Origin of the sequence: Pontibacillus marinus BH030004 = DSM 16465, assembly GCF_000425225.1 — a bacterium.
Lineage (GTDB): Bacteria > Bacillota > Bacilli > Bacillales > BH030062 > Pontibacillus > Pontibacillus marinus.
The window spans coordinates 1-40,378 of sequence record NZ_AULJ01000048.1 but is presented as its reverse complement, the minus strand read 5'-3'; the positions used below and the strand labels follow the sequence as shown (position 1 = coordinate 40,378).

At 38.2% G+C, this 40,378-nt stretch carries 41 protein-coding genes; 18 read left to right on the top strand and 23 right to left on the bottom strand.

The features are described 5' to 3' along the window. Nucleotides 1-536: 536 nt before the first annotated feature. Entirely contained in the window at nucleotides 537-896 is a 360-nt protein-coding gene (locus tag H514_RS0111705) for a YtxH domain-containing protein (protein WP_027447133.1), read from the top strand. 220 nt (nucleotides 897-1,116) lie between these two features. On the opposite strand, the gene H514_RS0111700 is transcribed toward H514_RS0111705, so the two are convergent. From H514_RS0111700 to H514_RS0111690, 3 genes are all read right to left on the bottom strand, one after another. Next, nucleotides 1,117-2,049, bottom strand: coding sequence for a glycine betaine ABC transporter substrate-binding protein (locus H514_RS0111700; RefSeq protein ID WP_027447132.1), 933 nt, complete (start codon nucleotides 2,047-2,049; stop codon nucleotides 1,117-1,119). A gap of 72 nt (nucleotides 2,050-2,121) precedes the next feature. Then, nucleotides 2,122-2,979: an ABC transporter permease gene (locus tag H514_RS0111695; RefSeq protein ID WP_027447131.1), complete on the bottom strand. Its 858-nt coding sequence runs from the start codon at nucleotides 2,977-2,979 to the stop codon at nucleotides 2,122-2,124. Further along, on the bottom strand, nucleotides 2,969-4,165 hold the full coding sequence (locus tag H514_RS0111690; RefSeq protein ID WP_027447130.1) for a quaternary amine ABC transporter ATP-binding protein: 1,197 nt from the start codon (nucleotides 4,163-4,165) through the stop codon (nucleotides 2,969-2,971). Before H514_RS0111690 ends, H514_RS0111695 begins: the two co-directional genes overlap by 11 nt. 288 nt (nucleotides 4,166-4,453) lie before the next feature. Between H514_RS0111690 and H514_RS22950 the strand changes: the two genes are divergently transcribed. Next, a complete protein-coding gene (locus H514_RS22950) occupies nucleotides 4,454-4,963 on the top strand; it encodes a GbsR/MarR family transcriptional regulator (protein WP_036842444.1) in 510 nt (169 codons plus the stop codon). A gap of 295 nt (nucleotides 4,964-5,258) precedes the next feature. Beyond that, a complete protein-coding gene (locus H514_RS0111680; RefSeq protein ID WP_027447128.1) occupies nucleotides 5,259-5,831 on the top strand; it encodes an HTH-type transcriptional regulator Hpr in 573 nt (190 codons plus the stop codon). Here the strand turns inward: H514_RS0111680 and H514_RS0111675 are convergent. Then, nucleotides 5,822-6,172 (bottom strand): DUF1878 family protein, encoded by a 351-nt coding sequence (locus H514_RS0111675; RefSeq protein ID WP_027447127.1) that lies wholly within the window; start codon nucleotides 6,170-6,172, stop codon nucleotides 5,822-5,824. The genes H514_RS0111680 and H514_RS0111675 overlap by 10 nt on opposite strands. 210 nt (nucleotides 6,173-6,382) lie before the next feature. Between H514_RS0111675 and H514_RS0111670 the strand changes: the two genes are divergently transcribed. Next, nucleotides 6,383-6,937 (top strand): DUF3267 domain-containing protein, encoded by a 555-nt coding sequence (locus H514_RS0111670; protein WP_036842441.1) that lies wholly within the window; start codon nucleotides 6,383-6,385, stop codon nucleotides 6,935-6,937. Nucleotides 6,938-7,176: 239 nt separating this feature from the next. Further along, complete coding sequence (locus H514_RS25205; RefSeq protein WP_081673003.1) at nucleotides 7,177-7,356, top strand: hypothetical protein; 180 nt, start codon at nucleotides 7,177-7,179, stop codon at nucleotides 7,354-7,356. Nucleotides 7,357-7,453: 97 nt separating this feature from the next. Here the strand turns inward: H514_RS25205 and H514_RS22945 are convergent, their stop codons facing one another. Further along, nucleotides 7,454-7,540, bottom strand: a complete 87-nt coding sequence (locus tag H514_RS22945; RefSeq protein WP_036842438.1) for a YjcZ family sporulation protein — start codon at nucleotides 7,538-7,540, stop codon at nucleotides 7,454-7,456. 341 nt (nucleotides 7,541-7,881) lie between these two features. Here H514_RS22945 and H514_RS0111660 point away from each other — a divergent pair, with 341 nt between their 5' ends. Continuing rightward, on the top strand, nucleotides 7,882-8,769 hold the full coding sequence (locus H514_RS0111660; protein ID WP_027447125.1) for a peptidylprolyl isomerase: 888 nt from the start codon (nucleotides 7,882-7,884) through the stop codon (nucleotides 8,767-8,769). Nucleotides 8,770-8,813: 44 nt separating this feature from the next. Here H514_RS0111660 and H514_RS24345 read toward each other — a convergent pair whose 3' ends face one another. The 5 genes from H514_RS24345 to H514_RS0111635 all read right to left on the bottom strand — a co-directional run bounded on the left by H514_RS24345 (nucleotide 8,814) and on the right by H514_RS0111635 (nucleotide 15,757). Then, entirely contained in the window at nucleotides 8,814-8,990 is a 177-nt protein-coding gene (locus tag H514_RS24345; protein WP_081673002.1) for a sporulation YhaL family protein, read from the bottom strand. A gap of 727 nt (nucleotides 8,991-9,717) precedes the next feature. Continuing rightward, a complete protein-coding gene (gene yhaM / locus H514_RS0111650) occupies nucleotides 9,718-10,674 on the bottom strand; it encodes a 3'-5' exoribonuclease YhaM (RefSeq protein WP_027447124.1) in 957 nt (318 codons plus the stop codon). Between the two features lie 258 nt (nucleotides 10,675-10,932). Continuing rightward, on the bottom strand, nucleotides 10,933-11,472 hold the full coding sequence (locus H514_RS0111645) for a GbsR/MarR family transcriptional regulator (RefSeq protein ID WP_027447123.1): 540 nt from the start codon (nucleotides 11,470-11,472) through the stop codon (nucleotides 10,933-10,935). A 73-nt stretch (nucleotides 11,473-11,545) separates the two neighbouring features. Then, entirely contained in the window at nucleotides 11,546-14,521 is a 2,976-nt protein-coding gene (locus H514_RS0111640; RefSeq protein WP_027447122.1) for an ATP-binding protein, read from the bottom strand. A 3-nt stretch (nucleotides 14,522-14,524) separates the two neighbouring features. Continuing rightward, nucleotides 14,525-15,757 (bottom strand): metallophosphoesterase family protein, encoded by a 1,233-nt coding sequence (locus H514_RS0111635; RefSeq protein ID WP_027447121.1) that lies wholly within the window; start codon nucleotides 15,755-15,757, stop codon nucleotides 14,525-14,527. 119 nt (nucleotides 15,758-15,876) lie between these two features. Here H514_RS0111635 and H514_RS24680 point away from each other — a divergent pair, with 119 nt between their 5' ends. Next, a complete protein-coding gene (locus tag H514_RS24680) occupies nucleotides 15,877-16,032 on the top strand; it encodes a YuzL family protein (protein ID WP_154657373.1) in 156 nt (51 codons plus the stop codon). Nucleotides 16,033-16,048: 16 nt separating this feature from the next. Here the strand turns inward: H514_RS24680 and H514_RS0111625 are convergent, their stop codons facing one another. The 3 genes from H514_RS0111625 to H514_RS0111615 all read right to left on the bottom strand — a co-directional run bounded on the left by H514_RS0111625 (nucleotide 16,049) and on the right by H514_RS0111615 (nucleotide 19,333). Continuing rightward, nucleotides 16,049-17,026, bottom strand: a complete 978-nt coding sequence (locus tag H514_RS0111625) for a hypothetical protein (RefSeq protein WP_027447120.1) — start codon at nucleotides 17,024-17,026, stop codon at nucleotides 16,049-16,051. A 161-nt stretch (nucleotides 17,027-17,187) separates the two neighbouring features. Beyond that, nucleotides 17,188-18,441 (bottom strand): ABC transporter permease, encoded by a 1,254-nt coding sequence (locus H514_RS0111620; protein ID WP_027447119.1) that lies wholly within the window; start codon nucleotides 18,439-18,441, stop codon nucleotides 17,188-17,190. Then, nucleotides 18,434-19,333 carry an ABC transporter ATP-binding protein gene (locus tag H514_RS0111615; protein WP_027447118.1) on the bottom strand — a complete coding sequence of 300 codons (900 nt, stop codon included), beginning with the start codon at nucleotides 19,331-19,333 and terminating at the stop codon, nucleotides 18,434-18,436. The genes H514_RS0111620 and H514_RS0111615 overlap by 8 nt, the downstream gene beginning before the upstream one ends. Before the next feature lie 175 nt (nucleotides 19,334-19,508). On the opposite strand from H514_RS0111615, the gene H514_RS0111610 reads away from it, so the two are divergent. Beyond that, nucleotides 19,509-19,694 carry a YhzD family protein gene (locus tag H514_RS0111610; RefSeq protein ID WP_027447117.1) on the top strand — a complete coding sequence of 62 codons (186 nt, stop codon included), beginning with the start codon at nucleotides 19,509-19,511 and terminating at the stop codon, nucleotides 19,692-19,694. A 58-nt stretch (nucleotides 19,695-19,752) separates the two neighbouring features. Here the strand turns inward: H514_RS0111610 and H514_RS0111605 are convergent, their stop codons facing one another. The 3 genes from H514_RS0111605 to H514_RS0111595 all read right to left on the bottom strand — a co-directional run bounded on the left by H514_RS0111605 (nucleotide 19,753) and on the right by H514_RS0111595 (nucleotide 22,223). After that, nucleotides 19,753-20,523, bottom strand: coding sequence for an enoyl-CoA hydratase (locus H514_RS0111605; RefSeq protein ID WP_027447116.1), 771 nt, complete (start codon nucleotides 20,521-20,523; stop codon nucleotides 19,753-19,755). Nucleotides 20,524-20,656: 133 nt separating this feature from the next. Next, a complete protein-coding gene (locus H514_RS0111600) occupies nucleotides 20,657-21,007 on the bottom strand; it encodes a YlbF/YmcA family competence regulator (protein ID WP_027447115.1) in 351 nt (116 codons plus the stop codon). A gap of 79 nt (nucleotides 21,008-21,086) precedes the next feature. Beyond that, on the bottom strand, nucleotides 21,087-22,223 hold the full coding sequence (locus H514_RS0111595; protein ID WP_027447114.1) for a DUF445 domain-containing protein: 1,137 nt from the start codon (nucleotides 22,221-22,223) through the stop codon (nucleotides 21,087-21,089). 250 nt (nucleotides 22,224-22,473) lie between these two features. Between H514_RS0111595 and H514_RS0111590 the strand changes: the two genes are divergently transcribed. Further along, the gene (locus H514_RS0111590) at nucleotides 22,474-23,835 is read left to right on the top strand and encodes a YheC/YheD family endospore coat-associated protein (protein ID WP_027447113.1); all 1,362 of its coding nucleotides are present in this window, start codon (nucleotides 22,474-22,476) and stop codon (nucleotides 23,833-23,835) included. A gap of 286 nt (nucleotides 23,836-24,121) precedes the next feature. Beyond that, nucleotides 24,122-24,319 (top strand): hypothetical protein, encoded by a 198-nt coding sequence (locus H514_RS0111585; RefSeq protein ID WP_027447112.1) that lies wholly within the window; start codon nucleotides 24,122-24,124, stop codon nucleotides 24,317-24,319. A gap of 69 nt (nucleotides 24,320-24,388) precedes the next feature. On the opposite strand, the gene H514_RS0111580 is transcribed toward H514_RS0111585, so the two are convergent. After that, entirely contained in the window at nucleotides 24,389-24,667 is a 279-nt protein-coding gene (locus H514_RS0111580) for a metal-sensitive transcriptional regulator (RefSeq protein ID WP_027447111.1), read from the bottom strand. A gap of 567 nt (nucleotides 24,668-25,234) precedes the next feature. Between H514_RS0111580 and H514_RS0111575 the strand changes: the two genes are divergently transcribed. Beyond that, nucleotides 25,235-26,140 carry a PucR family transcriptional regulator gene (locus tag H514_RS0111575; protein WP_027447110.1) on the top strand — a complete coding sequence of 302 codons (906 nt, stop codon included), beginning with the start codon at nucleotides 25,235-25,237 and terminating at the stop codon, nucleotides 26,138-26,140. Nucleotides 26,141-26,258: 118 nt separating this feature from the next. After that, a complete protein-coding gene (locus tag H514_RS0111570) occupies nucleotides 26,259-27,356 on the top strand; it encodes an ABC transporter ATP-binding protein (protein ID WP_027447109.1) in 1,098 nt (365 codons plus the stop codon). Between the two features lie 87 nt (nucleotides 27,357-27,443). On the opposite strand, the gene H514_RS0111565 is transcribed toward H514_RS0111570, so the two are convergent. Together H514_RS0111565 and H514_RS0111560 are read right to left on the bottom strand one after the other, a co-directional pair. Continuing rightward, nucleotides 27,444-27,695: a hypothetical protein gene (locus H514_RS0111565; protein WP_027447108.1), complete on the bottom strand. Its 252-nt coding sequence runs from the start codon at nucleotides 27,693-27,695 to the stop codon at nucleotides 27,444-27,446. 142 nt (nucleotides 27,696-27,837) lie between these two features. Then, nucleotides 27,838-28,035 (bottom strand): alpha/beta-type small acid-soluble spore protein, encoded by a 198-nt coding sequence (locus tag H514_RS0111560; protein WP_027447107.1) that lies wholly within the window; start codon nucleotides 28,033-28,035, stop codon nucleotides 27,838-27,840. Nucleotides 28,036-28,440: 405 nt separating this feature from the next. Between H514_RS0111560 and H514_RS0111555 the strand changes: the two genes are divergently transcribed. Beyond that, the gene (locus H514_RS0111555; protein WP_027447106.1) at nucleotides 28,441-28,638 is read left to right on the top strand and encodes an alpha/beta-type small acid-soluble spore protein; all 198 of its coding nucleotides are present in this window, start codon (nucleotides 28,441-28,443) and stop codon (nucleotides 28,636-28,638) included. An 80-nt stretch (nucleotides 28,639-28,718) separates the two neighbouring features. On the opposite strand, the gene fumC is transcribed toward H514_RS0111555, so the two are convergent. Further along, nucleotides 28,719-30,110 carry a class II fumarate hydratase gene (gene fumC, locus H514_RS0111550; protein ID WP_027447105.1) on the bottom strand — a complete coding sequence of 464 codons (1,392 nt, stop codon included), beginning with the start codon at nucleotides 30,108-30,110 and terminating at the stop codon, nucleotides 28,719-28,721. A 137-nt stretch (nucleotides 30,111-30,247) separates the two neighbouring features. Between fumC and H514_RS0111545 the strand changes: the two genes are divergently transcribed. Further along, nucleotides 30,248-31,165, top strand: a complete 918-nt coding sequence (locus tag H514_RS0111545) for a zinc dependent phospholipase C family protein (protein WP_027447104.1) — start codon at nucleotides 30,248-30,250, stop codon at nucleotides 31,163-31,165. A gap of 3 nt (nucleotides 31,166-31,168) precedes the next feature. On the opposite strand, the gene H514_RS22940 is transcribed toward H514_RS0111545, so the two are convergent. After that, nucleotides 31,169-32,473 (bottom strand): MFS transporter, encoded by a 1,305-nt coding sequence (locus H514_RS22940; protein ID WP_081673001.1) that lies wholly within the window; start codon nucleotides 32,471-32,473, stop codon nucleotides 31,169-31,171. A 116-nt stretch (nucleotides 32,474-32,589) separates the two neighbouring features. Between H514_RS22940 and H514_RS0111535 the strand changes: the two genes are divergently transcribed. Beyond that, nucleotides 32,590-33,210 carry an NAD(P)-dependent oxidoreductase gene (locus H514_RS0111535; RefSeq protein ID WP_027447103.1) on the top strand — a complete coding sequence of 207 codons (621 nt, stop codon included), beginning with the start codon at nucleotides 32,590-32,592 and terminating at the stop codon, nucleotides 33,208-33,210. A 24-nt stretch (nucleotides 33,211-33,234) separates the two neighbouring features. Here H514_RS0111535 and H514_RS0111530 read toward each other — a convergent pair whose 3' ends face one another. Together H514_RS0111530 and H514_RS22935 are read right to left on the bottom strand one after the other, a co-directional pair. Next, nucleotides 33,235-34,092 carry a M15 family metallopeptidase gene (locus tag H514_RS0111530; protein ID WP_027447102.1) on the bottom strand — a complete coding sequence of 286 codons (858 nt, stop codon included), beginning with the start codon at nucleotides 34,090-34,092 and terminating at the stop codon, nucleotides 33,235-33,237. Nucleotides 34,093-34,217: 125 nt separating this feature from the next. After that, nucleotides 34,218-35,690 (bottom strand): methyl-accepting chemotaxis protein, encoded by a 1,473-nt coding sequence (locus H514_RS22935; protein WP_051255121.1) that lies wholly within the window; start codon nucleotides 35,688-35,690, stop codon nucleotides 34,218-34,220. Nucleotides 35,691-35,886: 196 nt separating this feature from the next. On the opposite strand from H514_RS22935, the gene H514_RS0111520 reads away from it, so the two are divergent. The 3 genes from H514_RS0111520 (at nucleotide 35,887) to H514_RS22930 (ending at nucleotide 39,957) form a co-directional block, all read left to right on the top strand. Beyond that, the gene (locus H514_RS0111520; RefSeq protein WP_027447101.1) at nucleotides 35,887-37,917 is read left to right on the top strand and encodes an Ig-like domain-containing protein; all 2,031 of its coding nucleotides are present in this window, start codon (nucleotides 35,887-35,889) and stop codon (nucleotides 37,915-37,917) included. Nucleotides 37,918-37,975: 58 nt separating this feature from the next. Beyond that, nucleotides 37,976-38,644: a class F sortase gene (locus tag H514_RS0111515; RefSeq protein ID WP_154657372.1), complete on the top strand. Its 669-nt coding sequence runs from the start codon at nucleotides 37,976-37,978 to the stop codon at nucleotides 38,642-38,644. Between the two features lie 113 nt (nucleotides 38,645-38,757). Beyond that, a complete protein-coding gene (locus H514_RS22930; RefSeq protein ID WP_051255120.1) occupies nucleotides 38,758-39,957 on the top strand; it encodes a CapA family protein in 1,200 nt (399 codons plus the stop codon). Nucleotides 39,958-40,378 lie beyond the last annotated feature (421 nt).

Sequence of the window (40,378 nt, the reverse complement as noted above, 5' to 3'; positions counted from 1 at the left end):
GAATGGAGACTAACGGAACCGCCGTAGTTCTGGGAGAGAGTGTTCTAATTCCAGGTTAATCCTATCATGACAAGGGTCTGAGCAACTTCTCTTACTATGATTTCCAATCAATATGAGGTGGGGAAAGCCAAATTATGGTCCGTTAGTTTCCATAATCGCGTGGAGGGAAGGAAACGGCAAACTGTCGTGGTAACAAAGGCAAGACGAGACCCCGCAAGGAGCGTAGCGTATGAGGAGGCTCGGCTTGTCTTCCACAACAGGCTTGCCGTTTCACTGACCGCAACAAACTACTCAACAGCAACGGACTCCTCCTAACCAATATCTCATATTCAAGTCTTCAACAATCCTGCCATATTATTGAATAATCCAATACTAAAAAAGAGTTGTTTCACATAAAATATCTACAACATGAACTTACAATGTAATATTCAACAAACCTTTTTCCCTATAACTATGTTTTTCTCAAGTAAAACACGTTTACTCCTCTACATTATAAGGGAAATTGGCTATAATAGAAGTAGAAAGGAGTTGGGAATATGGGAAAAGGAAAATCGCTATTACTTGGATTTGTCGTTGGTGGAGTTGTAAGTGCATCCGCTACCTTACTCTCTGCACCTAAATCTGGTGAACAATTACGCCACCAAGCGAAAAGTTCAAGCACCCGTTTCAAACATACGTTGGAAAACTTAAAAGGCGAAGGCAAAGAGTTAACCGACCAAATTGCACGCACATCCAAAGAAGGTGCAACGTTACTTAAAGATCTATCTGCTGATGTTAAAACCTCCATCGAAAGCTGGAGAAACACGATTGAACCTCACCAGCGAAACATTCAAAAACACCTGAAAGAAATTGAAAAAAGTTTGAAAGAGCTTGAAGATAAAGCGAAAGAAGAGTAAACATTCTTCAAGCACCACTGAATCACTCTAATAAATCCTATCACTTTGTGTGATAGGATTTTTGCATGCTTAAAAAATCCTTCATTAATAAAATTACAACATAAAAATCATTTTACCTTCTTAATTATGGATATCACCTCGTAAAAAAAACCTGCTTAGGGCTTATAAGCCCTAAGCAGGTTTCTATTTAAATTAGAGGTCATTTTTTACGGGTTGATTGTTATTCAGATTTAAGATCTTCGATAGAGCTGATATCCATATATTTTGGAACAACTAGACCGATTTTTGCACCTTTTAGGTTTGGACCAAGATCTTTAAGTTGGTCTTTATAAGAGTCGTAAAGATCGCCGTGAGTTCCTGGTAACCATGCTGCTACCATTCCGTCAGCTTCACCTTCAGCAACTGCTTGCCACATAACACCGTTATCTAACTGCTTAATTGTTGTATCAAAGCCTTGCTCATCAAGAACTGCTTTAATTACGTTAGCAGATGCAATTTCAGATGACCATGCAACATAAGCAATTTTCGCTTCTACACCATCAACTTTTTCAGTACCTTTTGTCCACTCATCAACTTTATCCTGGTTCTCTTTGATCCAGTTTTTCGCTGCTTCTTCTTCAGGTGTACCATTTTCAATTTCAAGCATTACAGATTCCATATCACTTGCTTCCCAGTTGAACTGGTCTAGGATTTTATAAAGGTTTGGCTTTTCTTCTTTAAGTCCTTGGCGAGCCATTGATTTGATTTGCTCTTCTCCCCCGAATACTTTTTTCGGATCTTCAAGATATTTAAGGTCATATTTTGCGAACATCCAGTGTGGAGTCCAACCAGTAACAATAACTGGCTCTTCATCTTCGATAGCGTCACCTAATTTCTGAGTCATTGCCGCACCAGAAGATGTTTGTACTTCCCATCCTTCAAGACCATACTCTTTAACTGATTTCTTAGCAGCTCCAACAACACCAGAACCAGCGTCGATACCAGTGATTGTGTAATCAAGCTGTTCTCCTACAGCAGCTTTCTCACTGCCGCCTTCACTTCCGTCTCCGCTTGTATTACCTTCTGAACCTTCGTCAGATCCACAACCTGCTGCTACTAGGGAAAGTGATAGTCCAGCTACAATCCCTGCGCGTTTAAGATTTAATTTAAACATAATAATTGTTTCTCCCCTTTATTAATAAATATTTTTATAGTGAACTTTTCCTTTTTGAAAAGTACCTAACCATTAGTCACCTTTTTGGGTGTTTAAGCTTTGTGTAAAACGGTCAATAATGATTGCAAGAATTACAATGGAGATACCTGCAACGAATCCTAGACCAACGTTGTTACGCTGAACGGCTTCAATTACCTTTTGACCTAAGCCTTCTGCACCGATCATGGATGCAATTACAACCATGGATAGTGCAAGCATTACTGTTTGGTTAATACCTGCCATGATTGTCTTCTTAGCCATTGGCAGTTGTACTTTAAATAATTTTTGCACACCAGTTGTACCGAATGCGTCAGATGCTTCAATAAGCTCTGTAGATACCTGGCGAATCCCTAAATTTGTAAAGCGCACAGTTGGTGGTACTGCGAAAATTACAGAGGCAAACACACCAGGTACCATTCCGATTCCGAAGAATGCAACGGCTGGAATTAAATAAACAAAGGCTGGCATTGTCTGCATAAAGTCAAGTATAGGAGTAACGATGGCTTGAACGATTCCACTCTTCGCCATCCAAATACCAAATGGAACTCCAATTATTACGGATATTAAACTTGCTGTTATAACAAGTGAGAATGTATCCATTAGGTGTGCCCAGAGCTCTTGGTTTTCAATAAACATAAGCCCGATAACGGCGAAAATAGCTAGTCCAAAACGTTTTCCAGTTGCAAAAAATGCAAGTAATGCAATTAACAAAATGAAAATGACTGGATTGACAAGCTGAAGTGTCTCACTCATCCAATCAATAAAGTTACCTAAATGTTCTTTTATTGGTTCAAAGAAGAATTCAAATGTATCTGTAATCCAATCAGTTAAGTCTCCAACCCACTGCTCAACGGGTATCTTAGAAAAGTTCTCTAGAAAGTTAAGACTCATTGATGGACACCTCACTTCCTGCTAGTGCGCTGATTACGGCTCCGCGTACAATAATTCCTCGCAGTTTGCCATCTTCAACTACTGCAATTGGAACTGGAGAATCATGAATCATATCAAAGATTTCATTCATAGGTGTATCCAGGGAAGCCGTTGGTACGTCTGTTTCCATAATTTCTGTTAGGTCTTTAATATCGTTTTTCTTCGCTTCAGAAGCTTTATCAGCTGTTACATAACCTTTTAAGTTACGGGAGCGATCCGTAACGTAAATGCTAGAAAGTCCTTCTTCTCTCATACGCTCTAACGCAACACGAGGACCATGCTTTTCAATATTTACGGTTTCAGGACGTTTCATAATATTTTGAGCGGAAAGAACCTTCGAACGATCAACATCTTCAACGAATTTCTCTACATAATCATTCGCAGGGTTTACCAGAATATCTTCTGGGGAACCGATTTGTACGATCGAACCATCTTTCATAAGAGCAATACGATCTCCAATACGTAATGCTTCATCTAAATCGTGTGTAATAAATAGAATCGTTTTCTGCATGCGCTCTTGTAAGTCCAATAATTCATCCTGCATTTCTTTACGAATAAGTGGGTCAAGAGCAGAGAATGCTTCGTCCATAAGTAAAACCTCAGGATCATTTGCTAACGCACGTGCTAATCCAACACGCTGCTGCATACCACCTGATAATTGACCAGGTAGCTGATTAATAAAGCTTCCTAGTCCGACAAGCTCTAAAGCTTCTTTCGCTTTTTCGGAGCGTTTGCTTTTATCCATCCCCTGTACTTCAAGTCCAAACTCAGCATTTGATAGGACAGTACGGTGTGGGAATAATGCGAAACGTTGGAATACCATGCTTAATTTTTGACGACGAACTTCACGAAGATCTTGTTTGTTCATCTTTGCAAGGTTCTCTCCATTAATCTTTACAGAACCTTCTGTAGGTTCGATTAATCGGTTAATTAAACGAACTAAGGTAGATTTACCACTACCGGATAATCCCATAATAACGAAAATTTCTCCTTCTTCTACATCAAAGGAGGCACGGTTTACACCAACAGTGTTACCGGTTTTTTGTAAAATTTCTTCTTTCGAGTATCCCTCATCAAGTAACTTTTGTGCTTGTGATGGGTTCTTACCGAAAATCTTGGATAAGTTTTCAACTTGGATGATCGGCACTAAAGTTCACCTCTCTGTAATTTTTTACTAGTACATATGACCTAATGTTTTGTTTGATTTCGTTCAATCAATCACCTTTTATACTATATCTTGTTAATCTATAAAGTACAAACGATAAATACATTTATCTATAAACATTTAGAACGTACAGTTAAAACTGAACAAACTTTAAAAGATAATTGCTTTAAAATGCTCCTTATTCCTCCAAAATGCTACCCATTCTTATATTTTCATTATTTTTTTATTTCATGTATGCTTTTTATAGCAAGTAAGAAGGAGGATCCTTCAATGCCAGATATTGATAATAACGACAACATTATTAGTGAAGTTCAGTATCAAGCAATAACTGAATTTTCTAAAACGTTAGAAATGTTCAGTTTGAATCCTTCTGAAGCACGTTTGTTTGTCACCCTGTATATAGAAGGAAAACCAATGACACTTGATGAAATGAGTGAAGCTCTTGCCAAAAGTAAGACCTCTATGAGTACTGGAGTCCGTAGTCTACTGGATATGAATTTAGTGGAACGGGTTTGGAAAAAAGGGGTTCGCAAGGATTTGTATGCGGCTAATGAAGATCTATTTAATAAATTTATGTCTTCATATGTTTATCGTTGGCTTGACGCTGCTGAACGTCAAAAACAGTCTTTAGAAGAAACAAGGGTTCTCTTAGATAAAGACGAATTTCAGGTTCAAACAGATCAAGCTGAGGATTTAAAGGATAGACTTGATGATATGATTCAATTTCACTGTCTTATTTCGAAAGCGTTTGAAGACATAGATCCAAATAAAGACAAGTGAGTAACAACTTCCTATCATTAATGTTGATGGTTTTGTTATAGTGTTAAAAAGTAAACGCTATATTTGATCCCCGATTCTAAAAAATCGGGGATCAATTCATGTTAAACAAATATTTTTCTAGTAATGTTATCCAATATTTACCCCCTTACAAGTCCGCCAAAACAGTTTTTTTATGATTTTTCTTAAAAAATTGCACATTAACACTTTGTTCTCGTATGTTTTCTTGGCATAATAATGGTGAATGGTATAAATATATAGATAAAATACATCATTTAATATTGGGGGCGGGGAGTGTATGAAGCAAGAATATTCTATTCAGGAGGCATTACTTTATAGCCATAAGATGGCGCAATTAAGTAAAGCCTTGTGGAAAGCTATTGAGAAGGATTGGCAACATTGGATCAAGCCATTCAATCTCAATATAAATGAACATCATATATTATGGATTGCATACCAGCTTAATGGAGCAAGTGTTTCTGAAGTCTCTAAATTTGGCGTTATGCACGTCTCCACAGCATTTAACTTTTCCAAGAAGCTTGAAGAACGTGGCTTATTAACATTTTCTAAAAGAGAGAATGATAAAAGAAATACGTACATTCAATTGACTGAAGAAGGCGATCGCCTATTGCTTGAGACGATGAAATCCTATAATCCAGAAGAAAATTCATTAATTCAAGGTTCAAACCCCTTGAAAAAAATCTATGGAAAAATGCCTGAATTCTTAGAGTTGTATGCGCTTATTCGTGAAATTTATGGTTCAGAATATATGGATATCTTAGAACGATCCATCAATAATATTGAAAGCGACTTCGAACAAGAAGATAAGTTAGCAGCACATATTAGTGAAGATGTTCTTAATCAAAAGTAATCCTCTCTTTGCCTAATTTTCTTTAGCTGTATCATAACCTCTAGAAAACGATTTTCTGCAATAAGGGCATCCATAAGTTCATCAGGGTGTAACTTGGGATTTAATTTCCCTGCGTAATGTATCAGGAGTCCCGTGAAATCGAGCATTCCAGCTTCTTTTTGAGCTTCAAATTCCTCACTGATGTTTGAAAGTAACATGATTAGCTCCTGATATTCTTTTTCCGTTACACCTTTTGCAATTAACATTTTTATAAAAGGATATTTCTCTAACTCTTTCATCTCCATTAATAGTTGTACATAAAAGGTCAACGTTTCTATATCATGGTCCTTTTTCACTATCATGTCCCTCGCTTTTATCTCCATTTTCAAGAGTCTTTCATCACGCGAAATTACGCCTTTCAAAACCCTTTCGATTTTTTTACAGAAACCCTATTGATTTCTTCCACAAAACATCGTATCATTCCATAGAGCCGTTCTTATTTAGCTCGTCATTATGTATAAAATTTTACTACATTGATATAGATATTGTCACAAGTAAGGGGGTTGATGGAGATGAACTTAAACTGCTGGAAATCCTTCAACATCACGAAAGACCTTGGCTCTAATCGCATATATATTTTAAGCCTTATGCTAGGAGTCTTATCGTTTATTTTCTTATATCTACCCTTTGCCATGATTCATCAGAGTCATCAAGTTCAAGATCATGGCATGTTACCCGTAGCGATTGCATTATTTTTGTTGCCAACAATTCATAAGTTAATGCATATGATACCGCTTGTGCTGCTTCATAAGCGCATTCGTGTACGTTGGAAGCTAAAGAAAGGGTTTTTACCTACCTTTTCATACCGCACGTTTTCATCTCTATCAAAGAGAACGTCCATTATTATGGCATTAGCCCCAACGTTACTTTTAACAATCCCTGGACTCATTACAAGCTATGTATTCCCAGGCTACTACGCATATATCATTTTATTTACTTCTGTGAATATTGGATTATCCTTCACAGACTTTATATGTGTAAGACAATTTGTAAGAGCACCAAAACAATGCATTATCGAGAACGTTAAAGATGGTTATGACATTTTAATTGATAAATATAAACAGTAATGTAGACTCTGAAAATACTTCTTAGCTCTATACAACATGTTACGAAGATTGAGTAATGAGCATTCAGGGTAAGTACTTGTTGAATGGATGGAAATAATCCCCTCAACGGGTTAACCCCTATTATAAACAGGAAAAGCACCCAACACAGGGTGCTTTTATATTTCTACAAAACTTATATCTGTTCAATTTTTTCATTTTCTGATACAGTATTTCCATAGGTGCAAAAGGAGGTTCGAATCGTGATAATATTTTTTGTACCATTTGCGCTATTTATTTTATTTGTTTTCAACTCACTGACACATTCATTGTGCCTGAAAACAGAAATGTCTAACGAAAAACAACCCAAAGTATTTCGTACCATTAATATTTTAATTACGATTTTACTGCTTTCTTCATACTTTGAAGTCTTGTACGCATAAAAGTCCTACCTCCACCGGGGTAGGATTTTTATATGTTATTCCTTAAAAGTAAAAAAGGCCGCATACTTCTGTATGCGGCCTTCTTTATTTTACGATCTTAGTACCACCAAGATGCACCTACGATGATTAACAAGATGAACAATACTACGATTAACGCAAAGCCTCCACCATATCCTCTACTCATGAGTACACCCCCTTTACATGCTGACTAAGATATCCTATGCAAAACAACCATTCGCTGAATAGGCAGATGTCTCATTCTTTAAAAAGTTTTCTTACTTTAGGATAAAAGCATAGACGAGATACAGCTTGAAGGTACAGGTTTTAGACATGTGAAAATTTAATAATTTTCCAATTGTCATTGAATGCCCTATTGTTTTATCTCCGAAATATGTTATATTATTTCAAGGATTGGTTTTCAATTCCTAATAAACGAGCTGCTTACGAGCATGCTGTTTATAAAGTCAAATTCTTTAGAGAAGATGGCTTCTGAGAAAAACACATTAGATTAGGAGTGTTTACCTGATGAAACGAATTGCATTGGCAACAGCTTTAACAGCAGGTGTTCTTACATTATCCGCATGCAACCAAAGTTCAGCAGATGAGTCTGAAGTTGTTGTTGAAACAAAGAATGGAAATGTAACTAAGGAAGAATTCTACCAAGAACTGAAGGACCGATATGGCGATAAGCTACTACATGAAATGGTTGTTACAGAAGTTCTTGATGATAAATACGAAGTAACAGAAGAAGAAGTTAAGAAAGAAGTTCAAAAGTATAAAGACCAATACGGAAATAAATTTGGACAAGCTCTTCAACAAATGGGCATGAAAAATGAAAAACAATTTGAAAACGTTATTGAATACAGCCTTTTACAAGAAAAAGCAGCTACAGCAAAAGTTGAAGTAACGGATAAAGAAATCCAACAGCATTATGATCGCATGAAGACAAAAATTGAAGCTAGCCATATCCTTGTAAAAAGCCAAGAAAAAGCACAAGAGATTATGAAAAAGCTTGATAATGGTGCTAAATTCGCTGATCTTGCAAAAGAATATTCTCAAGATCCATCAGGTAAAAATGGTGGTAAGCTAGGTACATTCGGACCTGGTAAGATGGTTCAACCATTTGAGGATGCTGCTTACAGCATGGAAGTTGGCGAGATAAGTAAACCAGTATCATCTCAGTTTGGCATTCACATCATTAAAGTTACAGACAAAATTGAAAACAAAGATGTGAAGCCACTAGAAGAAATTAAAGGTGATATTAAGCGTCAACTTAAGAGCAAAAAGATTGATAAGAACAAAGCTCGCGCTGACATCGACCAATTAATTAAAGACGCAGAAGTAGATATTAAAGATGAAGCATTTAAAGACTTGTTTAAGTCTCCTGAAAAGCAGACTTCATCTTCTAAATAACGAATTAAAAAAGCAAGCGCTGAGGCGCTTGCTTTTTTTTATTATCATGAACTTCTTGTAGACCTCGCTTCTTGGATTCGATCCATGTATACTTTCCCTTCACGCTCAATGTATTCTTGCTCCTGCTTGTAGTCCTCACGTATTGCTCGTAGTGCCATGTATCCACAAAATATAATCAAAAGAACGAGTGCAATAGTCCACAGCGGAATACCTGCAACCATGGAATAACCTCCCTTATATTACCTGGTTTGTACAAGCATATGTGATGAATGAGGTGAATATGACTTATTTACTAATACTCATGGGATGAACAAGGGCTTATTCAGTTATATGGCAGTTATGTTGAATAACTGTTTTCATGAGAGAGGTGGTTCCCTTGCGTTTGTGGAGTGCGGCGGGCTGTGGAACGGGTTGCTTTCCTGCGGACGAACTATCGAGCCTCCTCAGTCACTCTGTTCCCTGCGGGGTCTCGCTAGCCCGTTTGACCGCTGGAGTCAACCCGTTCCACAGCCCACCTAAGCCGAATGGTGATGAACGGAACCGCAGCGATCGTATAGTTTTCTGCATTGGATTATTTAAATCATGTATGCACCAAAGTGATCTAAACACTTATATGCAGGGGGGGTTTAGTATCTTAATTACATATTCCTTAAACAAAGAATTAGATGATCTCAGCCATGGGTCCGTTAATCTCCATATCAGCAAAGGGGTGAGGGAAACGGCAAACTCCCGCGGTAGAAAGGGCAGATGAGACCCCGCAAGGAGCGTAGCGTATGAGGAGGCTCAGCTGGTCTTCCGCAGGAGTATTGCCGTTTCACTGAACCCCTACCTCTCTCAAAAGCAACGGACTGCTCTCAACTTATCTCGATTCCAAGTCATCCACATAAGGGGCTTATGTTGAACAACCATACAAAAAAGAGCTTGGGATCCCCAAGCTCTTCAAATAACTTACTCATCATGTTCATTTGTAAATAACGGCTTATAAAAACTACGGTTATCCATAGCAAAGAGACGGTCTGTAAATTCTCCTGGTTGAACCTTGTCCAATGCGCGGTTCAGCATATTCATCTTAGCATCCACTAGATCAATGAGATGTAAGAGCTCCGCTTCACGGATCAAAGGTGGCTTAGGACTTCCCCACTCAGCCTTCCCATGGTGGCTTAAGACCATGTGTTGAAGCATCGTAACCTCTTCTCCTTCAATCCCTAATTCTTTCGCTACCCCACCGATCTCATCAACCATCATCGGGATATGACCGATTAATTTCCCTTCAAGCGTATAGGAAGGTGTAGCTGCTCCTGATAATTCTTTTAGCTTTCCTAAATCATGGAGAATGATTCCAGCATACAAAAGATCGAGGTCGATATCAGGATATAATTCCTTTAGCTGCTTAGCCAGGTTAAGCATTGATACAACGTGATGAGCTAAGCCAGATATGTATTCATGATGATTTTTCACCGCAGCAGGATAGGTTAAAAAAGCTTCCTGATAGGTTTTCACAAAGTGTCTTGTCATACGCTGCAGATTTGGGTTTTTCATTTCAAATATGGCTTCTGTTAAACGTTCAATCAAGTCTTCCTTTGGCACTGGTGCCGTTTCGAGAAAATCTGATTGATCTACACCATCCGTAGGCTGTGCTGGACGAATGGATTGAATTTTTAATTGTGGACGCCCACGATATTGACTGACCTCTCCAGTAATCTTGGCAATCTCTTCAGCCACAAAGGTGTGTTCATCTTCTTTGGTAGCCTCCCATAACTTTGCTTCGATTTCGCCAGAAGCATCCTTCAATATTAAGGTTAAAAATGGCTTACCGTTACTGGCTACACCTTTTGTAGAAGACTTAATAAGTAAGAAGTTATCAAAAGGTTCTCCTATGGCATGATGACCAATTCCATTTTTCATGATTCTACCTCCCCCTTTTTCTTTTATCATATCAGATGGCCCGATAGGTGTCTTTTCATCTTCATCTCTTGATCAAAATATCCAGAAATTAAAGAAAACTTGCCGATTGGCAAGCCTTTAAGGCGCAGACAGAGGCTTAGTTGCGCTTATACTTCATACTTTCAAAATTTTCACTACGTCGAATTTCCCCGTTGCTAAAATTTTATACTTTCTTAAGGTGTAAAAAATTAGAGCGTGATCAACACGCTCTAATTTTAATTAATCCTTTGGTACATATTTAAATATTTCTCCGGACTCCACTACACGAATAAATTTCATCAGCCAACGATAATAATTTTGCGCATAATGAAGACGATCGATGTCACGCTGAATTTTTCCTTTCAGCTCCTCATCGTCGGTTGAATCAGCGATAGATTGAAGTTCTGCAATAGCTTCATCCGCTTCTTCTATGTTTGTTTCTGTGTGATGACGCCAGCGATTTCCGAATAATGAGGTAAAGGATTTATACCAATCTTCCTCCGACTTATATAAATCTTTACGAACACCTTTCCGGAACGCTGGTTCAACCATTTTCATTTCGGATAGCGTTCTTACCCCAGTAGACATGCTCGTCTTGCTCATCTCTAAAGCATCACGCATATTATCTAATGTCATGGGTTGATCGGAAAAATACAATGCACCATATAAGCGACCAACTGATGATGTGATCCCATATAGGTTCATGTTTTTAGCAATCACCTGTATAAACTTTTCGATTGTTTCTTCATATTCTGCCCATTCTTGTTCTTTATCTACCAATGGACGACCCTCCACTAGCTTTATTCGACATGCACCTAGGATATTCTATCACTATTATTCCAAATGTGCGAGGTCATGGCAAATAAAAACTGATTTTTTTATATAAATTTTTTGTACTGTCCTCATTTAACGCTTCAGATTCAAGAGGACATGTTAAGTAAAGGACTTGTTGTGATGCTGAAATTTCACCTAACAATTGAATCATTTCATGCTTTCTTAGCCTATCAAAGTTTACAAAAGCATCATCTATGATAAAAGGTAAAGGATGATGTTCACTAATGACTCGACTCAAGGCAAGGCGTAATGATACATATAATTGCTCTTTCGTTCCTTGAGACAACTCATTAGCTTCATAATGATACCCATCTTTAGATTCTACAACAAAAGATTGATTCTGTTTAGGGGGAAATACACGAATATATGCTTCTTTTGTTAGGATGTTAAAAAAGTGATTACAATATTCAATAACGAGTGGCATTCGTTCTTGTTGAAAGATGGCTTTCGTTTTTTGGAGTGTAGCATATGCGACTTGATGAATCGCCCATTCTTTTGCTTGCTCTCTTAACCGATTTTTCTCAAGTATAAAGCGGTGGCGAACAGATGAGTAAGATTCGTTTTCTTCTAATCGTTTTAGGATCGATTTTACATCAGCCCACTCTTGACGATTCACTTCCAGCTTTTCATTTAAACGCTCTAACTCATTGTGCAACTGTTCTCGTTCTTCCGTTAGATCTTTTTCATCTAGTGCTTGCTCTAACACGTGTTGAACAAGAGCATCTTCTACAAAGACGAAAGCTATTTGTTGTTTATTTTGCTCTACCTTTTGTTGGAGTTCTAAGACATGTTCATGCTTTTTACCTTTTCTTAAATAGGCTTCTTCATCTTCTACATCAGCGATTGCAAACAGGTGATTCATTTCTTTTTGAATCGGCTCCAGTTTTTGCTTCCATTCTTGCTCTTGATTGCGATTTGCTTCTAGTCTCTCTTGTATGCTCTGTTTTTGCTCCTCAACCTTTTCATATCGGTTAATGTACTCAAACAATGCTTCTATTATAGAACGCACTTCCCGTTTATGGTCCATTTCTAACCTATCTCCAACAGAACATACATGCTTTTCAAATTCAAGAACCTGTTCTTGTTTTTGATTGCATTTATCCTCTTTATTTTTCCAATCTTTTATTTCTTGTTGTAGTTGATTAAGTCGCTGATATGTTTTAGGCCAATAAACAAATGCTATATTCTCAAGGAAGTCAAACTGATGCATTTGCTCTTCTATTCGCTCCTCTAGACGATTCTTTCTTTGTTGGAGTGTTCGCATCCATTCTTCATTTTGAATCTCTTCACGTTGAAGTTGTTGCATGACTTGCTTTACGTGTTCAAGTTCACTTAAAGCCTCTTCATGTCTATTTATTTCATGTTGGAACTTTTGTATTTCTTCATCTGTGTACTGCTGTTTATCCTGGTAAAAAGTTAGATCAAAACTAGATTGTACAGAAGCTACAGATTGTTTTACCAACCGAGCTCCTAGAATACTGAACACCATAAATAATAAGGCTATTCCTGCAATCCAACCATTAGAGAACATCACACTAAGAACAATTCCAACTAAAAAAACGATGCTACCTGCTAGCAAGAATTGTTTTGCAGATTGTTCACGCTTTTTCTGTTGTTGTTCCATCTGAACTGCTTGTTTTTCACGTTCTTCTTTTTGCTGCTCAGATAATTTCTGTTTCAACTTCTGCTCTTTGTCTTCCTCTACCCTATCTTTATACTGCTGATACCTATCATCTGATAAGGTTTGTGTGGATAATCTTTGTATATCCTCTTCCGTCTGTATCTTTTGTTCCTTAAGACCGTTTAATTGATCCTGACTACTTTCTAGATCACCTTGTAACTGTTTATGCTCTTCCACAAGGTTTTCCCAAAGTTCTTGTGTGTAAAACGGAAGATGAAGATCGTCCAGTTGATCAAAATCTAACCCTATTCCAAGACCTTGAATAGCTTCTTGGATTCGATGCTTGTCTTGCTCTAACTCTTTTTTAGCCTGATCATATTCCTCGCTTTGAATCTCATACCATTCTGCTTTATTGGTAACGCTTTTGGCAAGTTTAATTTTCTCTACATTAAAATTCGGAATTTCCTCAAGTTTCTGTTCATCCTGCTTTCTTGCATTCTCTAACACATTCAGCTCACTCTGAAATGGAAGCATTTGATCCTTTAAATGATAATAACGCTCTAAGCCATCTTCAGGAAAGGAGATCGGTTGTTCATATTGAGCTAATTTTTTCTCTGCATCTTGATAGGCATGCACATACGATATAACCTGCAAGAGCTTTTCGATATAAGACAATCTCTTCCTATTCTCGACTTGTGCTACCTGAAGCTCTTGCACTTCTTTTTCTAAACGTTGCTCTTGATCCTTATAGGTTTGATAGGATTGTTCTTCTTCTTTTAATTGTTGATATTCTTTTTCTAGCTGCTTTACTTTTTGCAATTGTTGATTAATCTCTGGATTCTTTCCGCGCTTTTTAAAAAGCTGATCTAACTGTTTTTCTAATTGTTTTTCCGTATCATAAATTTGTTTAGACCCTGTCATTCCTATGCCAAATAAAACATTACCGATATCATCCTCTTGCAGGGATTGAATATCTTGAAGACTTTTTAATCCGAATGAAAAAATGGATTCATATGTACTGCGGTCTATTCCATTTAAAAGTTGTTTTAAGTAGGATTCACCCGCTTCTTCTCCACTCTGAAAGATACAACGAGCTTCGCCATTTTTCTTGGTAGCAACACGCTCAATCGTGACTCTTCCTTCATAAGGCACAGATAGATGAAGCCTTCCCCCAACTGATCCTCCTGTTTTAGGTTCAAATGGCTTCCATTTACGAGGAGGGAGATCAAATAATATGTATAATATAAACTCGTGAAGTGTGGATTTACCAGCTTCATTTTCCCCATAAAGAATCGTAAGTCCTTCTTCTTCAAATGAAATCGTTTGGTTTTGCCATTTTCCAAAACCGAATATTTCTGCTGATAACAGTTTCAACGTTTAATCCCCCTCCTTTACAAGCTCATTAAGTAATAGATCTTCAGCATGTTTGGCTATCTCTTCTTTTTCTTCTTCTGAAAAACCTTGAACATATTTTCGAAGAGCATGGTGTTGTGTTAATTCCCGAAGGTCTTCTTCAACATCTTCAATCTCTTCTATGGTACGAAGCAATTCACCTACAAAATGAGACCCTTGCGCGAGCTGATTTCGTTCCATCTCTTCATCTTTCATTACGTTTAGCTTATGAATCCAGATCCAGTTTTCTTGGCCCTCTTCTTGTTCGTTCCATATTTGCCTCAGCTCATCTTTTAAATCAGGTGCATGTTGTTCCTCAGATGGAAGATCTCCTTTAAGCGTAAGGTGTAATAAAGTCGGAACACTCTCGTTGCGAAGCTTTTCTTTCCAATCATAAAGCTTCTTCTCCAGTTCTATTAGCGTTTCACAATCATCAATGTCTAAAGAACGAGTTTCAAAACGAATCACACCAGTCTGTAAAAACTGCAGCGAGTGACCTGTCTCTGATAGCTCAACCAGATTACACCCCTTTTCACCACCTTCATTTCGATGTCTTCCTTGAATGTTTCCACTATAGAAGATGGGTGGGTCTTCGCTAAGCTGCTGTCTTTTGTGAATATGACCGAGTGCCCAATAATCCAAACCACGGGTATAAAGGTCTTCAATTCGAAATGGGGCATACAGATCGTGATCTGTATTAGTCGCTAAACTCCCGTGGAGCATACCGATGTGAAACACATTTTCTGATGAAGGGATGAACTCTCCCGCTTTCGGTTCAATCACAGCTCTCTTCTCATAACTAAATCCATAAATCTCCGCACATTTTTCCCCGTTTTTAAAAAAAGGAAAAGAAGTTACGGTTTCTTCATTAAAAATATGTACATTGTCAGGAAATTCTATAGAATAAAAGCTTCCTCCAAGATGATCATGATTACCGTGGCTAAGAAATACATCAATCCCGTATTCATTGAGCTTTTCAAACCCTTTTCGTAGACGTACTTGAGCTTTTAAGCTCCTTCCATCTTGATCAAATAAATCACCAACAATTAAAACAAAATCCACTTCATGGTTAATGGCATGTTGTATCAAACGTTCAAAAGCTTGAAACGTACTGTCCCGTACTTGAGCTAACATCTCTTCAGGTAAGTCAAAAAACCCTTGAAAGGGACTATCTAAATGAAGATCTGCGCTATGTATAAATTTAATTGGTTCCTTCATACCTATTTCTCCCTATGTATATAAGTTTGTCTGTATTGTACCAAAGCGAATAGACGAATGCACGTTCGCTTTCATAATTCATCCTCAGCTTGGTCATGCTATGGATGGAGGTGAGAGTGATGCCAAAACGTAAAAAGGACCCATCTGAGCGTGGAAAAAGCGCAGCTAGTGTCAAAGGCTCTCCAAACAGCGGCCCTGTTGAAAAGTTCCGTGATGAACCTGATAACCAAACGAATAACATGCAATACAAAAAACAAAACACAGCAGGGGAGTAATCCTCTCGCTGTGTTTTTATTCTGAAGGAATTTTTGGTCGTAGAGACAAACCAATCTTACCAACCACTTTTCCATCCACTTCAGCCCAAATTTGTTTGCGACCGAAATGTTTAAATGGAACAGATTGATTAACAAATAATGAGTCATTTTTTAGGTCTTCAGGCTCTACCCCTTTATTCCAAATCTCTATTATATTTCCGAATTCATTTCGATAGAAAATGCTTACCTCCTTACCTTCGTTAACATTATCAACCTGGAAGGAAAAGGGGATAGTCATGCTGTCTGTAGGAAGGTTTAACGTCATCGGAGTTTTCTTTTCATCATTTCGAAATGGTGTAGAAAGTAAAAGGACTGATGAAATTTTCATTTTTAATTCTCCATTTTCCACAACCGTTTTATGTTTTTTTTCGCTATTGAAAATCTCTTCAAGCTCAGGAGCTTCTACTTTATCAAGAGAAATCGGTTCTTTAATGTGATGCTCATGAAAGGATTGAACAGATCCTTCTAACTTTAATACATCCTTGTTATCTTTCCACTCAAGCGTCACAGTAACAGGTTTAGTTGAACCGCGATGACCGAGATGATCTAGACTGAAAAACGTGATCTTTCTTTCATCGAGCGGTTGATCATCATAGTTATGTGTAACACTTCCAGATAACGTTTCAACTTTAGCGGTAAATGGTCCTTCTGGTAAGCGATCCCCTTTATACTCAATTGTCAGCTTCCCTGTTTTATACTCTTCTTGTCCTTCTTCAGAGAAACGTATAAATTGATACCCTTCCGCTTGAACGGACCATCTTTCGTGTTGTTTCTGAAAGGTTGAATGAGTAAAGAAAATATCATAAGGCTTATTACTAAAATCTTGTGGTTCACTAGGTTCTTCTTCTTCTTTTAAAGTGGATATCGATTGCGAGCTAAATAAATAAAACAAGACGATTGCGATTAAAACAAATATAAGAATCCCTAATTGCTTTCGATTTTGAAGCACCTTCATTCAAAAACTCCTTTTAGGTTTCTCCAGTTTATTTTACTACAATGATATGGAAAAAGCTGTGGATTATGGGCTAAACAAATGAATAAACCTACATAAAAAGACAAGAAACCAGGGGAACCCAAGCTCTTGTCTTTTTCTTAATTGTACATTTACTATGCAAATTATGATGATTCTTTCTTAGACAATTGAATAGCTGTTTTTATATCTTTTAATGAAGAAGACTTCCCATATAACAGCACGCCACCACGATAAATTCTTGCACCGATTATTCCCAGCACAATTGTAGTTGCGATTAAAAGTAAGATCGAGATACCCGCTTCCCAAAAAGGAACATCAAGCATTCCAACACGTAAGAACATGACCATTGGTGTAAAGAATGGAATATAAGAAGTAACTGTAATAAGAGTTGAATCCGGTGCGTTTAAACCAAACATCGCTACCATGAACACAACCACAATCATCAATGTCATTGGTGTAATAAGCTGTTGAGCATCTTCAATACGACTAACAAGTGAACCTAACATCGCAGCCAGTGTTGCATAGAGTAAATAGCCTAATAAGAAAAACACGATAGAATAGATGAGTGTATCCATATCTAGATCACTCAACCCAAGAAAAGCCCCTATCCCATCATCAGACATATTCGCTTTTATAGATTGATACCCCACGATAAGAATCAATCCAAATTGAAGTACTCCGAGTAACGCAATGCCTAGGATCTTTCCAAACATTTGTTTAACAGGCGAAGCACTAGAGATCAGAATTTCCATTACACGAGATGATTTTTCCTTAGCTACATCCATCGCAATCATATTCCCATACATAATAACGCCCATATACAAAAGGAACAGCATAATATAAACGAGTCCTCGAGCCTTGTTTAATTCCTCTTGTGTTTTCGCATTTTCTTGGAGAGCAACCTTTTCAAACGCAACAGGTGCATAGATTTGTTGGATCGTTCCTTGGTCAATTCCTGCCTTTTCTGTAGCCACGGCTACTTTTAACTGCTGAATAGCTTGTTGCAGTCGACCACTTACTTTGTTTTCAGCAATTTGATTAGCAAAATACTGGGCTTCTGGTATGTTTGACTCATTATAAGATAAGTGTAAATAACCTTTATACTCTTCATCCTTAACAGCTTGTTTCGCTTCCTCTTTTGTGCCATCAAACTGTTGAATGTCTACAACATCCTTTTGTGTGGATAGTTGTTGCTCTAACCCGGAGAATAACTCTCCACTTTCATCAATAACAGCTACCTCTGCTGCCTTTTCGTCCCCTCCAAATTGATCCATAATTCGATCGATATTTGTAAGCCCTAGGACAAAAACCAAACTTATAACGGTCGTCCAAATAAACGCTTTTGATTTGAGTCGGGTCATAAATGTATGTGTGAAAATCACCCAAAATTTATTCATAGGAGTCACCTACCTTTTCTATGAAAATATCATTAAGAGATGGTTCCTCTAAATCAAAGGTTCGGACAAATCCTTTTCCTGAAAGGGCTTGGAACACATCCTGTGCCACTTGTTCACTTTCCACTTGAAGTTCGCATCCTTCTGTGGAAGGCTTATACGTTACAACACCCGGCAAGTCTTTTAAATAATTCAAGTCAAAGTCAGCATGAACCACTACGTTTTTCTTACCGAACGAGCGCTTAATGTCTTTTAATCCTCCATGAACTACAGGTTGACCTTTGTGTAGGATGCACAAATGCTCACACAGCTCTTCGACGTGATCCATACGGTGTGATGAGAAAACAATAGAAGTTCCTGATTCTTTTAAGTTAATAACGGCCTTCTTTAAGACTTCAACATTAACCGGATCTAATCCAGAAAACGGCTCATCTAAAATTAATAGTTTCGGTTTATGTATCACCGCTGAAATGAATTGAATTTTTTGCTGATTCCCTTTAGATAGCTCTTCGATTTTTTTATTTTTATATTCCGGCACATTAAAACGCTCTAGCCAACCATCTAATTCCTTTATGATATCCGATTTATTCATACCTCGAAGGCGACCTAAATAAATCAGTTGATCTTTTACGGTTAATTTAGGATATAAACCTCGCTCTTCGGGTAAATACCCAATAAGGTGACTTTTACTGTAGTTGATAGCACCATTATTCCAAGTAATATGACCTTCGGATGCATCAATTAAGCCTAGAATCATTCTAAATGTTGTCGTTTTACCAGCTCCATTTGCACCTAAAAAACCAAAAATCTGGTTTTCTGGTATTTGAAGTGACAACTGATCCACTGCAGTAAAGGATCCAAACCGCTTCGTTACATTGTGTAGGGATAATGTCATTTTGTTACTCCTCCTTCTGTCTCAATTATACGGTAGAAGTGGGATGAAAGTTTCATAAGTTTATTCAAATGTAACGAAATATTATAAGGAAATAAATCCCTTATCATTTTCATGAAGGAATTCGACAAGATTTTTCGAATAAAGTAAGTGGTCAATTGTTAAGGAGGAATCTATCATGAAAGCCTATGTATTAACTGTATTCGCACAAGATGGAACTCAATTGTTAGAAGAAAGCTTCGAAGCTCCTAATGATGATGATGCCAAAAAAATTGGTGAACAAAAGCTAGCCGACCAAGGTTACGAAGACCATACACATCGTTGCGTAGCTCCAGAGGGACATATGGTGTTGTTTCATCGGTAAAAGTAGAAAGGACTACCTAATGTAAGGTAGTCCTTTTATTATTCTGAGGGTGCTTTTGTTATTTCCCCACAAAATGTGGTTCTCGTTTTTGCATGAATGCCTGTACGCCTTCTTTATGATCCTGTGTACCACGTAATTTGTATTGCAAGTTTCGTTCTTGCTCCATATAACTTTGAAGCTCTTTAATGCGATTACGATGATAAACTTGCTTCGTTGCAATCATAGCTTGTAAAGGGCGCTTTTGCCATGCTTGTGCAAGGCTTAAAGCAGCAGTCTCCGCTTCATCCTCAGTTACTTCATCCACTAAGCCTTCTTCATATGCTTCTAATGCTACAAGCGATTTTCCATGCCAAGCAAACTGTTTTGCTTTATGAACACCTAAGCGCTCTTGTAACCAGAAATGGCCACCACCATCAGGTAAAAGACCAATACCAATGAAGTTCATAGAGAGCTTTGATTGATTATGGGCCAGTACATAATCGGATGATAAAGCTATACTAAGCCCTAGTCCAACTGCTGAGCCATGTACGGCTGAAATGATTAACTTTGGCATAAGATAAATCGTTTCTATAATCTCCTCAATTACACTCATCACCTCATGGAAAGATGATTCACCATGTAGACTTTCCATCATCGATACATCTCCACCTGCACAAAACCCTTTTCCTTCACCAGATAAAACAACGATGGCGTCATCATTCTGTTCAATCGTTTTGAGATGATCTTTTAATTCTTGTAAGCTTTCCACATTTAATGCATTTAACTTGTCTGGTCTCGTGAATTTTAGGTGAGTGATGCCATTTTCACTTTTCACATTATAATAACTCATTCAAGGATCCCCCTAATTTTGAAAAACTGAATACTTATTCATTATTAAGTATTTCGGTAAAAACCAGGGAATTCCTGCTTATATAACCATTAAAAAAACGCCAGGGTTTTGCACCCTGGCGTTCTTCAAATCTTTATTGTTCTTCTGCACCGTAAAGTTCTTCAAGTGGCTTCGTGATGATTTTGCTAACGTCGTTAATTACAGTGTTAAGACGCTGCTCTTCTTCCATAAGCTTTGAGATTTGTGGATGCTGTTGTACAGTTTCCACTACCTTACGAGCTTGTTCTACTTCTTCTTCAGAGATTTCTTGACCTTGCATTTGCTTTTGTTGAAGCTCGATTTGAGTGTTACGGAAGTTATCGAACATTTGCTTTGCGTTCTCATCTGCCATAACAGCTTCATATGCTTGTTTTAAGCCTTGAAATTCTTCGCTTTCGCGAATTGCTCTTTCTAGTTCATTTGCCTGATCATAAATATTTGCCATGAATTAAATCCTCCTCGTTCTTTATCCTCTACCACTATAACAGACCATATCTACTGTGTATAGGAATTGCACAAATCGTTTAGCCCATCATCAGAATGATTCCCGCTTGAATTAAACCGATAATTCCTCCAAGGAGGGCACCAAGGTAGGTGATCAGCTTAAATTCTTTTCGTGATATATCCAATACCATGCGCTCCAACCGTTCAACGGAAAACGATTCAACTTCTTGCTTCACCACGTCAGATAAATGGAGTTTGCTCATAATATCCGGTATGCGATCGGATAAAACGTCACCGCTTTTGTGAACAAGCTTTGGAACAAATTGGTCTACAACATAGGTTTGATATTTTTCTGTGATATCCTTAACGGAACGATTGAGCCATTCTTCTACTGGAAGTGCGTCTGCTACGGTAGTTGCAATCATGTCTGCTGTTACGTCTGCTCCAAGTTTATCTTCATAGTAGCGAACAGGTTTATTCAGCCACTTTTCCCATTCCTCTTCTAAGATTCTTTTCAGCCAAAGCCTAGCGTCCTGAGAGCGAAGATAATCCGAAACAGCAGGTTGAATGCGTTCTGCTAATCCATCTGTACCAATAAACGATGAAACCATGTTGGCGAGAAATCCTTGTCCTTCAAGATAATTCTCAATCATGTTTGTAATCTTTTGTCTACCTTCATAGCTTGAGATGTATTCCTCTAGGTTATGAAGGACATATTCGCTTACTTGCTCCATCGCTTCTTTTCCCTTATGGTCCCAGTTTGGCCCAATAATTGTCCGAATAGACTTCTGTCTTTGATTTTTCATCATTTGATGATAACGCTCATGGGCAAAAGAATACATACTTTTATGGATTTGGTCACGATCTACTGAGATATCTAGCTCACTCATCCAATCTTTTAAAGATTGATCACTCTTTAACATCGAAGACACTTCTTGTTGCGCCCATTCCACCATTTGATTTTGAAACGCCTCATCATGCAGCTTCTTTCGCAACCCTTCTGGCGTCAAAAGGTGCTCTACAACCATTTTGCCTAACTGATCAGCAAGCTCCTGACGTCGCTTAGGAATTAATCCTGGAGTAAATGGAACCTTCATATTACCAATGTACTTTGCTGTAAATGGTCGAAAAAGCATTTTAATGGCCAAGGAGTTTGTGACCCCACCGATTAGGGCACCCACGCCCATCATTAATAAAATCATAACGATCGTATTCATAAGATCTACCTTTCTCTATTACATCTCGTCTTTATAAAGAGTACTTTGCTTCCCTAGCACTATTCCCTTCCTTAAAATTTTATACTCTCTTAAGGTAAAAGAAAAGCGCAAGCGACCGTTTAGCAACGAAGGGACTGGAGCTAGACAACTATGAGCTACAACTTATACTTTTTTACTATTAAGAAAAGCATGTTTACCTCTATTAAATCATAGGTATGGAAAGAGACCGTAAACAGGAGGGCAATGAAATATGGAAAGTTACCACTTTCAGATTCAACGATACCCAAGCCACAGAAAGAGAATAATTGTGCCGAAACATCTTTATAAGGGCTTTCAGCAGAAGATGACATTAACGTATTGTACACATACGGAAGAGGCTGAAATTATGACTCATCAGAAAGATGAAGATACACTCTATATCTCTCATGACCTAATGAATACATTACGCCTACCGGAAGATGAAACACTCTCCTGCTTTGTTGATTCAGGATGTATTCTATTTCAGCCCTTGTTAGGTGTTTACACGGCCGGCTTTCAAGATGATGATATACAGCCCATTGGTGATCGCACACCTGTTTTTGAATCCATGTCGATAACAGGTCAGTCTTATGGATTTGATACATTGTTTTTTGGATACCAGCATATCGATTGGGTAGAACAACGTATTACAGGCTATGTTTTTCACAATGGCGAATGGATCATGAAACGGTTTCCATTTCCCTATGTAATTTATGACCGTATTCCGAATCGGAAAGTTGAACATCACCCTTCTGTCTTAGATGCACGAGAGCGTTTAGAGCATACTTCGATCATGTTTAATACAGGCTTCTTTAATAAATGGAAAATTTATGACCAACTTAGGAGAACAAACGATGTATCTCATTACCTCCCCTCAACTGTTTTGCACCCTACAAAAGAAAGATTTCATGATCTTCTATATCAACATCGCAGCCTTTTTATTAAACCTATTCACGGCAGTAAAGGAGCCGGTATTAAAAAGTGCAGGGTACAAGAAGAGACATCAGAAATCGAGTGCATCTTTTATGACGAAGATAAAGAAATCCATCAGCGCTATCAAGACTTGAACAAGTTTTTTGATCAACAGTTCCCTAACGGATTCTATGGCTATATCGCTCAACCAGAAGTTCCTTTAAAATCATTACGCTCTACCCCTATGGATTACCGTGTGCACACGAATAAAAATGAACGGAACGAATGGGAAGTAACAGCTATATGTATGAAGTTTGCAGGTAAAGGAAGCTTAACGACTCATGTAAAACGAGGCGGAACGATACACACGCTTGATGAGATGTATGGAGACCGAGAAAGCCAACTTATTTATCACAAGCTTGAACGCGTAGCTCTTCTTATTAGCAAAGCATTGGAAAAACAAGTGTCAGGACCTTTAGGTGAAATCGGCTTTGATTTTGGTATAGATAAAGAAGGGAAAGTATGGTTATTTGAAGCAAACTCCAAACCAGGCTTTGCGATTTATGACCACCCAACCTTTTTAAAGGAACAATCTGTTATTCTCTCCTATCCATTCCGTTATGCAAAATACTTTTATGTGAATACATTATATGAGAATACAAAAGCGCAAACGCCCGTTTAGCAACGAAGGGACTGGACTGAGCCCGTAGTACGATAAAGGAAACACGATGAACAAAGTGAATCGATGTTGACTTATCGTACGGAGAAAGTATGATCGACTAAGTTCGTCACGTCCTGTGACACCGTCGATCTGACCCACGTCGTGTGGGCCCAAGTCCATTCGTTGCTGGGCGCTGGAGCTGGACGGAAACTTAAGTCGAGTGTAATTTGCTCGACTATTTTTGCTTCCTTTCCATACACATGATCCCCTAAATATGAGGAAAGCTATCCTTAAGGAGGGATAGAATATGCCAGATCCGAAAAAAGGATATCAGGAAGAGAGCCGCGAGAAGTATGAAGTGGATGTCGACCGCATGATTAATGAAGGAATGGCTGGAGGTACTGTACGTTCCACGTATAACCGTGCACAGATTGAAGAAGCACGTGAACTACCGAAGGAAAACGAACCATTTCCAAATGAAACTGAGCATCAACAGCATAAGTAATACGGACATACTGCATAGCGACATTAAAAAAGACATCAGCTTTTATGGCTGATGTCCTTTGCATTTTGCTTATCTGCTTTTCACAATCATTTGCACAGCTTCTTGGATTAATTCATCAGTTGGTTCGCCGTTTTCTTCAGAGGATCGAATACACGTCTCTAAGTTTTTAGCTACAATATAACCAATAGAACGATCCATAGCTGATCGTGCTGCGGACAATTGCGTGATTACGTCCTTACATTCTTTACCTTCTTCCATCATCTTAAGAACGCCTCGCACTTGTCCTTCTATACGTTTTAAACGATTCTTCATATCTTGGGAATAATCATTCATTTCTTGATTTTCCATGTCCGTTGCCCCCTTTTCCTAATAACGGTTTCATATATATCCAGAACATACTCTTTATATCAACAGTCTTTCCTATATTATACTATAGCAATGCTACGAAAAAAAGTTTGAGCATAAAGTCGATATGTGTCACATTGTATAATAAGAACTAAAGCGGAAGCGCCCGGGTAGCAACGAAGGGACTGGACTGAGCCCGTAGTACGATTAACCAAACTTGCTGATTGGCAAGCCGGCAGGCGCAGACAGAAGCTTAGTTGCCGTGGTACTTTCACCTAGAAATTTTAGCTACGTCGACTTTTTTCCTTGTTAAAATTTCATTTCTCAAACGTGTAAAGGAAACACGATGAGCTTTGGTGAATCGATGTTGACTTATCGTACGGAAAAAGTATGATCGACTAAGTTCGTCACGTCCTGTGACAACGTCGATCTGACCCACATCGTGTGGGCCCAAGTCCATTCGTTGCTGGGCGCTGGAGCTGGATGTGGCCTCGCTCTGTTTAAAGAGTTATACACAAGCCACCATCTTGTAATTTCCTATAAATAAAAAAACATAGAAAGAGGTCTGCCATGTTCGATCAACTAAAATCATTATATCCAAATATTATAATATTTGAATCTACAGTAAATGTAAATCAAAGTCAATATAAATGGTTCCGCTCGAGTAATGGGGAAGTTTTTGGCATTCCTTTTTCCGACCTTGCGCAAAAGGAACTGAAATTACTGAATACATTGCTTGAACCCTACGACCCCAAACAATCTACTCTTACCGAACGAGAACGGATTTGGTATGACTGGGTCTATCACCACAACACAGACCAACACCAAGACAAAGCTCCATCTCAGTTCCGTTTTGTCTTTTTCTCTCTCGCAGAAAAAGGGGTTGAGCCTAACACGTTTCACGAAGCTATACAAGGATTGTTTCCTCACACAATGCCGATTCTATGGGAAAATGACCATCAAGGATTTATTATTGAAGAACGATCTAACCTTCACGAAGAAAGCATTTCGTATGAACATGTAATCGATGTCCTAATGAGTGATTTTTATATGAAGCTTTATATGTACATTACGCCATATTATCACGCTCTCCCTGATGTTCCGGAGGCTTACAAATGGGGAAAGCAATGTTTTGAAACAAAGCTAACATACTTCCCTAAACCTGTAACAACGTATCAAGACATTATTCCATATATATATATTCATTCATTAGACTCAAACACCAAACAACATATTGTTTCTACTATATTAGGGGACACGATTCATGATCATGAGCTCTTAAAGACAGTACGAGTTTTCTTAGAATGTAATTCCAATGCAACTTTAGCTGCAAAAGAATTATTTATGCACCGTAATAGCCTACAGTACCGTGTTGATAAATATATTGAAAAAACCAATATCAATATCAAACAGTTTCAAGGGGCCCTGTTGACCTATTTAGCTCTCATGCATGTGAATGTTGAAGAAGACAAGTAGGTAACGTGCACAAAAGGCCTTCAACATCTTTGTGCACATCTGCCATTTACCGTGTAAGCGATTTCTCATAAACTGAAGTTACATTATAAAAAACGCTTACATATAGGAGGATTTCATAATGGCAGAGCTACAACTACAAAATATTAACAAGGTTTATGATAATAAAGTTACAGCAGTAGAAGACTTCAATTTAGATATTGATGATAAAGAATTTATTGTATTCGTCGGCCCATCTGGTTGCGGTAAATCTACAACACTTCGTATGATTGCTGGTCTTGAAGAAATTACTGGTGGCGATTTCTATATTGGTGATAAACGTATGAATGACGTTGCACCAAAAGATCGTGACATTGCAATGGTATTCCAGAACTACGCCCTATACCCACACATGAACGTTTATGACAACATGGCTTTCGGTCTTAAACTTCGCAAATTTAAAAAAGATGAAATCGACCGTCGCGTTCAAGATGCAGCAAAAATCTTAGGCTTAGAGGGTTATCTCGACCGTAAGCCAAAGGCACTATCTGGTGGTCAGCGTCAACGTGTTGCATTAGGCCGCGCGATCGTACGTGATGCAAAAGTATTCCTTATGGACGAACCACTTTCCAACCTAGATGCCAAACTACGTGTTCAAATGCGTGCTGAAATTCAAAAGCTCCACCAACGTCTACAAACGACAACGATCTATGTTACACACGACCAAACTGAAGCGATGACAATGGCAACACGTCTTGTTGTTATGAAAGACGGTATTATCCAACAAGTAGGCCGACCAAAAGACGTTTATGATGAGCCAGAAAATGTTTTCGTAGGTGGCTTTATTGGCTCTCCTGCTATGAACTTTTTACATGGAACATTAAGCGAGCAGTATTTTGAAATGGAAAACTACAAAATCAAAGTTCCTGAAGGCAAAATGAAAACGTTACGTGAACAAAATTATGTTGGGAAAGACATTATTTTAGGAATTCGTCCTGAGGACATTCACGATGAGCCTGTATTTATTGAATCTAGTCAGGATACGAAAATAACAGCTACGATCGATGTAGCCGAGTTAATGGGCTCTGAATCCTACCTTTACTCTTCTGTTAGTGGGCAGGAATTTATCGCACGTGTTGATTCTCGCTCAGATATTCAAGGCGGACAAAAAGTCGACCTTGCTCTTGATATGAACAAAGCTCACTTCTTTGATAATGAATCTGAATTACGAATTCGATAAAAACGTTTCCCCTTTAATTTAATATAGAACACTAAAACCTCCTACCATAATGGTAGGAGGTATTTTTTGTACATTCATTATTTTTTCTTAATTGGATTGCTCCGATACCTTAACGTGTGTTTCTGTACCACATTTAGGGCATCTCAATAGATGAACACACACATGATTTTCTGTGGATTGGGGATCTCCGTCGACTAATTTTAATCCTTCATCATCTAAATAAGGACTATACTCATCTAAATAGTCCACAAGCTTTCCCTGATCGGTTAAGTGCTCCTCACAGTCAGAGCAATTCTTTATTACTTTTTGCAGTCCATTACAAGCTGGACAAACATACATCAGAATCCCTCCAAGGTCTGTTATCTTTCTATTACCCTTAAAAATGATTGATTATGTAAAAAAATATTGATTAAACTCAAAAAAACTCATTAAGAAGGAGGAACGGTCACCCATTCCTCCTTAATCCAATGATATTCAGTTGTTACTGTTGACCACCGAATTGTTGTTCAGCTGCCTGAACAAGACGCTTCGTGATCTCACCACCAACACTTCCGTTTTGACGAGAAGTAGAGTCTGGACCAAGTTGAACACCGAATTCTTGAGCGATTTCCATCTTCATTTGGTCTAGAGCTTGTTGTACACCAGGTACTACTAATTGATTAGAGTTGTTGTTAGCCATGTTGTCTCACCTCCTGTAAGCATAGTGTGACCAATATTCGAAAACCTATCATGAATTTTTGTTGGTAAATATTATATAATACAAGCTTATTTATACCGCCCATTTCAAGAAATGCTATTCTTCTTCCTCTACTATTGAAGGCTTTTTTAATTATGTGTACATAATACTTTTCTAATATCGTAAAACGCTAATATGAAGATCTTTTGTTTCTTAATTAAGTTACATACATACAAACTCTTTAAATCAGAAACAAAAATCCGTTGGTCAAAATTACCTATCATACATTTTCAATATCCTCACACAATAGGAGTACACAACAAAGAAACACACTTTACAACGCGGGCTCAACTGGTAAACATCAGGGAAGCCCACCAAAAAAAATACATGGTAAAGAGGTGAAATCTAATGGCTCAAAACAACTCTAACCAGCTTGTAGTACCTGGTGTACAACAAGCACTTGACCAAATGAAAACTGAGATTGCTCAAGAGTTTGGCGTACAACTTGGTCCAGATTCTACATCTCGTCAAAACGGTTCTGTAGGTGGCGAAATTACAAAACGTCTTGTACAAGCTGCTGAACAGCAATTCGGTGGACAACAATAATTAAATATCATGGCTAAAAGCCCTCAAGCTTATGCTTGAGGGCTTCTTCTTTATTCTATAAAGTTTGTGCACTGGAGTACTTATTTAGCGTTTGGCTTTGTCATCTCTTTTGGATCAATATACTCTTCAAACTGCTCTTCTGTTAAAATGCCTGTTTCAATAGCAGATTCTTTAAGCGTTAAGTCTTTTTCAAATGCATTCTTCGCAATTTTAGCAGCATTTTCATATCCGATATGAGGATTCAGAGCCGTTACTAACATGAGAGAATCTTTTAGGTATTGATTGATTTTATCATGATTTGGCTCAAGCCCTTTCACACAACGGTCGTTAAAGGAATCCATGCTGTCAGAAAGTAGCTGACAAGATTGTAAGAAGTTATAAGCAATAACAGGCTTATACACGTTTAACTCAAAGTTACCCTGACTTGCTGCGAAACCAATTGTTGCATCGTTCCCCATTACCTGAGTAGAAACCATTGTAATAGCCTCAGCCTGAGTTGGGTTTACTTTACCTGGCATAATGGAGCTTCCTGGTTCATTTGCAGGAATGGTAATTTCACCAATTCCACAACGAGGACCACTAGCTAACCAGCGAACATCATTTGCAATTTTCATTAAGTCGCCAGCAAGTGCTTTAAGAGCACCATGTGTATGAACAAGCTCATCATGACTGGTAAGTGCGTGGAATTTATTTGGTGCTGAAATAAATGCATTCTCTGTCTCATCACAAATTGCTTCTACAACCTGTTCAGAGAAATCTTGGTGAGCATTCAAGCCCGTCCCAACAGCTGTGCCACCGATGGCTAATTCACGAACGTAGCTCAAACTGTCTTTTAACATATCGTTTGTTTTTTCAAGCATGCGATGCCAACCACTAATTTCTTGTCCTAATGTTAGAGGTGTAGCATCTTGAAGGTGCGTACGACCAATTTTCACAATTTCATTATAAGCATCCATTTTTTCTTTCAATGTACTCTTTAAACGATCAAGAGATGGAAGTACTTCCTGTTCTACTTTTAAAACAGATGCAATATGCATAGCTGTTGGGTATGTATCGTTAGAGCTCTGAGATTTGTTTACATCATCATTTGGGTGAAGGCGTGTCTCAGAACCTTGCTCTTTCAACCACTCACTTCCTACGTAAGCAATCACTTCGTTTACGTTCATGTTTGATTGCGTACCACTACCGGTTTGCCATACTACAAGTGGAAAGTGTTCATCTAACTCGCCATTTCGGATTCGATCAGCTGCATGAGCAATAGCATCTGCTTTGTCCTTTTCTAATAAACCTAATTCGTTATTGGCTTTTGCTGCACATTTTTTTAAAATGGCAAACCCTTGAATCACTTCTTTTGGCATCTTCTCATTTCCGATTGGGAAGTTTTGAACACTACGCTGCGTTTGCGCGCCCCAGTACTTATCTGCTGGTACTTTAATTTCGCCTAAGGTGTCTTTTTCAATACGATAATCCATTGTAATGCCTCCTAGTTTATACATTATGATCATGATTCATAGTCGGTAGAAAAGATGCTTAACCCCTTCTACTCCAACTATGTAATCGCTTATAATAATTATATGATAACATTATTGCCAAGGGGGATGCTTGAAGAATGCCTAATATTTGGACACATATTTTATTTTGTGAAGAACTTATTGATTCATTGGAAATACCCCAAGACTTTTCAGATGTTAAAAAATACTTAAATCTTGGTGCTCAAGGGCCGGACCCTTTTTTCTATCATAACTTCTGGCCATGGAAATCAGATCAATCGGTTAATCAAGTTGGACAAGTTTTACACCATGATCATTGTGGTCCTTTTCTACTCGACCTAATTGAGTCTGCTACACAGAAGTCTGCCCACACAAGAGCCTATGTTGCAGGATTTGTAACTCACCATGTATTAGACCGTAATACGCACCCTTACATTCACTTTCTCGCTGGTTATGAAAAGAACAATCATCAGGTACTTGAAGTAAACATTGATACCGTTATGATGGAGCGTTTCCGCAACTTAAAAACATGGAAAAACCCTGTAAACCAACAAATTGACGTGGGGAAAACGTTAAATAAAGAAGTGGTGAATGTATTGGATGAAAACATCAAAGAGTATTTTCCACAAACTCACCAATCTGTTCCAAGCACCTATATACAAGAAGCGTACCGTGATATGAAGCTTGCCCTTAGAATCCTTTTCGACCCTTATGGTTGGAAGAACAAGTTACTCGGATCGCTTGTTTCTCCATTTTCTCACCAACCCCTCCATGACAAAAAGGATTATCTCAATGATCAACATGGTGAATGGCGTCATTCAGCCACAAATGAAGCCTCCACCAAAAGCTTCCTCAACTTATATGAAGAAGCAAAAGATGAAGGCTATCAAATCTTGCAGGCTGTATTCTCTTATTGGGAAAAACCAACTTCTCAATCAAAAAATGAATTAGAAAATCTGCTAAAAAATATTTCATATGATACGGGTAAACCTCTAGAACAACGTGCCGTTAATCAATACGCAAAGCCAATCGTATAACGTTTATTGAGTAAAGACATGGGGTGCATCTTGGTCGATGGACCCTTGTTTTGCTTCCTTCTCCCCTTTTTCTACATCCACTTTAAGCAAAAGGATAATACCAAGGATAAAGAAAATAAGAAGGGAAAAAATTCCGAACTTACTGGAACCTGTAAGTCCACCGACAATTCCAAAAACAGCTGGCCCTAGAATAGCTGAGAATTTTGATGAAATGCCGTAAAAACCATAAAATTCAGCATGACGATTTTCAGGAACCATACGTCCGAATATCGAGCGGCTAAGTGCTTGAGCTCCACCTTGCACGAAACCAACACAAATGGCTAATGCGTAAAAATGAAGAGCTGTTTGCATGAAGTAGCCCAAAATGACAATTCCTACATAAATACATAATGCTACTAATAACGCACGTTTCGCTGAAATTTTCTTAGCAAGCCATCCGAACAGAAAAGCAAAAGGAATACCTACAAATTGCGTTATAAGTAGGGCTGCGATTAAATCATTTTGTCCAATCCCAATTTCTGCTCCATAAGCTGTCGCCATTTTAATTATCGTGGAAATTCCATCATTAAATAACCAAAACGCAAGTAAGAAAAGAAGTAATTGCTTATAATGACTGATTGATTTCAGTGTGGTACCTACTCTAGAGAACCCAATTCTGGCAAAAGAGGTGCTTCGCGTTTGCTTCTCTTTCTTTGCTTCTTTAATATTTTTAAACAGAGGGATCGAGAACAAGAACCACCAGACCCCCACAGATGCTAGCGATACTTTGGTTGCGAATGTGGTGGAAGGAAAGCCAAACCATGAAAACTTCATGATCATGAGTAGGTTAATCGCTAATAAAACGCCTCCCCCAATATAACCAAAAGCAAACCCTGTGGTAGAAACACGATCAATGTTATCTTCTTTTGCAACTTCAGGTAGAAAAGCATCATAAAAGACATTGGCACTTGAAAAGCCGATTGTCCCAATGATTAGAAGGATCGATGCAAAAAGGTATTGGCCCTCCCCGACAAAAGCTAGCAATATACTTGCGATCATCCCCATATAGGCAAAAAATCGTAAAAACTGCTTTTTCGACGCAGAATAATCACTAATAGCTCCAAGTATTGGTGCTAATATCGCAACAATAAGCGCTGCTATTGAATGTGAGTAACCTAAATAACTTGTAGCTGTGGAGTTTTCAAGATTGGCCCCAGCATAGTTCACATAAAATATTGGCATAACAGCAGCCATGATGGTCGTAGCAAAAGCTGAATTTGCCCAATCATAAAAAGCCCAGCTTCTAATCAGTTTTTTGTTCTTCATCATTCTCCCCACTTTCTGAACGATACATGTACATTCAGAATAGCAGAGATTTACATATAACACACAATAATTTTCTGAATTTTTACAGTAATTTAAAATGCTAGGAGGTCATTTAAGATATGAAAATCGCCGTTTTCGGTGCTACTGGACGTGTTGGTCAAAAGATAGCCAAGCATATTCATGAAGAGGGACATGAAGTGAAAGCACTTGTTCGTGATCGAAATAAAGCTGAAGTGCTCATTCCTTTTGCTGATATCATTATAGGAAACGTTCTTCATGAAAGGGATGTGTTGGAGGTTCTTCATGGAAGTGAAGGTGTTATCTCAGCTTTAAGTACAGATAAAACAACAATCCTTTCGGAAAGCATGCCATTAATTGTGAATGGTATGCAAAAGCTTGGAGTTGAACGCATCGTCTCCATTGGAACCGCTGGTATTTTAGACAGTCGTTATGAGAGAGGAAAATATCGTTTCCAATCATCAGAATCGAAACGAAAGACTACCTTTGCAGCCGAAGAACACTTGAAAGCCTATCAAACCATAGCGGAAAACTCTTCAAAGTGGACCGTGGTTTGTCCCACGTACCTTCCAGAAGGGGAACAACAAGGTGGGGTTCGTTGGGAAAAGAATGTTCTACCATTAGATGGGAAGAAGATTACAACTGGAGATACGGCTCGCTTTGCATGGGATTGTTTTAAGGATGACAATTTTTTTGGCACACGAGTTGGAATTAGCTATTAATTGAGTGTAAAAAAACCAACAGATTTATTCTGTTGGTTTTTCTTCTCCAGGCATGTGACCATAGAACTCTTCTAATGTCTTACTTGCTTCGTGAATTTCTTTTGCGTCTTCTTTCCCTACAAAACGGAGATGCCAAGGTTCGTAGCTATATCCTGTAATGGATTCTTTTCCTTTTGGATAGCGAATGACAAAACCATATTTATATGCATTTTCTGCTAGCCAGTTTCCTTCAGGTGTTTTTCCAAACTCTTGAACAAGTTTGAAGGAAAGCTCAGCTATCGTAACATCCATCGCTAAACCTGTTTGGTGTTCACTATGTCCAGGCTGTGCAGAGAATTTATTTGCCTCTTCTCTCCCATAAGCATCAACGTTACTTTGATAGATTGACTTTTGTCGCGCGTAGGATCTATAACCCGATGCAGCTACGAGGTCTAATCCTTGGTCGTTGGCTGCCTGAAATAGATTTTCTAGCGCAGTAGCAGCTTCTTGACGCATTTGCTTTTTCTGCATGAATTGATCAAAGTAAAATGGAACATCTGGTACCACTAGGTTTGGTGGTTGATAGCCAGTTGGTAGCTGTCTTTGTTTATTAACGACAACTTGCAGACTCGTTGGTTCTGAAACAACGTCATTTTCCTTAGGAGGATTCGTTTCATTTTCTTTCTTGTCTTCAGGTTCTGTTCCCTGATCATTTTGATTTGGTTCCTGTTTCTCCTCTTTATCCGAATCAAATTGACCTTCTTCAGGTTGTTCCTTTTGATTGAGTTCTGAATTCTTTTCTGGGGATTCGTTTCCGCTAAGTTCCTCTTGACTTTCGTTTCCACAACCAGCTAGAACTAGAACAGATCCAATCGCCAGAACAAACATTTTTGTACGTATCATGTTGTAATCCTCTCTTTATATAAACATTATCTTCAATATAACACGATTTTTTTACAATAAACAAAAGACTTTCATATTAAATTAAAAAACCTTCTCATCAATAAATGAGAAGGCTATTTAAAATCTTAATGTTGGTTTTCTAATTCACCAACGGCAGCTTGTGTTTCATGAATGGAATCCATTAAGCTTTGTTGTTTATTTGTTTGTTCTTCTACGGTTACTTGTAACTGTTGCATGGTCGCTGTCGTTTGTTCAATTACCGATGCAAGATCATTCACAGATTGATCGATACCTTCTGAGGACTCTTTGATTTCCTTCGCTTGGTCCCCAAATTTTTTCAAGTGATCTATAAAGTGAGCAATTTCCTGCGTGATTTCACCAAAGGCTTTAGATGCCTCCTGAGAAATTGCTAAACTTTCCTCGAGCTTAACTTCATTTGACCCCATTTGCTTTTGCGTATCATGAGCATCTACTTCTATACCTTTTAGATTTTCATTAATTTGTTGTGCAGTATGATTCGAGATTTCTGCCAATTTACGTACCTCTTCTGCTACAACAGCGAATCCTTTCCCAGAATCACCAGCTCTTGCTGCTTCAATACTAGCATTTAAAGCTAGTAAATTGGTTTGCTCAGCAATGTCTTGGATTTGGTTTGTAAATCCAGTTGACTCCCCAATCTTTTTCGACAAACTCTCCATATGATTACTCATCGTTTTAAAAGAATCTTTAAACCCTGTCATTGTATTCTCTAATTCATGAATGGAGTCATGTCCTTCTTTAGCATCTCCATGCACTTTTTGCCCCGCTTTTGTTAACTTCTCAAAAGACTCGATCATACTTTCTAGCATGTTGTTTGCATGATCTGTCGCACCCGTTATGTCTGTAACGGAAGCCGCTTGGGAATTGGCTGCATGAGAAATTTCCCTAAAAGAAGCGTTCATTTCATTCATCGTACGTGTATGTTCAGAACTATTTTGATTAATTACTGTCATATGTTCATAGACTTTCTGAGCGGTTTGCTGAATTAAATTTGTTTGTTTTTGTTGCTTTTGCAGCAATTCATCACTCTTCGTCAAAGAAGATTGCACATCTAGTAAAAGCTTTTTAGATAGACGAACTTGAATAAATAAAACAACAAATACTAGAGCATAAAACACAAAAGAAATGGCCATCGCTCTCGAATCAAAGTTGAACATAGCTCCTTTTTCAATCGCAAAATATGTAAGAAGTAAAGCACCTAATATTCCGCCAGTTGTTAAAACGGAAACCGATAACGATACCGCTGCTACAGCTAAAACATAAAATGTGAAAAGCATGTTTGTTACATAAGTAGAGGTCATAATGATGACAAAACCTATTGTTGCTATGGAACCAATTGCGATATAAGGAATAACGCGGTGAAATTTTTGCAAGTAGTGGAAAATAGCAATGATTAAAACACTTAACGTTCCTCCCCCACCTATTACAACCATGTTTAACCAAGGTGCCGAGACGATATACTCAGCTCCTACACCTAGCAAAATAGAAAAAATTAAAACTTTAAGTAGAACACCATTTTGTTTCACTTTTAGATCCTTTTCAATTTGATGATTATCCATCTTAAAGCCCCCCTTTTTATGATTCTATAGACCGACAATAAAGATATAAATTCGATATAGTTATCTATTATTTTACAATTATTCAGAAAAAAATAATAGGTTTTCTCGACTATTTTTATGTTTAAAAGATTCTAAGGGTGGAATGTAAGTTGTAGCGCTGATCAGCTAAAATTTAGAAAATGGAGTGAGTGAACTTATGCAAAAAAGTTTTATATCGTTAGTCCTAATTATGTTACTTTCTTTCACCTTTCTACCTAGTACTTTACTAGCAGCTGAAGGAGATGACGACACAGATGTTGATGCAGACGTAACCGAAACTGAAGCTAATGCTAGCACAGTAAATAAACTTGAGCTAAGCTCTTCTAAATCGGATGTTATGGTTGGCGAGAACGTACAAATTAACGTTAAAGGCTGGGACGCTAACGGGAATATCATAGAAGACATGAGTGATATCCAATATAGCGTAAATAACGAGTCAGTAGCAACGGTTAACAGCAACGGAGAACTTATACCTAATGCAGCAGGAACAGTAACCGTTACCGTATCAGCTGGAGACGTTTCAGAGAACTTCACATTCAACGTTATGGCGAACAAAGATGATGATGATGAAGGTGAAGATACAGAATTAGACGGAGATGTTGATACCTCTATTAATCTAACTGCAGATGAAAGAAAGCTCAATGTAGGGGAAAACCTACAGCTCTCTTGGGACGGTTTAATGGAAAATGAAAACGTTACATTTGAACTAAGCAATGACGCTAAAGCAAACATTACTGATGAGGGTATGCTTACTGCAAAGAATGCCGGTAAACTTACGGTTTGGTTAAAAACAGATGATGGTCGTAAAACAAAGCTTGACCTAATGATCCATTCAAATGCTGATTCTGAAATGGATACTGAGGACCTAGATTCAGTAAAAATTGATGCTCCAAAAGCTACCGTGAATCTACAAGAAACCCTTCTATTAGATGTTGATGGTTTCGACGTTGAAGGAAACAAGTGGGAACACATAAGTAACGTAACGTTCTCTGTAGATGATGAGTCTAAAGCAACCATTGATGCGAATGGACACTTACATCCAAAAGAAGAAGGTAAGGTTACTGTAACAGTTACTGCAAATAGAATGACAGATACAATGGAAGTGATGATCGATGGAAATGACATTGATGGAATTGATCTAGATGCACCTAAATCCTCAATTGGAGTTAATGAGAAGCTTAACCTTAAAGTAAATGGATTGGACACTGAAGGTAACGCTCTAGCGAATCTTAAAGACGTAGAATTCAAAGTAAGTGATAACTCCATAGCAACAATTGATGGGAACGGTCACCTTGTTCCAAAAGCAACAGGAACGGTAAAAGTATGGGCTATGCTTGATGGTAAACAAGACAGCTTCACTGTTACTATTACAGGTAATACAAATGGAAACCTTGATCAAGATGACGCAGAAGTTGACCTAGATGAAGTAACGGAGATTTCTCTAGAGTCTTCTAAAGCAGATATGAACGTTAACGAAAAGCTTAAGCTTTGGGTAAAAGGCTTAGATCAAGATGATAACAAAATTGGTGCCATAGCTAACGTTTGGTTCGATGTAAGCAATGAAGACATTGCTGAAGTAACAGAAGATGGATATCTTATACCGAAAGCTGAAGGTACTGTAACGATTACAGCAAATGCAAATGGTAAAACGGACACACTAGAAGTTAATATCGACGGTTCTGCCCTAAGTGATATTTCTTTCGATACTCCAGAAGCAAATGTTGATGTGGATGGAAACATAAAGCTTAAGGTGAACGGTAAGGACGAAAATGGTAACGACCTTGAAGATCTTCAGAACGTTGATTTTGAAGTAAGTGATGAATCAGTAGCAACGGTAGACTCTGAAGGTAACATTACACCGAAAAGTGAAGGTACTATAACCGTAACAGCATCTACTGATAACTATGAAGATGAAATGACACTTACGGTTGCAAGTAACAATAATTCTTCTAATGATACGGAAATGACGAACACTGGCGATAACAATGATTGGGACAGTGAAGGTTCTAATGATAGCTGGACATCTGCTGCTAGTGACTCTAACTCTGACTCTCTAACTACACCTGGCGTACCATCTACAGGTGACGGTTCAAGTCAGAAATCTATGACTTGGAGTTGGATGGCACTTGGCCTAATGGCTATCGCAGGAACTTCAATATTTGCTTGGAGAAAGCAACATCAAGAATAGTAAATAAGAACCCATGCTCTTAATAGGGCATGGGTTCCTATACATAAGATAGTAAGAGGTGATTAAAATATTCTCTCTACGTAACCTTACAAGAATAGCAGTATTGTTTGTTATATTTTTCGCTTTCATGTCAAGCTCTACACTTCAAAACACTCCAGCATCTAAAACAAGTCAAGATGTCTCTTATTCTTTTAAAGGATCATCTTCTACTAAAATATCTTTGCAAGCAGCCGACACAAATGAAACGAAGAGTTCAAAACCTAAGGAAAAGAAAACCATAATCAATCCAGATGGTATGCCCGTATCTGCAACCTTTCACAAAACGAGTACCACTGTAAACATTAAAAGTGTAGGTCTTGATAAAAAAGGAAGAATGGGAACTGTAGAGGATCCTAAAACGCTCTCTTGGTATAATACAAAAGGACATAATGTGCAAAATTTATTGTTATCCAGTCACCGTGATTGGAATGGAGAATTAGGAATCCTATATGGTCTAGAATCATGGGAAACCAATCAACAATTAACGCTCACCTTTCAAGATGGAGAACAAAAACCTTATCGACTAGCTGATGTAAAAGTCTATCATAAAGACAACGTACCTAAAGATGTGATGAAGCTTCAAGAAGGGGACCCACGTGTAACTGTAATCACCTGTACTGGGGACTTTCATCCTAATGATGGTGGATATGATAAACGTGCTATAGCGATCTTTGAGCCAATGTACTGATGTGCTCAAAGATCTTTTTTTATTATAATGGAAAACGGTAGCCTTATAGGAATATTTTTCAAATTGTTGGCTATTAATGATGGTAGTATGTTTTTTTAGGAGGAGATACGTCGATGATCAGAAATCGACTTTATGTAATCGTCCTTTTTCTTCTCATCTTAGGATTGTCACCAAGTCACCATCAGGTATTGGCCAAACAAAGCGATCCATTATCCTGGACGAAGCAAACCTACGAATCAATGGAAAAGGAATCATCATCTTTGCAAGATACTTGTAGGTCTATGTACTGGCTTACAGCACCCATGTCTATATTCGGCATTAATCCATGTGTCGCATTAGGACAGTATGACACATCTCCTATTACGATTACATTCGGTGGAGATGTATTAATGGAATACTCTTTAGTTCAAAGCATGAAGGAAAATGGTGCGGATCACCCTTTTCAATATGTAAAACCGTATTTTCAAAAAAGTGATTACACGGTTATTAATCTAGAAACTCCGATAACCCATGCGACTAGCGCTTTCCCGAAAAAATATAACTTTAAAGCCTCCCCTCTCCTATTAGATGGGTTAAAAACCTCTGGAGTAGATATGGTAAGTCTAGCAAACAACCATACTTTAGATTATGGCGAAAAGGGACTTCTGGATACATTAGATGCTCTTGAAGAAGCCTCTATGGAGAAGATTGGCGCTGGAAGAAATGCAGAGGACGCATATGCTGAACGTATCGTAAATATTAAAGGGAATAAAATTGCGTTTCTAGCATTCTCTGAAGTCCTCCCTTCAGTGAGTTGGTATGCAGGAGAGAACAAACCTGGCATAGCGAGCGGCTATCAGGTAGACCGCGCTTCTACTATCGTAGAAAAGGTAAAAGAAAAAGCCGATTATGTTCTCGTGTATTACCATTGGGGAGACGAAAAAGTTAATAAGCCGAATCAAGATCAGAAGCACATTGCTAAATCACTAATTGATCATGGGGCTGATGCCATCATTGGTTCTCACCCCCATGTTCTACAAGGATTTGAGACATATAAAGGCAAGCCTATTGCTTATTCGTTAGGAAACTTTCTTTTCCCTGATTATGTATCAGGACCCACGGCAGATACTGGGGTTTTGGAGTTAACATTAGAGAATGAAAAGGTAACCATGTCATTCCATCCTCATACTCTTGTAAACAATCAAATTACGCCTTTATCTAATGTTGATAGGTCAAAACAATATCGATACCTGGAATCAATCTCGAACGATGTGTTTTTTGATGAGAAGGGACAATTTCATACCGTAATTCCGGCAAGTAAAAACGGTCAGTGATCAGACTTGTTGGATATGGTCATTAGAGATACAAGTAAGAAGCACTCCATTGAGTGCTTCTTTTTTTGTAGTTACGATAATTGTGGCGATGGTTATTCAATTATATGGCAGTTATCTTGAATAAGCTGGTGTAGGGTGGTTCCGTTGCTTTTGTGTAGTGCGGTGGGCTGTGGAACGGGTTGCTTTCCTGCGGACGAAGCGCCGAGCCTCCTCATTCGCAAGCTCTCTGCGGGGTCTCGTCACTCCGTTCTTCCGCTGGAGTCAACCCGTTCCACAGCCCACCTTGGCCGAATGGTGACTAACGGAACCGCCGTAGTTCTAGGATGAGGTATTCTAATTCCAAGGTAGTATAATCCTATCATGACAAGGGTCTAAGCAACTTCTGTGAATATGTTTTCCAATCAATATGTGGTGGGAAAGT

What these genes read in the sequence shown, in the direction of transcription:
- H514_RS0111705 (WP_027447133.1), top strand. Translation starts at nt 537, where the DNA reads ATGGGAAAAGGAAAATCGCTATTACTTGGATTTGTCGTTGGTGGAGTT.
- H514_RS0111700 (WP_027447132.1), bottom strand. Translation starts at nt 2,049, where the DNA reads ATGTTTAAATTAAATCTTAAACGCGCAGGGATTGTAGCTGGACTATCA.
- H514_RS0111695 (WP_027447131.1), bottom strand. Translation starts at nt 2,979, where the DNA reads ATGAGTCTTAACTTTCTAGAGAACTTTTCTAAGATACCCGTTGAGCAG.
- H514_RS22950 (WP_036842444.1), top strand. Translation starts at nt 4,454, where the DNA reads ATGCCAGATATTGATAATAACGACAACATTATTAGTGAAGTTCAGTAT.
- H514_RS0111680 (WP_027447128.1), top strand. Translation starts at nt 5,259, where the DNA reads ATGAAGCAAGAATATTCTATTCAGGAGGCATTACTTTATAGCCATAAG.
- H514_RS0111675 (WP_027447127.1), bottom strand. Translation starts at nt 6,172, where the DNA reads ATGATAGTGAAAAAGGACCATGATATAGAAACGTTGACCTTTTATGTA.
- H514_RS0111670 (WP_036842441.1), top strand. Translation starts at nt 6,383, where the DNA reads ATGAACTTAAACTGCTGGAAATCCTTCAACATCACGAAAGACCTTGGC.
- H514_RS22945 (WP_036842438.1), bottom strand. Translation starts at nt 7,540, where the DNA reads ATGAGTAGAGGATATGGTGGAGGCTTTGCGTTAATCGTAGTATTGTTC.
- H514_RS0111660 (WP_027447125.1), top strand. Translation starts at nt 7,882, where the DNA reads ATGAAACGAATTGCATTGGCAACAGCTTTAACAGCAGGTGTTCTTACA.
- H514_RS24345 (WP_081673002.1), bottom strand. Translation starts at nt 8,990, where the DNA reads ATGGTTGCAGGTATTCCGCTGTGGACTATTGCACTCGTTCTTTTGATT.
- yhaM (WP_027447124.1), bottom strand. Translation starts at nt 10,674, where the DNA reads ATGAAAAATGGAATTGGTCATCATGCCATAGGAGAACCTTTTGATAAC.
- H514_RS0111635 (WP_027447121.1), bottom strand. Translation starts at nt 15,757, where the DNA reads ATGAAGGAACCAATTAAATTTATACATAGCGCAGATCTTCATTTAGAT.
- H514_RS24680 (WP_154657373.1), top strand. Translation starts at nt 15,877, where the DNA reads ATGCCAAAACGTAAAAAGGACCCATCTGAGCGTGGAAAAAGCGCAGCT.
- H514_RS0111625 (WP_027447120.1), bottom strand. Translation starts at nt 17,026, where the DNA reads ATGAAGGTGCTTCAAAATCGAAAGCAATTAGGGATTCTTATATTTGTT.
- H514_RS0111620 (WP_027447119.1), bottom strand. Translation starts at nt 18,441, where the DNA reads ATGAATAAATTTTGGGTGATTTTCACACATACATTTATGACCCGACTC.
- H514_RS0111615 (WP_027447118.1), bottom strand. Translation starts at nt 19,333, where the DNA reads ATGACATTATCCCTACACAATGTAACGAAGCGGTTTGGATCCTTTACT.
- H514_RS0111610 (WP_027447117.1), top strand. Translation starts at nt 19,509, where the DNA reads ATGAAAGCCTATGTATTAACTGTATTCGCACAAGATGGAACTCAATTG.
- H514_RS0111605 (WP_027447116.1), bottom strand. Translation starts at nt 20,523, where the DNA reads ATGAGTTATTATAATGTGAAAAGTGAAAATGGCATCACTCACCTAAAA.
- H514_RS0111600 (WP_027447115.1), bottom strand. Translation starts at nt 21,007, where the DNA reads ATGGCAAATATTTATGATCAGGCAAATGAACTAGAAAGAGCAATTCGC.
- H514_RS0111595 (WP_027447114.1), bottom strand. Translation starts at nt 22,223, where the DNA reads ATGAATACGATCGTTATGATTTTATTAATGATGGGCGTGGGTGCCCTA.
- H514_RS0111590 (WP_027447113.1), top strand. Translation starts at nt 22,474, where the DNA reads ATGGAAAGTTACCACTTTCAGATTCAACGATACCCAAGCCACAGAAAG.
- H514_RS0111585 (WP_027447112.1), top strand. Translation starts at nt 24,122, where the DNA reads ATGCCAGATCCGAAAAAAGGATATCAGGAAGAGAGCCGCGAGAAGTAT.
- H514_RS0111580 (WP_027447111.1), bottom strand. Translation starts at nt 24,667, where the DNA reads ATGGAAAATCAAGAAATGAATGATTATTCCCAAGATATGAAGAATCGT.
- H514_RS0111575 (WP_027447110.1), top strand. Translation starts at nt 25,235, where the DNA reads ATGTTCGATCAACTAAAATCATTATATCCAAATATTATAATATTTGAA.
- H514_RS0111570 (WP_027447109.1), top strand. Translation starts at nt 26,259, where the DNA reads ATGGCAGAGCTACAACTACAAAATATTAACAAGGTTTATGATAATAAA.
- H514_RS0111565 (WP_027447108.1), bottom strand. Translation starts at nt 27,695, where the DNA reads ATGTATGTTTGTCCAGCTTGTAATGGACTGCAAAAAGTAATAAAGAAT.
- H514_RS0111560 (WP_027447107.1), bottom strand. Translation starts at nt 28,035, where the DNA reads ATGGCTAACAACAACTCTAATCAATTAGTAGTACCTGGTGTACAACAA.
- H514_RS0111555 (WP_027447106.1), top strand. Translation starts at nt 28,441, where the DNA reads ATGGCTCAAAACAACTCTAACCAGCTTGTAGTACCTGGTGTACAACAA.
- fumC (WP_027447105.1), bottom strand. Translation starts at nt 30,110, where the DNA reads ATGGATTATCGTATTGAAAAAGACACCTTAGGCGAAATTAAAGTACCA.
- H514_RS0111545 (WP_027447104.1), top strand. Translation starts at nt 30,248, where the DNA reads ATGCCTAATATTTGGACACATATTTTATTTTGTGAAGAACTTATTGAT.
- H514_RS22940 (WP_081673001.1), bottom strand. Translation starts at nt 32,473, where the DNA reads ATGATGAAGAACAAAAAACTGATTAGAAGCTGGGCTTTTTATGATTGG.
- H514_RS0111535 (WP_027447103.1), top strand. Translation starts at nt 32,590, where the DNA reads ATGAAAATCGCCGTTTTCGGTGCTACTGGACGTGTTGGTCAAAAGATA.
- H514_RS0111530 (WP_027447102.1), bottom strand. Translation starts at nt 34,092, where the DNA reads ATGATACGTACAAAAATGTTTGTTCTGGCGATTGGATCTGTTCTAGTT.
- H514_RS22935 (WP_051255121.1), bottom strand. Translation starts at nt 35,690, where the DNA reads ATGGATAATCATCAAATTGAAAAGGATCTAAAAGTGAAACAAAATGGT.
- H514_RS0111520 (WP_027447101.1), top strand. Translation starts at nt 35,887, where the DNA reads ATGCAAAAAAGTTTTATATCGTTAGTCCTAATTATGTTACTTTCTTTC.
- H514_RS22930 (WP_051255120.1), top strand. Translation starts at nt 38,758, where the DNA reads ATGATCAGAAATCGACTTTATGTAATCGTCCTTTTTCTTCTCATCTTA.